The sequence below is a fragment of the Roseburia sp. 499 genome (assembly GCF_001940225.2).
Classification (GTDB): domain Bacteria; phylum Bacillota; class Clostridia; order Lachnospirales; family Lachnospiraceae; genus Petralouisia.
Genome location: NZ_CP135164.1, coordinates 1,384,117 through 1,441,787 on the forward strand (window position 1 = coordinate 1,384,117; position 57,671 = coordinate 1,441,787).

Genomic DNA, 57,671 nt, shown 5'->3' on the forward strand with positions numbered 1-57,671 from the left:
GTCCAGAATTGTTCAGATTCCGGCAAGAGAAGAAGGAATGCGTAGCTTTATTCTGTTAGAGCAGATTATTGAGCGTAATATTAATCAGTTGTTTTTAAATTATGATGTATTGTGTGCCTATCCGTATCGTATTATGAGAAATGCAGACCTGAGTATTGATGAAGATGAGGCTGAGGATTTATTGCAGGAAATCCAAAAACAGTTAAAAAAACGTCAGTGGGGAGAAGTTATCCGATTAGAAGTGGAAGATGGGGTAGATAAACGCCTTCTTAATATTCTGAAGGAAGAACTTCATATTCAGCAAGAGGCAATTTATAAAATTGGCGGTCCCCTTGACTTAACCTTTTTAATGAAGATGTATGGTCTTGAGGGATGTGATGACCTTCGTTATGCACCATATAAACCGCAGAGAGTCCCTCAGATTGTACCAGGGGAAGATATTTTTGAGGAAATTCGAAAGGGTGACATTTTATTACATCATCCATACCAAACCTTCGATCCGGTGGTAGACTTTATTCGTCAGGCTTCGGTAGACCCCAATGTTCTGGCGATTAAGCAGACTTTGTACCGAGTTAGTGGTAATTCACCGATTATCGCATCGCTTGCTCAGGCAGCAGAAAACGGAAAACAGGTTTCTGTATTGGTAGAGTTAAAGGCAAGATTTGATGAAGAAAATAATATTGTGTGGGCAAAAAAACTGGAAAAGGCAGGATGTCACGTTATTTATGGATTGGTAGGATTAAAGACGCACAGTAAAATTGCATTAGTAGTACGACGCGAAGAGGATGGCATTCGTAGATATGTACATCTGGGAACCGGAAACTATAATGATTCTACTGCAAAATTATATACGGATTTAGGTATGTTTACCTGCTCTGAATCCATAGGAGAGGATGCAACAGCCGTATTTAATATGTTGTCCGGTTATTCAGAACCATTGAGTTGGAATAAGCTGGTGGTGGCACCAATTTGGCTGAGAAAGAAGTTCTTAAAACTGATTAAAAGAGAGACAAAGTATGCACAGGAAGGAAAAGAAGCTTTTATTAAGGCGAAGATGAATTCCCTATGTGATCGTGAAATTATTGCAGCGCTGTATGAAGCATCTGCCGCGGGAGTTAAAATTGAACTTGTAGTTCGAGGAATCTGTTGTTTACGAGTTGGTATTCCGGGAATCAGTGAAAATATTTCTGTAAGATCGATTGTAGGAAATTTTCTGGAACACAGCAGAATATTTTACTTCCATAATAATGGACAGGAAGAAATCTACATGGGAAGTGCAGACTGGATGCCGCGTAACTTAGACCGCCGAGTAGAGATTCTCTTTCCGGTAGAAAATGAACGATTGATGGAAGAAATAAAGCACATTTTAAATACTCAGTTAGAGGATAATATGAAAGCACACATTTTACAAAGTGATGGTGAATATGGTAAAATAGATAAAAGAGGTAAAAAACTGGTAAATTCTCAGGAACAGTTTTGTAAAGAAGCAAAAAAAGCAATTCCAAAACAAAAAAATATATATCAGGAAAGAGTATTTATTCCGGCAGAACCAGTGGAGTAACCAAGGAAAAATGTAAGAGAGATAATAAAGTAATGCATGTAGAAATGAAAGAAAAACAAAAAAAGTAGAGGGAGAAACAAAAGATAAGGTTATGAAAAGTAAAATTTTATTTTCTGATGTGGATGACACGTTAGTAAACAAGGATAAGACCATTTCGGAGGTAAACCGAAAGGCAATTACAAAAATGCTGGAGCAGGGGCATTATTTTGTTGCAGTAACAGGAAAACCAATCGTAGTTGGGAGACGTGTAATAAGGGATTTAGGATTGACCATGCCGGGATGTTATATGGTAGCGTTTAATGGTGCGGTGGTATATGATTGTGCGGCAGACAGAGTTCTGGCGGAACGTACACTTTCTTTGGATATTGTAAGAGAGATATTGGAGGAAGCAGATTTGGAAGGGGTTCATGTACAGACCTATCAGAAAAATCATATACTGACCAGAGAGCATGATGAGGAACTTGATTTTTACTTAGATCAGGCAAAAATGGAATACAAGTTGGTGCCGGATATTTTCAGTTGTTTGGAAAAAGAGCCAAACAAGGTAATCGCAATTAGTATTGATGGACAGAAACCATTGGTGGAACTCAAAAAAAACTTATTGGAGAAACATCCTAATCTCGAGAAGCGTTGTAATTGCTTTTTCTCTAAGGATGAATATTTGGAATTTTGTCCAAAAGATGTTAATAAAGGAATCGGTGTGAAATATCTTTCAGAGTTTTTGAATATTCCATTTGAGGACACGGTTGCAGTTGGTGATGGAAGAAACGATCTTTCCATGATTAAGACAGCAAAGATTGGAGCAGCAGTGCAAAATGCGATTTCGGATTTAAAAAAAGAAGCAGATTATGTAACAGTGGAAGACCATGAACACGGAGCTGTGGCAGAGGTAATTGAACGATTTATATTGTCATAGACAACCAGCATAGAAAAGAGTATCGCATAGAATTAGTGCGATACTCTTTTGGCTTTAATGGCATCTAATATATTGTCTGGAATTTTTAGGTTTCCTTTTCCCGTTCCAAGATGAAGATAAGGTTTGTTTTCACCATGAAAGTCCGAACCGCCGCTGATTAAGAGGTCAAATTCAGCAGCAAGCTTTTTCATATTACGTTCATCCCCCGGAGTATTCATAGAATAAATAGCTTCCATTCCAGTGAGACCGGATTCTTTTAAAGATTTTACAAAAAAACGAAGTCTGTCATGGTTCATATGACAGAGTACCGGGTGAGCAAAAAAAGAAAGTCCGCCGCCAAGGCGAATAAGGTCAATGGCTTCAAAAGGAGAGATTTTTTCTCTTGGAACATAGCAACGGCAGTTGTCACCAAGATATTTTCGGAAAACGGTATCTCGGTCTTTGACAAATCCATGCTCAACCAAATAGCGGGCGAAGTGAGCACGGGTAATAACACTTTCCGGATATTCTTTATAGAGAGCTTCTAATGTAATATCAAATCCTTCTTTCTGAAGTAAAAAGGCCATTTTTTCATTACGAATGTCGCGGCTTTGGATGAATTCCTGCAACTTTGCAAGAAAAGCTGGATTCGTATCATCAATATAGAACCCTAACATATGTACTTCTGTACCATTATAATCTGTAGAAAGTTCAATTCCCGGTATCAGTTCAATTCCAAGATTTTCAGCAATGGGTTTTGCTTTTGCCAGACCTCCTATTGTATCGTGGTCGGTCAGAGCGATAGCAGAAAGACTGGTATCTGCAGCAAGGTGCATTAGCTCTTGGGGAGTAAGTGTTCCATCAGATTCGGTAGAGTGGGTATGTAAGTCAATCATATAAAAAGTCCTTCCTTTTCTTTGATGAATGTGCTATGATAAATAAAGTAATTTACAACTTATTATTATATCAGAAATTAGAGCAGAAAGAAACTGTGATAAAAATGAAAGAGATTTTCAAAAAGTACTTGACGATAAGGAAAAGAGATGATATAGTAATGAAGTTGTAAGTAGAAAACAAAGTAGAGTATCCACTCTCACCTTAGCACAAATGCGTGACTAATGGTTCATATTCGTGAGAAATACAGAAGTATTTAGAATATAAGTGGATAGTCTGCCTATCCACTTTTTTATATTAATTTTTGGAGGTGCACAACCATTAGCGATTTAATGATTAATGAACAAATCAGAGATAAGGAAGTTCGTTTGATTGGCGAAAACGGAGATCAGCTGGGTATTATGTCTGCAAGAGAGGCATTGAAGCTTGCACAGGAAGCAGATCTTGATTTAGTAAAAATCGCCCCAACCGCAAAGCCACCGGTATGTAAGATTATCGATTACGGCAAATACAAATACGAGCTTGTCAGAAAAGAAAAAGAAGCCAAGAAAAAGCAGAAAACTGTTGAGGTAAAGGAAATCCGTTTATCACCAAACATTGAGACAAATGATTTGAATACAAAAATTAATGCAACAAGAAAGTTTATTGCCAAGGGCAATAAAGTAAAAATCACCTTGCGTTTCCGCGGAAGAGAAATGGCTCATATGCAGAGTAGTAAACATATTCTGGATGAGTTCGCAGAGACATTATCAGATGTTGCAGTAGTGGAAAAGGCACCTAAATTAGAAGGCCGCAGTATCAGTTTGGTGCTGGCGGAAAAGAAATAAACAGGGTTTAAGGAGGAAACAAAAATGCCAAAAATCAAAACAAGTAGAGCAGCAGCAAAGCGTTTTAAAGTGACAGGTACAGGAAAGTTAAAGAGAAATAAAGCTTATAAGAGACATATCTTAACAAAGAAATCTACAAAGACAAAGAGAAATTTAAGAAAAGCAGCAATGACAGATGCAACTAACGTTAAGAATATGAAGAAGATTTTACCATATCTGTAAGAATGAGTTAAGGAGGAATAGAAGTCATGGCAAGAATTAAAGGCGGATTAAACGCTAAGAAAAGACATAATAGAACATTAAAATTAGCAAAAGGATATAGAGGAGCTCGCTCCAAACAGTATAGAGTAGCTAAACAGTCTGTCATGAGAGCATTAACAAGTTCTTATGCAGGTAGAAAAGAAAGAAAGAGACAGTTCAGACAGTTATGGATTGCTCGTATTAACGCAGCAGCAAGAATTAACGGCATTTCCTATAGCCAGTTTATGCATGGATTAAAGTTAGCTGGTGTAGAAGTAAACCGTAAGATGTTAGCTGAAATGGCTGTAAATGATGCAGAAGGTTTTGCAACATTAGCAGAACTGGCAAAATCTAAGGTAGCTTAATTTAAGAAAAATTTAGAGTTTTTCAAATAATTTAAATTTTTTTGAAATTTTGAAAAATAATACTTGATTTTTTGAAACTCAGCATGTATAATATCAATGTTGAGTTTCGACATGGCTCGTTGGTCAAGCGGTTAAGACGCCGCCCTCTCACGGCGGAATCAGGGGTTCGATTCCCCTACGAGCTGCTAGCTATAATTGAATAGCCCAACCCGTAGAAAATGCTGAAAGCCTTAATGTAAGGTTTTCAGCATTTTCTGTTTTGAAACATTTTTTTTAAAACCCCTTGCAATTCGTGGATTTAAGTGCTATGATACTAATGATAACAAAGGTAACCTTAGACTTGAGAGTGGACATTGGTCCACTCTCAATTTTATGTAAGGTCAAAAAATTGAATATGGAAAGAGGTGTAAATATGTCAAAGAAAGAGACGTATGAACAGCGTACAGAAGAATTACTGCTGCCTATCATGGAAGAAAATAATTTTGAATTGGTAGATGTAGAATATGTCAAGGAAGGCGGCAACTGGTATCTGCGCGCTTACATCGACAAAGAGGGCGGAATCACGGTAGACGACTGTGAAGTAGTGAGCAGAAGGATGAGTGATTTGCTTGATGAGGCAGATTATATTGAAGAATCTTATATATTCGAGGTGAGTTCCCCAGGATTGGGAAGGCCGTTGAAAAAGGAAAAGGATTATGCCAGAAGCATGGGGAAAGAACTAGAGATTAGAACATACCGTGCGATTAATAAAGAAAAAGAGTTTTATGGTATTTTAACTGCTTATGATGAAAATACTGTTACCATTCAACCGGAAGATGGAGAAGAAATGATATTCAATAAATCAGACATTGCGTTAATTCGTCTGGCTTTTGATTTTTAAAATACGTCATAAATGCGTCAATAACAAGAAAATATTCAGGAGGATAAAAAAATGAACAATGAGTTATTAGAAGCGTTAAATATACTGGAAAAGGAAAAAGATATCAGCAAGGATACTTTATTAGAGGCGATTGAAAATTCTCTGATTACAGCATGCAAGAACCATTTCGGAAAATCAGATAACATCAAGGTAAATATCAATCCGGAGACATGTGAGTTTCATGTGTATGCCGAAAAGACTGTTGTAGAAGAAGTGCAGGATGAGGCACTGGAGATTAGTCTTGGAAATGCAAAAATGGTAGATTCCCAGTATGAATTGGGAGATATTGTAAATGTTGAGGTGAAATCCAAAGAATTTGGACGTATTGCAACACAGAATGCAAAGAATGTTATATTACAGAAGATTCGTGAAGAGGAAAGAAAAGTACTGTTTAATCAGTATTATGGAAAAGAAAAAGATGTTGTTACCGGTGTTGTACAACGTTATGTAGGGAAAAATATCAGTATTAATCTTGGAAAAGCAGATGCCATTTTAAGTGAAAATGAACAGGTGAAAGGTGAGGTGTTCCAGCCAACAGAACGAATCAAGGTATATATTTTGGAAGTAAAATCTACCTCCAAAGGACCAAAGATTTTGGTTTCCAGAACACATCCGGAATTAGTAAAACGTTTGTTTGAGTCAGAAGTAACGGAAGTAAAGGATGGTATTGTAGAGATTAAGAGTATTGCAAGAGAAGCTGGAAGCAGAACCAAAATCGCAGTATGGAGCAATGATCCGGATGTAGACCCGGTAGGTGCATGTGTCGGATTAAATGGAGCGAGAGTTAATGCTATTGTAAATGAACTTCGTGGAGAAAAAATTGATATTATCAATTGGAGTGATAATGCGGCAATGCTCATCGAGAATGCATTAAGTCCTGCAAAAGTTATTTCTGTTATCGCGGATGCAGAAGAAAAGACTGCAAAAGTAGTTGTTCCTGATTATCAATTATCATTGGCAATCGGAAAAGAAGGACAGAACGCAAGATTGGCAGCAAGACTGACCGGATTTAAGATTGATATTAAAAGTGAGACACAGGCAAGAGAAGCCGGAGACTTCATGGATTATGAAAATGATTATGAAGATGATTATGAGGATTACGAAGAGGAAGAATATACAGAAAAGGGTGAGTATGTAGAAGAGGAGTAGGAGAATGAGTAAAAAAATTCCCATGCGTCAATGCGTTGGATGCGGTGAAATGAAGAATAAGAAAGAAATGTTTCGTGTAATTAAAACTGCAGAAAACGAAATTCTTTTGGATACAACCGGAAAGAAAAATGGCAGAGGTGCATATATATGTCCAGATGAAGAATGTCTGAAAAAGGCAATTAAGACAAAAGGACTGGAACGCTCCTTAAAAACTGCCATACCACAGGAAGTAATAGAGAATCTGACAAAGGAGATGGAAACCATTGCAGCAAGATAGGATATTGTCCATGCTTGGTCTAGCAGCGAAAGCAGGGAAGGTAACAAGCGGCGAGTTTTCAACAGAAAAAGCAGTGAAAAGTGGTACAGCATTTCTTGTGTTGGTGTCAGAAGAGGCGTCTGATAATACAAGAAAAATGTTTCGCAATATGTGTTCCTTTTACCAGGTTCCGATGTATATATATGCTCCAAAAGAGGCATTAGGGCATGCCATTGGCAAACAGTTTCGGGCATCCGTTGCAGTATTGGATGAAGGATTTGCGAAGAGTTTGGAGAAAAAATTAAAATTGTTAGAAAAAACGGAATAACGGAGGTAACAAGAGTATGGCAAAAGTCAGAGTACATGAACTTGCAAAAGAGTTAAATATACAGTCAAAAGATATTATTAAATTTCTGGAAGAAAAAGATATTACAGGAAAGGTCGCAAACAGTTCTATTGAAGATGATGTGATTTCAATGGTAAAAGCAAAGTTTTCTGATAAGACGGAAAAGGAAGCAGAGAACAAAGAGGTGCATAAGGAAGAGAACAAACAGGAGAAAAAGGCAGGAGAACGTCCAAAGAAAAAGTCAAGTATCACCGCAGTGTTCAATCCGCAGAATAGTAAGACAGCACCAAAACGCCCACAGCAGGGAGGAAGACCGGAAGGAAATCGTCCACAGCGTTCACAGGCACAGAATACAGAGGGAAATCATCAGCAGAAAGCCCTGAACGAACAGAGACCGAGACCAGAAGGAAATCGTCCACAGAACGAACAGCAGCAGGGAGGAAGACCGGAAGGAAATCGTCCGCAACGTCCACAGCAGGGAGGAAGACCGGAAGGAAATCGCCCGCAGCGTCCACAGCAGGGAGGAAGACCGGAAGGAAATCGCCCGCAGCGCCCGCAGCAGGGAGGAAGACCGGAAGGAAATCGTTCACAGCGTCCACAGGGTGACAGAAATAATAACAGAAATGGACAGAATCGTCCAAATAATCAGAAAAATCGTTTTGAACAGGAAATCAGTAAGTTGAATCAGAATTCTCCGGCACCGGTAGTGGAAGAACGCGGAAAAGAAAGCAGAGAACGGGATAACCGTAAAAATAATAATCAGCGTCATGAGAAAGATATTATGGGCAAGAAGCAGGAGCGATTTGATAACCTAGAAAAGAGCAACAAAAAGAAAAAACAACAGCAGCCGGCTCCGCAGCCGCAGCAGAAGGAAGAGGATACCATTAAGACAATTACCCTTCCTGAAAAAATGACAATTAAAGAACTGGCAGACCGTATGAAAGTACAGGCGTCTGCAATTATTAAAAAGTTATTTTTACAGGGAAATATGGTAACTGTAAACAGTGAGATTACCTTTGAAGAAGCAGAAGAGATTGCACTGGAATTCAATTGTATCTGTGAAATGGAAGAAAAAGTAGATGTAATTGCGGAACTCTTAAAAGAAGAAGACGAAGATGAAGCTGTTATGGTAAAACGTCCTCCGGTTGTATGTGTTATGGGACACGTAGACCATGGTAAGACATCTCTTCTGGATGCGATACGTGATACCCACGTGATTGACCGCGAAGCAGGTGGAATTACTCAGCACATCGGAGCTTATATGGTAGAGTGTAATGGAGAAAAAATTACATTCTTAGATACACCGGGACATGAAGCATTTACTGCAATGCGTATGCGTGGTGCTAATTCTACTGATATTGCAATTCTTGTAGTAGCAGCAGATGATGGTGTTATGCCTCAGACAGTAGAGGCCATCAGTCATGCAAAGGCAGCAGGTGTAGAAATTATTGTTGCTGTTAATAAGATTGATAAGCCAAGTGCTAATATTGAACGAGTAAAACAAGAATTAGCAGAATATGAGCTAATTCCGGAAGACTGGGGTGGAAGTACCATTTTCGTACCGGTGTCAGCACATACACATGAAGGTATTGAACAGCTTTTGGAAATGGTTCTTTTAACAGCAGAAATCTGTGAATTAAAGGCAAATCCAAAGCGAAATGCAAGAGGTGTTGTCATTGAAGCACAATTGGATAAGGGAAGAGGTTCTGTTGCCACTGTTCTAGTACAAAAAGGTACATTACATGTTGGTGAACCGATTGCTTGTGGAAGTTGTTATGGTAAAGTCAGAGCCATGATTGATGATAAAGGCAGACGAGTAAAGGAAGCAGGTCCTTCTACACCAGTGGAAATATTAGGTTTGAATAATGTACCAAATGCTGGGGAAATCTTTGTATGTACAGGTTCTGAAAAGGAAGCGAAGAGCTTTGCTGAGACCTTTATTTCAGAAGGAAGAGAAAGAATGTTAGAGGAGACAAAGTCCAGAATGTCTCTGGATGATTTATTCTCACAGATTCAGTCTGGTAATGTAAAAGAACTTCCAATTATTGTAAAAGCAGATGTTCAGGGTTCTGTAGAAGCAGTAAAACAGAGTTTAGTAAAACTTTCCAATGAGGAAGTTGTGGTAAAGGTAATCCATGGTGGCGTTGGTGCTATTAATGAATCTGATGTAAGCTTGGCATCTGCATCTAATGCGATTATTATTGGATTTAATGTACGTCCGGATGCAACTGCTAAAGCAACTGCAGAGAGGGAAGGCGTAGACGTCAGATTGTATAAGGTAATCTACAATGCTATTGAGGATGTTCAGGCAGCTATGAAAGGAATGCTTGATCCTGTATTTGAAGAAAAGGTTCTGGGTCATGCAGAGGTGCGTCAGATATTCAAAGCTTCAGGAGTAGGAAATATTGCCGGTTCCTATGTATTGGATGGTGTATTCCAGAGAGGCTGCAAAATTCGTATTTCTCGTGAAGGAGAACAGATTTTTGAAGGCGATCTTGCATCCTTAAAGAGATTTAAAGATGATGTAAAAGAAGTAAAAGCAGGATATGAATGCGGTCTTGTTTTTGAAGGATTCAATGATATTCAGGAACTGGATGTGGTAGAGGCATATACCATGGTCGAGGTTCCAAGATAAGATTTGAGGAAAAAATATGAGAAAAAATAGTATTAAAAATACAAGAGTCAACGGAGAGGTTCTTAGAGAATTAAGCAATATTATTCGTGGTGAGATTAAGGACCCAAGAATCAATCCAATGACCTCTGTAGTAGCAGTTGAGGTGGCCCCGGATTTAAAGAGCTGTAAGGCATATATCAGTGTATTAGGCGATGAAGAATCTCAGAAGGATACATTGGCAGGATTAAAAAGTGCAGAAGGGTATATTCGGAGCAAGCTTGCAAAGAATATCAATTTGAGAAATACACCGGAGATTCGTTTTGTATTGGACCAGTCCATTGAATATGGTGTTAATATGTCAAAACTGATTGATGATGTAAATAAGGAGCAGTAAATATGGAAAATCTGGCTTCACAGCTGGAACAGGTAGAGACAGTTGCCATTGCCGGACATGTGCGTCCGGATGGTGACTGTGTGGGCTCCTGTCTGGCAACTTATAATTATATAAAGACGTGGTATCCGGATATTCAGGTAGATGTGTATCTGGAGCCTATTCCAAATATATTCAAATTTTTGAAGAATGCGGATCAGATACATCATAGTTATGAATCTGATCAAAAATATGACCTGTGCATCGTACAAGACTGCGGAGATACCGGGAGACTTGGAAATGCAGTGAAATATTTTGAAACAGCGAAAAAAACAGTATGTATTGACCATCATGTAAGCAATGCTAGTTTTGCGGACGAGAATTATATTTTCCCAGAAGCAAGTTCTACATCTGAGTTGATTTTCGAATTGTTAGAAGAAGAGCGAATTACCAAAGAAATTGCAGAGTGTATTTATGTGGGTATGGTACACGATACCGGAGTATTCCAGTATTCCTGTACTTCTGCCAAGACAATGAATATTGCCGGAAGACTGATGGAAAAAGGAATCGATTTTTCGAAAATCGTAGATGATACTTTTTATACAAAAACGTTTGAGCAAAATAAAATTCTGGGACGTGCTCTATTAAATAGTGAACTTTATCTGGATGGAGCATGTATTGCTACGGTAATTTCTAAAAAGGAAATGGAAGAATATGGTGTGCTTCCAAAGCATTTAGAAGGTATTGTGAGCCAATTACGCGTGACAAAAAATGTAGAAGTTGCGGTATTTTTATATGAAAATGAAGATGGAACCTGGAAGGTAAGCATGCGTTCTAATGGAAAGATTGATGTGGCATCTATTGCCATGAAACATCAGGGCGGTGGACATGTCAGAGCAGCAGGAGTTACTATGACAGGTATACCGGAAGAAATCATTTCTGTTTTGTGCAAAGAAATAAAGGAGCAGTTATAGTGAAACGATGATTAGTGGAATTATCAATGTGTATAAAGAAAAGGGCTATACTTCTCATGATGTGGTAGCAAAGCTTCGGAGAATTTTGAATCAAAAGAAAATCGGACATACTGGGACTCTTGATCCGGATGCGGAAGGAGTTCTTCCTGTTTGTCTTGGAAAGGCAACCAGAGTATGCGATATGCTTACAGAAAAGGATAAAGTGTACGAGGCAGTTCTGTTATTTGGAAAGAAAACAGATACTCAGGATACGACGGGAAATGTACTGGAAGAAAAAGAAGTTGCCTGCACAGAAGAACAAGTGCGAGAAGTAGTAAAATCCTTTGTAGGGACTTATGCACAAATTCCGCCTATGTATTCCGCACTTAAGGTAAATGGGAAAAAGCTTTGTGATTTGGCAAGAGCAGGGATTGAAGTGGAAAGAAAACCGCGAGAGGTGACAATTTTTTCTATTGACATAGAAGAGATAGAGTTGCCCAGAGTGAAAATGCTTGTGCATTGTTCAAAAGGAACGTATATACGCACTCTTTGTCATGATATAGGAGCAAAGCTTGGATGTGGCGGATGCATGGAATCCTTGTTGCGTACAAAGGTAGCACAATTCACGTTAGAACATTCTTTACGACTTAATGAAATTGAAGAAAAAGTACAAAAACTTCGTCAGGAAACAGTTCAGGAGCTTACAGCAGAAAGTCTGGGAAATATAGTTACCAAAACAGATGAGGTTTTTGAAGGATATCCAAAGTTGTACGCAAAAGAAGGGGTTGAAAAGATGCTTTATAATGGAAATGCCATGCAACCAGAATGGATAGAAGGATGGCAAGATTCTTTGCAGCAAGAGAAAATTCGCCTTTATGACCAAAAACAAAATTTTATTGGTATCTATCAGTATAACAATAAGTATATGGATATCAGACCCATTAAGATTTTTATGGAATAGGACAGAATAATGGAATACATAAAAGGGACAACAAGATTTAAAATAGAAGAACCTACGGTGTTGTCTTTGGGAAAGTTTGATGGACTTCACCGGGGGCATGAATTATTAATGGATTATGTGTTTCGAAAGAAACAGGAAGGATTGAAGGCTGTTATTTTTACCTTCGATATTCCGCCAAAGAAAAATGTGGAACGTGTGAATGCAAAGGTACTTACTACGAATCAAGAAAAGAGTAGGCTCTTTGAAAGTATTGGTATCGATTATTTGATTGAGTGTCCGTTCACTCAGGAAGTTATGTGCATGGAGCCGGAACTGTTTATTGAGATGGTAGTAAAGCAACTCAATGTGAAATGTTTGGTGGTAGGAAAAGATTTTCATTTTGGGCACAACCGACGTGGTGATTATCGGATGCTTCAGCAATACGCTTCTGAATATGGTTATGAAGTAGAAGTTGTAGATAAGATGCAGGAAGATGGAAGAGATATAAGTAGCACGTTTGTAAGAGAACAGATTGTAGCTGGAAATATCGAAAAGGCAAACGAACTTTTAGGGTATCGGTATTTTGTGGAAGGTTCCATACTTCATGGCAGAAAGATGGGAAGAGCAGTGCTTGGGATTCCTACCATTAATCTGATTCCAACAGAGGAAAAGCTGTTGCCGCCATATGGGGTTTATCTTTCTATAACAGAATGGAACGGGAGAGCGTATCCGGGGATTACGAATATTGGGTGTAAGCCTACTGTAGAAGGAAATAATCCAGTAGGGGTGGAAACCCATATTTTTGATTTTGATGAAGACATTTACGGAAGAGAAGTAAAGGTAAGCTTTATCAGCAAAATGCGGGAAGAAAGAAAGTTTGAATCATTGGATGCTTTAAAGAGACAGATGATACATGATGTTGCATTTGGAAAACAATATTTCAGAGAAAATCAAAGGTGAATGATATGGAACTTATTTTAACATTGTTAGGTGGTCTTGGACTGTTTTTATTTGGAATGACCTTTATGAGTCAGGGATTACAGAAGGCAGCGGGTGCAAAACTTCGAAATATATTAGAGGTAATGACAAAGAACAAACTAATTGCTGTTGTTTTCGGAGCATTGTTTACTGCGATAATCCAGTCTTCGGGAGCAACTACTGTAATGGTGGTAAGCTTCGTAAATGCTGGAATTATGTCGCTGGCGCAGTCAATAGGAATTATTTTTGGTGCCAATATTGGTACAACAATTACTTCTCAATTAGTGGCATTTAATCTTACAGGAATTGCACCGTTTATTCTATTTGTGGGAGCGGTACTCATGATGTTTGGACGAAAGCCGATGATGAAGAAAATAGGTGAAGTTATTCTGGGCTTTGGAGCACTTTTTATGGGAATTAGCATGATGAAGGATGCTATGGCCGACTTGAGAAATTATCAGTCTGTTCTTAATGTACTTGGAAGTCTGGATAATCCGTTGCTTGGAATATTGATGGGAACAGTCATTACGATTATCGTACAGAGTTCTTCGGTAACAGTAAGTATCTTGCTTTTAATGGCTGGGCAGGGGTTGGTAGACCTTTCTGTTTGCTTCTATGTTATATTAGGTTGTAATATAGGTTCTTGTACACCGGCAGTTTTGGCAAGTCTTGATGCAAGGAAAGATGCAAAACGTGCGGCTTTGATTCATGTGATGTTCAATGTGTTTGGCATGGTGATTATTGGATTGTTGTTAGTCTTTGGTATGCAGTATTTTGAATCTTTTATTTTAAAGATTTCTGGTGCAGACGTAGGCCGATGTGTAGCAAATGCAGATACCTTGTTTAAGATATTCCAGACTGTTATTTTCCTTCCGATGTCAGCACAGTTTGTTGCTTTGACTAAGATGATAATTCCGGGTGAGGATAAAAAGAATCAGGATTATCAGTTGTTATATATTGGAAAGCAGAATATTTTCTCACCATCGACTGCTGTGGTAGAAACTACACAGGAAATTGAACATATGGCAAAATTGGCATATGAGAATTTACAGCTTTCCATGGAAGGATTTTTTGATGGAACAGAAGAAAAGATTCAGAAAGTATATGAAACAGAAAAGCAGATAGATTTTCTAAGTCATGAAATCACCGATTATCTTGTGAAAATCAATCAGTTGCAGCTTCCGGTAGCAGATGCGCAGAGAATTGGCGGTCTGTTTCATGTGGTAAGTGATGTTGAAAGAATCGGAGACCATGCAGAGAATATTGCAGATGCGGCAGTGAAGTGCAGAGCAGATGGTATTTCTTTTACCAAAAAAGGAACAAAGGAAATACTTCAAATGCATGAAAGAGCATTGTTGATATTTAAAGAATCTATGGAGATGTTCATTACGCAGAATATAGAAAAGCAAGATGAAATATTAAATTTAGAGAATAGTATTGACCGTATGGAGCGTGAGCTGCAACAGAATCATGTAAAACGTATGGCAAAGGGAAAATGTTCTCCGATGGCAGGTATTATTTTTACAGATCTAGTAACTGGTTTAGAACGCATTGGTGACCATTCCACGAATATTGCATTTTCTATTTTGGAAAAGGATCCGGAAGAGGAAGATGTGTAAAATGTTACATAAATGTTACAGAATGCTTGACAGTGTAATCTTTAGTTGATATAATAACCGAGAATTATGTTGGGATGAGTAAGAGATTCAGTATGGAGGTCAGCCATGAGATATGAAATCAGAAGAATAATAGCAACCTGTATGGCAGGTGTTACTGTTTTGAGTATGACAACGATGCACACAGAAGCATCAAATGGAGCAAATGCAGGAATTACGGCTGTGTTAGGTGAGAGCTTATCTAGTGGAGTAAGTGCAGGAATTACTGCGGTTGAGGCACAGAATACAACACAGGCAAATATAGAGACAATATGTGGATATACAAATCTTGGAATTGCAAATGTAGATAATCATTTGAATATTCGAGAGGGTGCAGGTGAAGACTATAATTTAGTTGGAAAGTTGCCTAAGGATGCAGGATGTGAGATTCTGGAAACAGAAGGAGAATGGAGTAAGATTCAGTCTGGTGATGTTACAGGGTATGTAAAAAGTGAATTTTTATTTACTGGTGATGCGGCTGTACAGAAGGCAGCAGAGGTTAAGTCTATTGTAGCTACATCCAACACCATGACATTAAATGCAAGAACAGAGCCGAATACCGAATGTAGTATTTGGACAACTATTGCAGAGGGAGAAGAACTGCAAGTAATAGAGGATATGGGCGATTGGGTAAAGGTAGACATTGATGGAGATGAATGTTACGTTGCCAGAGAATTTGTAGAATTATCCGAAGAATTACCCAAAGCCATGACTATGACAGAGATTCGTTACGGTCAAGGTGTATCTGATGTACGTGTTGATATTGTACAGTATGCATGTCAGTTTGTAGGTAATCGTTATGTATGGGGTGGTACAAGCCTTACGAACGGAGTGGATTGTTCCGGATTTACCATGCGTATTTACGAAAAATATGGAATTTATTTGCCACATTCCTCTAAGGCTCAGGCAAACTGTGGTACAAGAATTGATGCTTCTGAAGCAAGACCAGGAGACTTGTTCTTCTATGGAAGTGGAAAGAGCATTAGTCATGTGGCAATGTATATCGGAGGTGGTCAGGTAGTACATGCAAGTTCTGCAAAGACTGGAATTAAAATATCTAATGCATATTATCGAACTCCGATTTGTGTAGTAAGATTATTAAATGATTAAAAATGCTTTACAAGCATAGAATGTCTGTGTTATAATGCTTTGGTGTGAATAAGCCCATATTCAGTAACCGGACACTCCAACCGTTACTTAATATGCACAGTAATAGGGCGATTTATAAAGATTTAAAGGAGGTTATCATTATGATAGCAAAGGAAAAGAAACAGGCAATTATTGCTGAATACGGAAGAACACCTGGAGATACAGGTTCACCAGAAGTTCAGGTTGCTATTTTAACAGCAAGAATTCAGGAATTAACAGAGCACTTAAAAGAGAATCCAAAGGATCATCATTCAAGAAGAGGACTTTTAAAAATGGTAGGTCAGAGACGTGGTTTACTTGCATACCTGAAGAAAGTAGATATTGAAAGATATCGTACTTTAATTGACCGTTTAGGTATCAGAAAGTAATTTTCTGGCGGTTATAGAAAATAGAGCGGAGTTCCGCTCTATTTTCGTAATATGAAAAAAGTTGGTAAAGGGGCAGAAGGCACTTCCGAGACCACTGAGATGTACATAAAATGTTTTGTGTGTAACTCAGTAGTTTCGGTCTCTTCTGCCATAACGGAGGGTAATGCCTTCCAGATTATATATGAAGGAGATAGAAATATGTTTAAACAGTTTACAATGGAGCTTGCGGGAAGAACTCTTCAGGTTGATATTGGAAGAGTTGCTGCTCAGGCAAATGGAGCTGCTTTGATGCATTATGGTGATACTGTAGTGTTATGTACTGCAACAGCATCAGAGAAGCCAAGAGATGGGATTGATTTCTTCCCATTAAGTGTAGAGTATGAAGAAAAGTTATATGCAGTAGGTAAGATTCCTGGTGGATTTAACAAGAGAGAGGGAAAAGCATCTGAAAATGCAATTTTAACTTCTCGTGTTATTGACCGTCCAATGCGTCCATTATTCCCAAAAGATTATCGGAATGATGTAACATTAAATAATTTGGTTATGAGCGTTGATCCGGAGTGTCGTCCTGAAATTGTTGCAATGATTGGTTCTGCGATTGCAACAAGTATTTCTGATATTCCATTTGACGGTCCGTGTGCTACCACTCAGGTGGGTATGATTGATGGAGAATTTATTGTCAATCCAAGTCAGGAACAGTGGAAGAATGGAGATTTGAATCTGACGGTAGCTTCTACTAGTGAAAAGGTTATTATGATTGAAGCTGGTGCAAACGAAATTCCGGAAGCAAAGATGCTTGAGGCTATTTATATGGCCCATGATATCAATCAGAAAATTATTGCATTTATTAATGAAATTGTGGCTGAAGTTGGAAAACAGAAGCATGAATATACCAGTTGTGCGGTACCGGAAGAGTTATTTGCAGCGATTAAGGAAATCGTACCTCCAGCAGCAATGGAGGAAGCTGTATTTACAGATGAAAAGCAGGTGCGTGAAGAAAATATCAGAAAGATTACAGAGCAGTTAGAGGAAGCATTTGCAGAGAATGAAGAATGGCTTGCTGTTTTAGGAGAAGCTATTTATCAGTATCAGAAGAAGACAGTTCGTAAGATGATTTTAAAAGACCATAAGCGTCCGGATGGTCGTGCTATCGATCAAATTCGTCCGTTAGCAGCAGAAATAGATTTGATTCCAAGAGTTCATGGTTCTGCTATGTTTACTCGTGGACAAACTCAGATTTGTGATGTGGTCACTTTAGCACCATTATCTGAAGTACAGAGAATTGATGGTTTAGATGAAAATGAAGTAAATAAGCGTTATATGCATCACTATAACTTCCCAGCATATTCTGTTGGTGAGACAAAGCCAAGCAGAGGACCGGGACGTCGTGAAATCGGACACGGAGCATTGGCAGAAAGAGCATTGATTCCTGTTCTTCCATCTGAAGAAGAATTCCCATATGCAATTCGTGCCGTATCTGAGACTTTTGAATCTAACGGTTCTACCTCTATGGCATCTACCTGTGCATCTTGTATGGCGTTGATGGCAGCTGGAGTTCCTATTAAGAAAATGGTAGCAGGAATTTCCTGTGGTCTGGTAACAGGGGATACCGATGATGATTATATCGTACTTACTGATATTCAGGGGCTGGAAGACTTCTTTGGCGATATGGACTTTAAGGTAACCGGTACCCGTGAAGGTATTACTGCAATCCAGATGGATATTAAGATTCATGGTTTGACCAGACCGATTGTAGAAGAGGCGATTGCAAGAACAAGGGAAGCAAGACTCTATATTATGGATGAGGTAATGTCAAAAGCCATTGCAGAGCCGAGAAAAGAAGTTGGAAAATATGCACCGAAGATTATTCAGATTCAGATTGATCCGACTAAGATTGGTGATGTGGTTGGTCAGCGTGGAAAGACCATTAATGCAATTATTGAACAAACTGGTGTAAAGATTGATATTACTGATGATGGTGCCGTTTCTGTATGCGGAACTGATAAGGAAATGATGGACAAGGCTGTAGAGATGATTAAGATTATTACTACAGAATTCGAAGAAGGACAGATTTTTGTAGGAAAGGTAATTAGTATCAAAGAATTTGGTGCATTCCTTGAATTTGCTCCGGGAAAAGAAGGAATGGTTCACATTTCTAAGATTTCAAAAGAGCGTATCAATCGTGTAGAAGATGTTCTGACACTGGGCGATGTTGTAAAGGTAGTCTGCCTTGGAAAGGATAAGATGGGAAGAATCAGCTTCTCTATCAAAGATGTTCCGGCAGAGGAATAAGAGAATAAATAGTATAAGAAGTTTGTCTTTGGAAAGGTCAAAGGCAAACTTCTTTTTTGTTGCATATAGTAATAGAAAAAGGAAATAACAATGGACAGAGTCAGAAAAATCATGAGGGCACAGCAGGCATATCGCAGAGGATATTTTGGGGAAGAAATCGGAGTTGCAGTTTTGGATACGGGAATCTTTCTACATCCGGATTTTGAAAAAAGAGTGGTATGTTTTCGAGATTATATTAGTGGAAGAACTGCTCCTTATGATGATAATGGGCATGGAACACATATTGCAGGTATTATAGGTGGAAACGGAACTGTTTCCGCTGGAAAATATATGGGAATTGCACCAAAATGTCATTTTATTATTATAAAAATTTTAGACCAGAAGGGAAATGGAAATACTGAAAATGTGGTAGAATCTATCAAATGGCTGGTTTCTCAAAAGGAACAGTATAAGATTCGAATTGTAAATATTTCCATTGGAATGGTATTAGAAGCGGAAAGTGCAGAACGTAAGCGGCTGTTACAAGCGGTAGATTATGCATGGGATAGCGGAATTGCTGTTGTGGCAGCCGCTGGAAATAATGGACCGGAAGAAAATAGTGTAACGGTACCTGGAATTTCCAGGAAAATTATTACGGTAGGATGTTTTGATGACACCAAAGAAGAAATTGGTGTGTCGAGACTAAAACCGGACTACTCTGGACAGGGGCCTACAGATAGCTGTATTGTAAAACCAGAGTTGGTAGTCCCGGGAACAAATGTAATCAGTTGTTCCGCAACAGGCGCTTATGTTAAGAAAAGTGGAACTTCAATGGCAGCTCCGATGGTGAGTGGAAGTATTGCACTCTTACTTTCGAAGTATCCCAAATTTTCACCGGCAGAGATAAAGTTGCGTCTTTATGAAAGAGCATTAGATTTGGGACTTTCTACATCAAAGCAAGGATGGGGAATGGTGGACATTGGAAGATTATTGTGATAAAGTAAGAAAGATGATGTACGTGAGAGGATGATTATGTGAAAAAAATAAAGAAGCTTTTATTGGGAAGAACTATGATTGTTGCAATGGCAATTCTCATACAGCTGTTATGGATATTATCGTTTTTGAACGGAGTTATAGTTAAATACTCATTTTTTAATACAATTATAGAAATAATAGCTATTATAGTGGTGCTGACTATTGTAAATAAGAGGAGTAATCCTTCCTATAAAATTGCATGGACTTTCGTAATTCTTGTGATTCCCATTGTCGGACTTCTAATATATTTTATTTTTGGACGTTCAGAACTTATGAGAAGAACAAGACGAAGAATGGAAGTGATTAATCAGGAAATGGAAAAGGAGCTTCCAGATGGGACTGCATATATGGAGGAAATACGCAATAAGGATAAGAGCGTTTATAATCAGGTAAAATACATTAATGATTGGGCAAACTTTCCGGTCTATCGTAATACAGAAACAAAGTATTATCGAGTGGGCGAAGAAATGTTTCCAGATATTTTGGAGGCTTTGAAAAGTGCAGAACATTTCATCTTTATGGAATACTTCATTGTAGAAGAAGGTGCCATGTTTAACCCTATTTTGGATATTTTGAAAGAAAAGGCAGCACAGGGGGTAGATGTACGCTTTATTTATGATGACTTTGGATGTGTTACTACGTTGCCTGCAAAGTATTATGAGACAATGCAATCCTTTGGAATTCAATGCGTAAAGTTTAACCCACTGTATCCGGTGATGTCTGTTATTATGAACAATAGAGATCACCGGAAGATTCTGGTGGTTGACGGAAAGATTGGATTCACCGGAGGTATTAATCTGGCAGATGAATATATTAATGAGGTAGAACGTTTTGGCTATTGGAAGGATACAGGAATAAGGCTGATTGGAGATGCTGTATGGAGCTTTACGGTAATGTTTTTGGAGATGTGGAGTTACATTACAAGAAAGCCTCAGGGAGATATTGCAAGATTTCGTCCGCAACTTTATCAGACAGAAAAATTTGAGAATGATGGTTATGTACAGCCTTATGATGATAGCCCATTGGATCATGAGACCTCCGGAGAAAATATTTATATGAACATTATAAACCGGGCAAAGAATTATGTTTATATTTTTACTCCGTATTTGATTCCGGATCATGAAATGATAAAATGCCTACAAAATTCAGCTAAAAGTGGTGTGGATGTCCGCATTATTATGCCGGGAATACCGGATAAGAAGGTCGTATATTGGATGGGACAGTCATATTATGAAGAATTGTTGGAGAGTGGCGTAAAAATTTATCAGTACAAGCCAGGATTTGTTCATGCAAAATGTTTTGTATGTGATGATGAGATAGCAACCGTTGGAAGTATTAATATGGATTACCGTAGCTTATATCTTCATTTCGAGTGTGGTGTGTGGATGTATCAGTCCAAAGCTGTGTTGCAGGTGAAAGAAGATGTTATGAACACTTTGACGGAGTGTGAGGAGATTACGATGGAATTCTGCCGGAAGAGGCCGGCAGTCATCCGCACAATTTTGGCTGTTATTAAGATATTTACTCCATTACTGTAATTCGTTGCATCAAGACATAAGAAATACTTTAAGAGCTTGTTTAAAGTAATCTTTGAAATTTGCTTTTTTAATAGTATTCTGGAAGAGAATATTTACCGAACCGATTTCTTTTCCGTTTAGTTTGTATATGGCTTTTCCTGCGATGGAGGATTTTTTTAAAGGAGCAGCAACCGTTTGGGGAAGTTTTAGTTCTTTGGTAATCTTGGACAGGTCGGCACCCGTTGTATCCAGATAAGAAAAATCGGATTCATAAGAAATTGAAACAGAATCTTCGACACCACCGTTTACTATAAGCTCGGGCAATGCATCCTGATTTTTATCATGATAAATCTTGCATTTTCCAAAGCCATAATTTAAAAGAGTTACTGCGTCTTGAAATCGAACTTTGTAGTCAGGAGCAGCCATTACTACGGCGATGAGTTCCATATCATCGCGCTCTGCAGTGGCAGAAAGGCAATATTTTGCCTGCGAAGTGGAACCGGTTTTTAAACCTGTGGCATATTCATATTGTTTAATCAGTTTGTTCGTATTAGTAAGTCCAAACTCCGTAGAGCCCTTTGCAGTTACATGAGTAATGGTGTCCATCCAAACAGTGCAGTAATTATGTATTTGAGGATATTTTGTAATTAATTCTCGTGACATGATGGCAACATCGTAAGCAGTGGTCATATGACCTTCGGTGTCTAGTCCACAGCAGTTGACAAAGGTAGTATCATTCATGCCGAGTTTTTTTGCACGCTGATTCATCTGATTTACAAATTCTTGTTCGCTGCCGAAAATATATTCAGCCATGGCAACACAGGCATCGTTGGCACTTGCAATAGAAATGCATTTTAACATGGTATCTACCGTCTGGGTTTCTCCGGGTTCTAGGAACACTTGGGAACCACCCATGCTTGCGGCATATTCAGATACGGTTACTGTGTCATCAAGCGAAATGGTCCCATTTTCTAAAGCGTCAAAGATAAGTATCATAGTCATGATTTTTGTGATGCTGGCAGGATGAAGAGGAATATGAGAATCTTTTTCATAAATCACTTGTCCGGTAGAGGCTTCCATTAAGACAACAGAAGGAGCGGAAACGGATACTTCTTCCGGAGAAGTTGGGGTCGGTGTTTCAGAAGTAGGAAAGAAAGAAGTAAGAAGTATAGATACGGATAAAAATAGAGATAAAATACAACGCATGGCAAAACCTCCAAATGTTATAGTACAGTTTAATCCCAAAGCCTGTCTGTTATTCCATTTTCCAAGTAGGAATGAGAAGATATGGCGAGAAAGGCAGTAAAATGGTAAAAATATTAGTGATTTTATTTTTTTTAGGAATATTATTTATTCTATGGCAAAAATGGGAACTGACCAAATTTGAAGTGACAGATTATGCCGTAATGTCAGAAAAAATAAAAAAGGCACATAGAGCCATAGTGATTACAGATCTTCATGGATTTACTTATGGAAAAAAAAATCAACATTTATTAGAGAAAATTAAAGATTGTAACCCGGAGATGATATTAATTCCCGGTGATTTAATTGTGTCTAAATATTCTGATACCTTTGGAACTGCATTAGAACTTCTGAAAGAATTGGTGAAGATTGCCCCGGTGTATTACAGTTTTGGAAACCATGAGACACGTTTGCGAAGTCCTGAAAAAATGAATCATTGTGCTTTTCAAAATTATGTGGAAGAGGCAGAAAAAATAGGGGTAAAGATTTTAAATAATAAGAGTTTTTTAGTTTCGGAGTTAGAAAACATTCGTATAATAGGTCTGGAGCTTCCTGTTGGGTATTATGAAAAAGGAAGAATTGTTCCAATGAAATCAGATGTTTTAGAAGACTTATTGCCAATGCCTGAGAAAAATGATTATGTCATTTTGCTGGCACATAATCCGGCATATGCGGAGTATTATGCAAAATGGGGGGCGGATGTTACTTTTTGTGGACATAATCATGGGGGACTGATAAGGATACCGGGAATCGGAAGTTTATTATCTCCTCAACTTACTTTGTTTCCGAAATATGATGCAGGAAAGTTTCAGAAGGAAGGCAAGGATATTATTGTAAGTCGTGGAATTGGCACGCATACCTTTCATATCAGAATATTTAATCGAGCAGAATTATTGAATATTCAGTTTTTGCCTAAATAAGACAATAACTTGTAGTATAGGAGGGAGATGTCATACTAAATATTGTAAATTTTGCTTGAATTTTTTTGAGCCAGCGGGTAAAATAGAATACGTTAGAGATTATGGGAGCGTGTATATGGAATTAACGGTAAAGTTGCAGGTGTTTGAAGGTCCGTTGGATTTGTTATTGCATCTGCTTGAAAAAAATAAAGTAAATATTTATGATATTCCAATTGTAGAGATTACAAATCAGTACTTGGCGTATATTGGGGAAATGAAACGTCAGGATTTGAATGTTATGAGTGAGTTCCTTGTAATGGCAGCTACACTAATTGATATTAAGTCTAAAATGCTATTGCCTAAGGATGAAACGGAAGAAGAGGAAGAAGATCCAAGAGCAGAATTGGTACAGAAATTATTGGAGTATAAGATGTATAAATGTATGTCCTATGAGCTAAAGGATCGTCAGATGGATGCAGAAAGAGTCTTGTTCAAAGTACCAACTATTCCGGAAGAAGTGCGTAAATATGAGGAACCGGTAAATGTTGCAGAATTAGTTTCGGATATTACTTTGAAGAAGCTCAATGATATATTTAAGTCTATTATGAAGAAGCAAGTAGACAAGATTGACCCGATTCGTTCTCAATTTGGAAAAATAGAGAAGGAAGAGGTATCCTTAGAGGAACGGATGGAATATCTGGAAAATTATGCGATGGTACATAGAAATTTCAGCTTCCGGGGACTGTTGGAAGCACAGAGCAGTAAGATGGAGATTATCGTTACTTTTCTGGCAATTTTAGAATTAATGAAAACGGGTAAAATTTATATTTCTCAAGAAAATATTTTCGATGACATTTTCATTGAATCAAAGGTTGCAGCATAAGCTCAAAAGGAGTAATATAATGATATTAGAAGAAAAGGAAGCAATTATAGAAGCGGTTCTTTTTTCCATGGGAGAATCGGTGGAACTTGCAAAATTGGCTGAAGTGTTGGAGATAAGCAAGGACGAAACAAAAGACATTATTTACAATATGATGGACAAGTACGAGAAAGAACAGCGTGGAATTCAGATTATTGAGATAGAAGATGCTTTTCAGATGTGTACTAGAAAAGAAATGTACGAATATCTGATTAAGATTGCAAAGCAACCGAAACGTCATGTGTTGACGGATGTTTTGTTGGAAACGCTATCAATTATTGCGTATAAGCAACCCATTACGAAATTGGAGATTGAGAAGATACGCGGGGTCTCCTGCGACCATGCCGTAAATAAATTGGTGGATTATAACCTAGTCTGTGAGATTGGCAGACTGGACGCACCGGGCAGACCTTTGCTCTTTGGTACAACAGAGGAATTTTTGCGAAGTTTCGGGGTACAGTCATTAGATGAACTTCCTGTGTTGAATCCGGAACAGGTAGAAGAATTCAAACAGCAGGCAGAAGAGGAAATGCATTTGAAACTAGATGTATAATTAAAGGAGGAATTTTTTTATGGGAAACGAAAGCAGAATCTTGGAGGAATTGAAGGAAACAATGCCGTTATTTCGGCAATTAGCAACGAATGATGTATATCTTTCTCTGTTTAGTAGAACAGAGGTGCTTGGTGTATGGAAAGCAGATGAATTTCAGGTAGATTTTGTGCAGGTGGGTGAGACGTTAAGCCGTTCTAATCCAAAGCATGGATTCGTTCTTGATGCGATGGAAAAGGGAAGTGCTATTGAGGCAGAAGCGCCAGAAGAATTCTTTGGAATTCCGGTACGTGGAAATTTAATTCCGGTCTATGAAGATGGTCAGGTTGTAGGTGTGGTTGCAAGTATGGTTTGTATCAAGGAGAATAAAAGAATTGGTTCAATGGTAGAATCTTTTGACAGCAATCTGAGTGAAGCTTTGCGGAGCATAGAAGAAATAGCAAAGGGTGCTAGTGATTTGTCAGATAAGTTAAATAACATTCATGCTACGTCTGAAATGGTCGGAGATCAGGCAGATAAGGCTTCTAAGCTGGTAAGTGCTATTCAAGGAAATGCGTCACGTTCTAATATTCTTGCGTTGAATGCATCCATCGAGGCTGCTAGAGCTGGTGAAGCAGGAAGAGGATTTGCAGTAGTAGCGAATGAAATGGGAAAATTGGCTCAGGTCAGTGGAAGCTCTGCAAAGGAAATAGATACGTCTCTTACAGATATTTTTGAAGCAGTAAAACGAGTAACCGATGAAGTAACCCAAGCAACGGAAGTTGCTACAGCACAAGCAACAGAAACAGATAAAATCATTGCGACCCTTGAGGATATTGTATCTTGGGCAAGCGAGTTGACAGAATTTGTAAGAAAGTCTAATTAAGAAGAACAGGAACCCTTTATGTGAAAACATAAGGGGTTTTTCTTTTGGAGTCTAGTTGCGTTGTTCTAGGTAAAAGGAAAAATACATATAGTAAAAGGAAAAAGCAGAAAAGAAGATAAAATGGCGAAAAGAAAATTTGGACTTATACTTTTGTCTGTTGTGATGTGTATTCAGTTATGCAAAGACTTTTTTCTGCCAGTTTGTGCGGAAGAACAAAATGATTTGAGACTATATGCGAAAAGTGCGGTTTTGATGGATGCGGAAAGTGGAAGAGTATTATATGAAAAGGACGGAAATATCCATATGCCCAATGCCAGCACTACTAAAATTATGACTTGTATTTTGGCAATTGAAAATGGCAATCTGGAGGATGAAGTCAAAGTAAGCAGTTATGCGGCTTCTATGCCAAAAGTGCGTTTGGACATGAGCACGGAAGATACCTTTTATCTAAAGGATTTGCTTTATTCCCTTATGTTGGAATCTCATAATGATTCTGCAGTTGCTATTGCAGAGCATATAGGTGGAAGTGTAGAAGGCTTTGCAGCTATGATGAATCAAAAGGCAAAAGAGTTAGGATGTACAGATACATATTTTATTACACCGAATGGTTTGGATGCCCGGGATGATAGAGGAGTACATGGAACAACAGCGACGGATTTGGCGCGAATTATGAGTTATTGTATCAAAGATAAGACTTTTTTGGAAATCACTCAAACTGCAAGTTATAGTTTTTCTGATATTGCAGGAACAAAAACATATAGCTGTAACAATCACAATGCCTTTTTGCAAATGATGGATGGAGCGTTGTCGGGAAAAACAGGATTTACAGGAAATGCAGGATATTGTTATGTTGGAGCTTTGAAAAGGGATGACAGGACCTTTGTTGTAGCACTTCTGGCATGTGGATGGCCTAATAATAAAACATACAAATGGGCAGATACCAAGCAATTGATGAACTATGGGTTGGAAAATTATACTTACGAAGATGTGTTTGAATATGAAAAAGAACTTCCGGATATTGTAGTGGAAAATGCAGTTCCGAAGAACGGAAAGCTTTATCAGCAAGTAGAGGTTCCGGTGAAAATGGAAGAGACTGCATTACAAGTGTTAAAAAGGAGTGACGAGCAGATACATACGGTATATGATATTCCAAAGAAATTAAAAGCACCGATAAAGGACGGAGAGAAAGTTGGAAATGTGACTTATTATCTTGGGGAGAAAAAAATAGGAGAGTTTCCAATAAAATCCGATGGGACAGTAGAAGAATTAGATTTTTCCTGGTATGTTAATTATATCTTAGAACGATTTTTAATGGAGAAGAAATTATGTATAAATTTCCAGTAAAAGTAATATAAGTTAGTGAAAAAATCAACAAAAAACGGAAATTGTCTATTGAAAAATATGTGCAAAAGATATACAATTATAATTGGATGAGAAGTAAGAAAAATTTAAAATACAACATGGAGGTCTAAGGAATGAGTAATACTACAAACTCAGCAAGACAGAGGATTGTCGGTCTTCTTGACGAGAAAAGTTTCATGGAAATCGGTGCTCTGGTAACAGCAAGAAACACAGATTTTGATTTAAACCAATCTGAAACTCCTTCTGATGGAGTAATTACCGGTTATGGTCTGATTGATGGAAATCTGGTTTATGTGTACAGTCAGGATGCAGCTGTGTTGAATGGTACCATTGGTGAGATGCATAGCAAGAAGATTGCGGCTGTTTATGACATGGCAATGAAAATGGGAGCACCAGTGATTGGATTGATTGACTGTGCCGGTATGCGTTTGCAGGAATCCGTGGATGCATTAAATGGTTTTGGTGAGATTTATGCAAAGCAGGTAATGGCAAGTGGTGTGGTTCCACAGATTTCGGCCATATTTGGTAACTGCGGTGGCGGCCTTACCGTTATTCCGGCATTGAGCGATTTCGTGTTTGTGGAGAAGGAACAGGGAAGAATGTTTGTAAACTCACCCAATGCACTTCCGGGAAATAATTTAGCAAAATGCGATACCGCTGTAGCTACATATCAGAGTGAGAACAATGGATGTATTGATGGAGTTGGAACAGAGGTAGAGATTCTAACACAGATTCGAGAATTGATCTGTATGCTTCCGGGTAATAATGCCGGCGGAGGAAGAGAAGAAGAGTGTACCGATGATTTGAATCGGGTATGTGAGAATCTTGAAAATTGTGTAGAGGATGCACGCCTGATACTTACCAATATTGCAGATGATAATCTGTTCTTGGAAACAAAGAAAGATTATGCAAGAAATATGGTGACTGGTTTTTTGCGTTTAAACGGAATGACAGTGGGTGCTGTTGCCAATAGCAGTGCTGTATTTGATGAAAATGGAGAAAAGAAAGAGAGTTTTGATAAGGGGCTTACTGCAAGAGGATGTAATAAGGCAGCAGAATTTATTCAATTCTGTGACGCGTTTGATATTCCGGTATTGTCTCTTACTGCGGTAGAAGGATTTGCAGCTAGTACATGTTCTGAAAAGAATCTGGCAAAGGCAATGGCACATATGACCGTTGCATTTGCAGGAGCTACGGTTCCGAAGGTAAATATTATCATCGGAAATGCTTACGGAACTGCATCTGTTATGATGAATAGCAAGTCTATTGGTGCAGATTTGGTATATGCATGGGAAGGAAGTAAAATTGGGATGATGGATGCTGCATTGGCAGCAAAAATCATGTATGAGGACAAGGGCTCGGATGTAATTGCCCAAAAGGCAAAAGAATACGAAGAATTACAGTCTTCCGTTCTTACAGCAGCAAGACGTGGGCTTGTAGATCTTATTATTTCACCGGCAGATACCAGAAAATATGCAGTAGCAGCATTTGAAATGCTTTATACAAAAGGTGCTGGAGAACCTGTAAAAAAACACATAGCAAAATAGAAAGGTGAAGCTTATGAAGAAGAAAATAGCGCTCATACTGAGCCTATGTCTTATGGTGCTTTGTATGGCAGCCTGCGGAGAAGATCCGACCAAGGTTGACTATAATGGATATAGTTATGATGAGTTGAAGCAAGAGGTGCAGGGAATGGCGGAAGCTTTGACAGCTATGTCGGATGAGGAAATAGAGCAGTATAAGAAAATAGAGGATGAACAGTATGCAATGTTGGCAAATGTAGCAACACGCTGGAGTGACTCTATCGAGGATGTGGGAGAATATCGTGAACTTGGAGAATTTACTATAACAAAGTCGGGAAAGACTCTTACCTGTGAACAGGAGATTGTTTTTGAAGAAAGATCTGTAATTCTCACTTATGTGTTCACATATTACAATATGCAGTTAGATGATATTACCGTAGATCCGGTTCAAACATTGGGAGAAAAGATGGCAAATGCCGGATTAAATACACTGATGGGAATGGGTGTTGTGTTTACGGTTCTTATCTTAATCAGTTTGATTATATACTGTTTTAAGATATTTCCATATCTGGAGCAGAAGAGAAAAGCAAAGAAAAGTGCTATAGTTCAGCCAACAGAAGAAATAGTTACAGAAAGCGTACCTGTTGCAATGCAGGATGATTTAGAACTGGTAGCAGTTATTGCAGCGGCAATTGCAGCATCCACAGGAACTTCTACAGATGACTTTGTAGTTCGTTCTATCAAGAGAAGATTTTAAAGGTAGATTCAGGAGGAAACGAAAATGAAGAATTATACAATTACCGTTAATGGAAATGTTTATGATGTTACAGTAGAAGAAAATGGAGCCTCTGCGGGTACAGCAGCACCAAGAAGAGCAGCAGCTCCTGTCGCAGCACCAGCAGCACCGGCGGCTCCAAAGGTAGCAGGCGGTGCCGGAAGTATTAAAATTGAAGCTGGAGCAGCCGGAAAAGTATTTAGTGTAGATGCTAAGCCAGGCGATACAGTAAAACGTGGTGATACCGTACTGGTTTTGGAAGTTATGAAGATGGAAACACCTGTTGTTGCACCGGAAGATGGTACGGTAGCAAGTATCGATGTAACTGTAGGACAGGCGGTAGAAGCAGGTGCATTACTGGCAACTATGAACAAATAATCAGGAGGGCAAAATATGAGTTACGTAGGAGAAACATTATCAAACCTCCTGCATCAGACTGCATTCTTTAATCTGACTTGGGGAAATTATGTCATGATTTTAGTGGCATTCATATTTCTTTTCCTTGCTATTAAGAAAGGATTTGAACCCCTGCTGTTGGTTCCGATTGCGTTTGGTATGTTATTGGTAAATATTTATCCGGATATTATTGCATCGCCGGAAGAGACCAGTAATGGTGTAGGTGGTTTATTGTATTATTTTTATACCTTAGATGAGTGGTCTATCCTTCCTTCCCTGATTTTTCTTGGAGTAGGAGCGATGACAGACTTTGGACCGTTGATTGCAAATCCAATCAGTTTCCTGCTTGGAGCAGCAGCGCAGTTTGGTATTTTCGGTGCGTATTTCATGGCAATTCTGTTAGGATTTAATGATAAAGCGGCAGCGGCAGTATCCATTATCGGAGGTGCTGATGGTCCAACCTCAATTTTCCTTGCAGGAAAATTGGGACAGACCGGATTGATGGGGCCTATTGCAGTGGCGGCATACTCCTATATGGCATTGGTGCCTATTATACAGCCACCAATTATGAAACTGTTTACGACCAAAAAAGAGCGTGCTATTAAGATGGAGAATTTAAGACCGGTTTCTAAACTGGAGAAAATCTTATTCCCAATCGTGGTTACAGCAATTGTTTGTTTGCTTTTGCCGACAACAGCACCATTGGTAGGTATGCTGATGCTTGGAAATCTGTTCCGTGAATGTGGTGTGGTTCGGCAGTTGTCAGAAACAGCATCCAATGCGTTAATGTATATTGTAGTTATTTTATTGGGAACTTCAGTAGGTGCTACTACCAGTGCAGAGGCATTTTTAAATATAACTACGCTGAAGATTGTAGGACTTGGATTAGTGGCATTTATGTTTGGTACGACAGCTGGTGTGTTATTTGGTAAGCTGTTATGTAAGCTTACACATGGAAAGATTAATCCATTGATTGGTTCCGCAGGTGTATCTGCTGTGCCAATGGCGGCACGTGTATCGCAAAAAGTAGGTGCAGAAGAAGACCCGACGAATTTTTTACTTATGCATGCAATGGGACCGAACGTTGCCGGAGTTATCGGTACAGCGGTAGCAGCTGGTGTATTTATGGCGATTTTTGGAATATAAAACAGTTTGCTGTTTTATGAGTAAGTAGCGAAGCGGATTACAAATATCCGCTGAAGAGGAAGCCGTAAGGCGGAATGAGAGGTAAAATATGGCTGAACAGATTAAAAAACCAGTAAAAATTACTGAGACAGTACTTCGTGATGCGCATCAGTCTTTGATTGCGACACGTATGACGACAGAGCAGATGTTGCCGATTGTAGATAAAATGGACAAGGTTGGTTTTCATGCAGTAGAATGTTGGGGTGGAGCTACCTTTGATGCATGTCTTCGTTTTTTGAAAGAAGATCCATGGGAAAGATTAAGAAAATTAAAAGATGGATTTAAGAACACAAAATTGCAGATGTTATTCCGCGGACAGAATATTTTGGGATATCGTCCTTATGCAGATGATGTAGTGGAATATTTTGTACAGAAGTCTATTGCAAACGGAATTGACATTATTCGTATTTTTGACTGTCTGAATGATATTCGTAACCTTCAAACAGCAGTAAGTGCATGTAACAAAGAAAAAGGACATGCGCAAGTGGCATTATCCTACACGCTAGGAGATGCTTATACCTTAGATTACTGGATGGATATGGCGAAAAGAGTAGAGGATATGGGAGCCGACTCTCTGTGTATCAAGGATATGGCAGGACTATTGGTGCCACAGAAGGCAGATGAGCTGATTCGGGCATTGAAAGCATCTACCAGCCTTCCGGTTGAACTCCATACACACTATACCAGTGGAGTTGCTTCGATGACTTATATGAAGGCAGTAGAAGCAGGGTGCGATATTATTGATACCGCAATGTCTCCATTTGCCCTTGGAACTAGTCAACCGGCAACTGAAGTTATGGTAGAAGCATTTAAGGGAACGGAATATGATACTGGATTAGATCAGACGAAGTTGGCAGAAATTGCTGATTACTTCCGACCGATGAGGGAAGAATGTCTGGAAAGCGGATTGATGAATCCGAAGGTATTAGGTGTAAATATCAAGACATTGCTATATCAGGTGCCGGGTGGTATGTTATCCAATTTGCTTTCACAGTTGAAAGAACAGGGAAAAGAAGATAAGTTTGAAGAAGTGTTGGCAGAAGTACCACGGGTAAGAAAAGACTTAGGAGAGCCACCTTTGGTAACACCTTCCAGTCAGATTGTGGGAACACAGGCTGTGTTTAACGTATTGATGGGAGAACGTTATAAGGTAGCGACCAAGGAAACAAAGGATGTTTTGCTTGGAAAGTATGGACAGACAGTAAAGCCGTTCAATCCGGAAGTGGTAGATAAAGTATTAGGAGAGGATAAAAAGAATGCGATTACCTGTCGTCCGGCAGATTTATTGGAACCGGAACTTGCAAAGATTGAAGAAGAAATGAAGCAGTGGAAGCAGCAAGATGAGGATGTGTTATCTTATGCGTTATTTCCTCAGGTTGCTACAGAATTTTTCAAGTATAGACAAGCACAGCAGACTAAGGTAGATGCAACCATTGCCGATAAGGAAAATGGAGCGTATCCTGTGTAATATATTTTGAATATCCTAGAAAAGCAGAAAACAAAGATGGTTTTCTGCTTTTTTTTTTGTAGGATTTTACTTAAAAATGGAGAAAAAAACAAAAAATATGTTATAATATACAAAAGCAAGGAGGCTTTTGAAGTATTAGGAGTAGTTGGAGGATTATAGTATGGAAAGAAGTATGTTGAATCAAGGTCTTGTATACACGAATGATGATTGTACCGGATGTAACAGATGTATCTCTGTCTGCCCGGTCTTAGAGGCAAATTACTCTTTACGGGATGGTAATGAGAATGTGATTCATGTAGATGGAGATGCATGTGTGCAGTGTGGGGCGTGCATGGATGCGTGTCACCACAACGCAAGAGAATTTAGAGATGATACCGTAGACTTTCTGGAAGCATTAAAGAATGGAGAGAAAATTAGTATTTTGATTGCGCCAGCCTTTATTGCTAATTATCCGGGAGAGTATCGCAAGGTGCTAGGGTATTTAAAGAGCCTTGGGGTAAACCGAATGATTAGTGTAAGCTTTGGGGCTGATATTACTACCTGGGGGTATTTGAATTATATTACAAAATATAATTTTAAAGGTGGGATATCACAACCATGTCCTGCAATTGTTAATTATATTGAAAAATACATACCGGATCTTACGGAGAAAATCGTTCCGGTACATAGTCCGATGATGTGTGCCGCAATTTATGTGAAGAAATACATGAATGTTAAGGATAAATTGGCTTTTATTAGTCCATGTATCGCAAAGAAAACAGAAATTATGCGTCCGGGAAACAAAGAATATATTTCTTATAATGTTACCTTTGCTCATTTAATGGAGCAATTAAAGGGAATTAATTTATCTAGTTATGATGCAATAGATGAATTGGAATATGGAATGGGAAGCTTATATCCACAACCGGGTGGATTAAAGGAAAATGTAGAACATTTCCTTGGAAGAGATGTTATGGTTCGCCAAATTGAAGGTGAAAGTCATGCATATCATTTTTTGGAAGAATATGCAAAGCGCGTGAAGGCTGGAAAGCCATTGCCGTTTTTAGTAGATGCATTGAATTGTGCAAACGGCTGTATCCATGGAACAGCTACAGAAGCCGGTACAGAAGATAATGATGATGTTCTTTTTGAAATTCAGAATCAGCGAATCAAGGCGAAGAAGGATGATAAAAAGAATCCGTGGGCGAAGGAAATTAGTTATGAGAAACGTTTGGAGAATTTCAATGCACAGTTTTCTGAATTGAGACTGGAGGATTTTCTTTGTAAATATTACCCTGCTGATAAAAAAGTACCAGTAAAGAATGAGCAAATTCAAGAAGGTTTTCAGGAACTTGGAAAGAATGCTCCTGCGGAGCAGAAGATTGATTGTGGTGCTTGTGGATATGATAGTTGTCGAAAGATGGCAGAGGCAATTGTTATGGGATATAATTACAAGGAAAATTGTATCCACTATGTAAAGAATGAGCTGATTGAAGAGCAAGGAAAAATAAAAGAAATGAATCGTCAGGAGCGGGAAAAACAGCAGAAGAAGGCGGAAGTTTATCAAGAAATAATGAAAGATTTTGAACAGATTAAAGAGTCGATTTCTGAACTGGCGATAGGAAACCAGAATTCAGCGGAGGATGCTACAACTATGGCACAGGCGGTAGGAGATATATCTGGATTTACAGATACATTGAGGGAATCTATGGGACAGGTAACCGAGGCAGTAAAAGGTTATGATAGTATCAATGAAGCAATTATTAAAATCTCTAATCAAACAGGTATGCTTGCATTAAATGCAGGAATTGAGGCGGCTAGAAGTGGCGAGGCAGGAAGAGGATTTGCAGTCATAGCAAATAGGGTGAGAGAATTATCAGAACAGACTAAAAGTGCAGTGGTTACCGGTAAGAAGCAGAGTGATGTATTGATGCCTGCTATGGAATCACTTGGAAATGAAACAGATTCTTTTATTAAGAATATTGAAGATATCAATACCAAGACATCTGCCCTTGCAGCTAGTAGCGAAGAGATTGCAGCCCAGACAGAAGTGATTGAAGAAGTGGTAAATCGGGTGGTAGAAAAAATGAAAGAGGTTGTGTCAGAATAAAAAACTATTGAGATGAAAGCAGCTTTTTGGTATAATAAAAAAAGCGACGGCGCTCATGGCAATGTGCCACGAGCGCCATTTTTTTGGAGGCAGAAAAAGTGGGAAATACCAATGAATTAGTGAATCGAATTAATGAACGGTATGGAAGTTTGAGTAAAGGCCAGAAAGTTTTAGCAGCTTACATTACGGATAATTATGATAAGGCTGTATTTCTTACGGCAGCCCGTTTGGGGGAAGTGGTAGGAGTCAGTGAATCTACAGTAGTTCGTTTTGCTACACATCTGGGATATAAAGGATATCCGGAATTTCAAAAAGCCCTGGAAGAAATGGTGCGAAACAAACTGAATTCTGTACAGAGGATGGAAGATACCTATGGAAGAATTAGTCAGTCTAAAATTTTGGAAACGGTACTGACTTCAGATGCAGAACGGATTCGTGACACTATGGAATCCATTGATGAACATGCTTTTGATCTTGCTGTGGATACCATTTTGAGTGCAAAGAATATTTATGTAATTGGGATACGAAGTTGTGCTCCGTTGGCAGAATTTCTTGCTTTTTATCTAAATCTTATGTTTAAAAATGTACATTTACTTCATACAAATAGTTCCAGTGAAGTTTTTGAGCAGATGGTACGCATTGATAAGAATGACGTTATTATAGGAATTAGTTTTCCGCGGTATTCCATGCGAACCTTAAAAGCGTTAGAATTTGCTAATAATCGTAATGCCAAAGTAATTACTTTGACAGACAGCGTACATTCTCCAATGAATTTGTATTCTTCCTGTAATTTGATTGCCAAAAGCGATATGGCGTCTATTGTGGATTCTTTGGTGGCACCCTTGAGTGTTATCAATGCCCTGATTATGGCATTGTGTATGAAAAAGCAGGGTGAGGTAGTAAAAACATTAGAGATGTTAGAGAATGTATGGGAAGAATATCAGGTATATGGAAATGACGAGATTAATTATATCGACGACTCCATGAAAATGCGTTATGCAAGGTTAGGAGACAAGAATGAGTAAGGTGATTGTAATAGGTGGCGGAGCTGCCGGTATGTTTGCTGCCATTCAAGCAGCAGAACAAGGACACTCTGTAGTGTTGCTTGAAAAAAATGAGAAGCTTGGTAAGAAGATTTATATTACAGGAAAGGGAAGATGTAATATTACCAATGCCTGTGATACAGAAGAATTATTTCAAAATGTGATGCGAAACAGTAAGTTTTTGTATAGTGCTTTTTATACCTGCAGCAATTATCAGGTAATGGATTTTTTTGAAAGTAATGGACTTCCCATTAAAACAGAACGAGGAGAGCGTGTATTTCCACAGTCTGACCATTCCTCAGATGTAATTGCAACACTTCAGCGTGTATTGAAGAAGCAGGGAGTGACGGTGCAACTTCATTCAGAGGTAAAGAAACTTAAAATAGAAGATGGACAGATAAAGGGTGTGCTTTTGAAAAATGGAAGCTTCCTGGAGGCAGAACGTGTCATTGTGGCAACCGGAGGCTGTTCCTATATAACGACTGGTTCTACTGGGGATGGTTACCGCTTTGCGCGGGAGGTGGGACATACGGTTACAGAACTTTATCCGGCATTGGTACCTTTTGAAACAGAAGAAAGTTGGATAAAGGAACTGCAGGGATTATCCCTAAAAAACGTTTCTGTAAAGATAGAAAAGAATGGAAAAGTGTTATATGATGCTTTTGGTGAGATGTTGTTTACACATTATGGTGTCAGTGGGCCTTTGTTATTAAGTGCTAGCAGTATGGTAAATGATTATGCAGATAAGATGCCATTGCAAATGAGCATAGATCTGAAACCGGCATTGGAGGAAGAACAGTTGGACAAGCGGATTTTGAGGGATTTTGAAGAGAATCAAAATCGTCAGTTCAAAAATGCGGTACAAAAGCTGTTTCCTGCAAAGATGATTCCGGTAATTATTCGCTTGAGTGGAATTTCACCGGAAAAAAAGGTAAACGAAATTACAAAGGAAGAACGTCAACAATTTGTAAAGCTGATAAAGGCATTTCCGTTGACATTATCTCGATTTCGAGATTTTAACGAGGCAATTATCACTCGGGGCGGTGTCAGTGTGAAAGAAGTGAATCCATCTACCATGGAATCAAAAATAGTAAAAGGGCTTTATTTTGCCGGAGAAGTATTAGACTTGGATGCACTGACCGGAGGATTTAATCTTCAGATTGCTTGGTCAACAGGTTACCTGGCAGGTAACAGTATAGAATAGAGAGAAAGAGGAGAAAAATATGGCTTTTAACATAGCAATTGATGGACCGGCAGGTGCCGGAAAAAGTACCATAGCCAAAAAGGTAGCGAAAGAGCTGTCTTATATTTATGTGGATACAGGAGCAATGTTTCGGGCAATGGCACTGTATTGTATCCGAAATGGAGTAAATAAGAACGAGGAAGAAGCAGTATCTGTAGCATGCGAACAAATAGATGTATCTATTTCCTATGAAAATGGAGAGCAACAGGTTCTGTTAAACGGAGAAAATGTGAATGGTTTTATTCGTACAGAAGAAGTGGGAAATACGGCTTCAGCTATCAGTGTTTATGGAAAGGTGCGAACAAAGCTTTTAGAGTTGCAACGCCAGCTTGCGGAAACTCAGAATGTAATTATGGATGGCAGAGATATTGGAACCTGTGTTCTTCCAAATGCCCAAGTGAAAATTTACCTGACTGCAAGTGTAGAGACTCGTGGAAAGAGACGTTTTCTGGAATTACAGGAAAAGGGGCAGAAATGTAATCTGGAAGACATCTGTGCAGATATACGAGAACGGGACTACCGTGACATGCATCGGGAAATTGCCCCGTTGAAGCAGGCAGAGGATGCTGTTCTGGTAGACAGTTCCGAGATGACGATTGATGAAGTAGTGAATGCCATTTTAAATCTTGTTGCACAAGCGCAACAGAAATAAAATATAAATTGAGGTCGTTGGTATGGAAGTAATACTTGCAAAAAGCGCTGGGTTCTGTTTTGGAGTAAAGCGTGCCGTGGATACGGTATATCAGCAGGCAGAAGAAAAAGATGGAAAAATATACACTTATGGGCCGATTATACATAACGAAGAGGTGGTAAAGGACTTGGAACAAAAGGGAGTTCAGGTTGTGGAAACCAAAGAAGAATTAAGAAAATGTAAGGATGGCACAGTTATCATTCGCTCCCATGGTGTCGGAAAAGAAATTTATGATTTACTGAAAGAAGAAAATATATCATATGTAGATGCAACTTGCCCCTTTGTACTAAAAATCCACCGTTTGGTAGAAAAGTACAGTAAGGAAGACTATCACGTGGTAATCATTGGAAATGGAGAGCATCCGGAAGTACAGGGGATTCATGGATGGAGTAGTAATCTGGAAGAAACAACTGTAATTTCTGCTCCGGAAGAAGCTCGAAAATTTAACCTAAAAGTACCAAAAAAGATATGTGTTGTTTCACAAACGACATTTAACAACAAGAAATTTAAAGAATTAGTTGAAATTATCGCGGAAAAAGGTTATGATATAATTGTTTTAAATACGATTTGCAATGCGACGCAGGAACGGCAGGCTGAAGCAAGAGAGATTGCCGGAAATGTAGAAGCGATGATTGTAATTGGTGGAAAGACTAGTTCCAATACGCAAAAGTTATTTGAAATATGTAAAAAAGAATGTGAAAATACTTGCTATATACAGACACTGAAGGATTTGGATTTGTCTAAATTACAGTCCATTAATAGCGTAGGTATTACCGCAGGGGCTTCTACCCCAAACAAAATTATTGAGGAGGTTCAAAAAAATGTCAGAAATGAGTTTTGAACAAATGTTGGAAGAATCATTTAAAACAATAAGAAATGGAGAGGTAGTCGACGGTACCGTTATTGATGTGAAACCAGACGAGATCATCTTGAACATTGGTTACAAGTCCGATGGAATCATTACTCGTAATGAATATACAAACGAACCAAATGTTGACTTGACCACAGTTGTATCCGTAGGTGATACTATGGAAGCTAAGGTACTGAAAGTAAACGATGGCGAAGGTCAGGTATTGTTGACATACAAGCGTCTTGCTGCAGAAAAAGGAAGCAAGAGACTGGAAGAAGCATTTAACAATCAGGAAGTGCTTACTGCAAATGTTGCACAGGTATTAGATGGAGGCTTAAGCGTAGTAATCGATGAAGCAAGAATTTTTATTCCTGCAAGCTTGGTATCTGATACATACGAAAAAGATTTGACTAAGTATAAGGATCAGGAAATTCAGTTTGTTATTACTGAATTCAATCCACGCAGAAGAAGAATCATTGGTGATAGAAAACAGTTATTGGTTGCAAAGAAAGCAGAATTACAAAAGGAATTATTTGCTAAGATTAATGTTGGAGATGTTATGGAAGGAACTGTTAAGAATGTTACAGACTTCGGTGCATTTATTGACTTAGGCGGAGCTGACGGATTGCTTCATATTTCTGAAATGTCTTGGGGCAGAGTAGAGAATCCAAAGAAAGTATTCAAAGTTGGCGATGTTGTTAAAGTATTTATCAAGGATATTAACGAAAACAAGATTGCATTAAGCATGAAGTTTGAAGATGAGAATCCATGGAAGGATGCAGCTTCTAAATATGCAGTGGGAACTGTTGTAAAAGGTGTAGTTGCAAGAATGACAGATTTTGGCGCATTTGTAGAATTAGCACCTGGTGTAGATGCATTGTTACACGTTTCACAGATTTCTAGAGAACATGTAGAGAAACCTGCTGATGTATTAAGCGTTGGACAGGAAATTGAAGCTGAAGTTGTTGATTTCAACGAAGAAGAGAAGAAAATCAGTTTAAGTGTAAAGGCACTGTTGGCTCCGGAAGAAGATGCGGAAGCAACTGATGCAGAATAAGTATAATCTGAAAACACGAAAGAGTAGGTGAATGCTATGTTTACCGGATATGAAGAGTTTAAGAAAGATATTTTTGCACTAACAAAGATTGATTTGAATGCTTATAAAGAAAAGCAGATGAAACGTAGGATTGATACCCTGATTACGAAGAATAGTGTCAATAACTACAAAGATTATGTAGCGTTGATTAAAAGTGATAAGGAAAAGTTTGAGCAGTTTGTAAATTTTCTTACAATTAATGTATCGGAATTTTACCGAAATCCAGAGCAATGGGAAATATTAGATAAAGAAGTATTTCCAACTCTAATTCAAAAGTTTGGAAAAAATCTTAAGATTTGGAGTGCTGCATGTTCTACAGGTGATGAACCATATTCTTTGGTAATGGCGCTGTCAAAGCATATACCTGTTAATCAGATTAAAATTATAGCAACTGATATTGATAAACAGGTACTGGATAAGGCAAGACTGGGTCTTTATAATGAGAAAAGTATTGCTTCTGTGCCGGCAGAGTTTAAGAAAAAGTATTTTAAGCAGATTGGAAGTTCTTACCAGATTTCTGATGAAATTAAGCGTCAGGTGGAATTTAAGGAACATAATCTGTTGAAGGATCCTTATCCTGCCGGATGTCATTTGATTGTCTGCAGAAATGTACTTATTTATTTTACAGAAGAGGCAAAAGAAGAGATTTATAAGAAGTTCAATGCTTCATTGAATAAAGAAGGAATACTTTTTATTGGAAGTACTGAGCAGATTATGAATTACAAAGAATTGAATTATTTAAGAAAACAGTCGTTTTTCTTTGAAAAAGCATAATGTAGCTTTTATTACGAAAAAAGAATTCCATTCATGGAATTCTTTTTTTGAATTGTGAATTATTACAATTTGGCATTAAGTAAATATTTTAACAAATGAAGCGAATATTTCTTTTGAGCTTCCGGGGAATCGGTGAAGTCTTCGGTCATTTCAAAATACAGTACTTTGTCGTGGTATTCCAATTTGAAGTAGGGCTCGAAGATTTCGGCATACTGTGGTAAGAAGCAACCTGTCTTTTTGCTGTAACAGGTCGCAGCTTTTGCACGGGTACGATAATTTTTATCTACATAAAAAGCTACACTTTTGTGAACTGCCATGTCCTCTTCAGGAAGATAATAATAATCCTTATAATTGGAATAGAAATACTTTAATTCACCCTGATATATTTTGACTTTAAGTTTGACCTGATTCTGAAAGCCGGTGAGATAAATGTCCTGAAAACCAAAGGAAAAACGTTTTGGTAAAGGAAAAGTGGTGTTTAAGTTAAGGTGAAGTTCTAATGCGTGAGAACCTTCATATTCTTCATAGGAACATTTTTCAAACCCAGTTACTTCAAAGTTTCCTTCAAAAAGCTGGACATAGGAGAGGATTGGTAATAAGTCAATCATTCCGGTTACATCCTCGTAATTATGAAGACGAAGTAGATTGAGGGCATCTTCAGAAGGAGAGTTTACATAACTGTCATATACGTTAATCAATTCTCCGCCAGAGTACATATCTTCCCTTTGAAGTCCAAGAAAGTGTTCAATGGTTTTCTGCTTTAAATTCTCCAATTTTAAAATATTTTTGTATTTTGAAAGAGACTTAAAAATATCAAGATATTGAAAATTACAAAATGGATCTAATAGTTTGTAATGCTGGAATCGTTCTTGTAGATAAGGGATATCAAAACCAATTCCGTTAAAAGTAATCAAAGTATTGTAATGTGTTAAAAGTGCTGAAAAAGCATTTAGAATTAGCTTTTCTTCGGAAGGATTTTCTGCAAAAAATTGCGTAGTGCATACGACATTTCCTTTTCTTGCGGCACAGCCAATTAAATAGACATGAGTGTGTTTTGCGGAAAATCCGGTAGTTTCAATATCAAAAAAAACAGAAGACTCCGAAAAGAGTATTTCTGTGATAGGATTATCCTTATTAAATGGAATTTCGTTTTGCCAGGTTTTCATAAGCTAAAAATATCTCCTTTCTCGATAAGTATAACATATTTTGAGTAAGGTTCAAATATCTATAAATACAATTAATAGTATAAATAATACAAATAAATATAAAAAAATACTAGTGCGCATGTAAAAAAGTACAAAAAATCAGTGTTATTAAATAAAAATTGTGGTATAATTATAACGATAAAGTTATTCGTGAAGAACGTAAAGTTTTTCATAGAGTAACAAATATAAAAATCATACATTTTATAGAGAAAGTGGGGCACAGAAAATGGGTTTAATGACATTTAGAGGTGGCGTTCATCCACATGATGGAAAAGAATTTTCCAAGGATAAGCCAATACGTGAATTATTACCCAAAGGCGAACTGGTATATCCAATATCACAGCATATCGGAGCGCCGGCAAGTCCTATCGTAGCTGTGGGTGATACAGTGTTGAGAGGACAGAAGATAGCAGAAGCAGGCGGTTTTGTATCTTCACCAATTTATTCCTCTGTATCAGGTACAGTAAAGGCGATTGAACCACGACGTGGAGCCGTTGGGGACATGGTGAATTCTATCATTATTGAGAATGATGGAGAGATGAAGGAAGTGGAGTATCAACCGGTAGATAATATCGATTCTATTTCCAAAGAGGATATTATCAATAAGGTGAAAGAAGCTGGTGTAGTAGGAATGGGTGGAGCCGGATTCCCTACACATGTGAAATTATCTCCGAAGGAGCCGGAGAAAATTGACTACATTATTGCCAACTGTGCAGAATGTGAACCATACCTGACAGCAGATTATCGTCGCATGATAGAGAATCCTGAAATGCTTGTAGAAGGTATGAAAATTGTATTAAAACTCTTTGATAATGCAAAGGGTATTTTTGGAATTGAAGATAATAAGCCAGATGCCATTGCAAAGGTGCAGGAACTGGTAAAAGATGAACCACGCATGGAAGTCTGTCCGTTACAGACAAAATATCCACAGGGTGGAGAACGTCAGTTGATTTATGCAACTACTCGCAGAGAAATCAATTCTACTATGCTTCCGGCAGATGCAGGATGTATTGTAGATAATGTAGAGACGTTGATTTCTATATATAATGCTGTAAAACTTGGAAAACCTGTTATGAATAGAATCTTTACTGTTACAGGTGATGCGGTAAAAGAGCCAGGTAACTTCAATATCTGTATTGGTATGAGTTATGCGGAGATTTTAGAAGAAGCAGGTGGCTTTAAAGAACAGCCGGAAAAGATTATTTCAGGTGGTCCAATGATGGGATTTGCTATGTTTGGACTGGATATTCCTACAACAAAGACATCATCCTCTTTACTTTGTCTTGCAAAAGATGATGTGGCAGCAAGTGAGACAACTGCATGTATTAATTGTGGACGATGCGTAGAAGCATGTCCGGAACGAATTATACCATCCAGACTTGCTAAAATGGGTGAACATGGTGACATGATCGGATTCGAAAAGTGGAATGGAATGGAATGTATTGAATGCGGAAGCTGTAGCTTTATTTGCCCAGCAAAACGTCCATTAGCACAGTCTATTAAGACAATGAAGAAACAGATACTTGCAGAGAGAAGAAAGAAAAATTAACGAAGAAAGAGGTGGCTTATTGTGAGTGATTTATATAACGTATCTTCATCACCACATGTACGTGCCAAAGATACAACAGCCAGAATCATGCTTTATGTAATTATTGCTTTATTGCCGGCAAGTGTTTTTGGTATTTGGAATTTTGGATTTAGAGCATTACTTTTAATAGCAGTTTGTATTGCAACTTGCGTAGTTTCAGAATGGCTTTTTGAATTAATAATACATAAAAAAAGCACAATTAGTGATTTGAGTGCAGTAGTAACAGGTCTGTTACTTGCATTGAACCTTCCGGTTAGTCTTCCGGTTTGGCAGGCAGTATTAGGAAGTGTATTCGCTATCGTAATTGTAAAGATGTTGTTCGGAGGTTTAGGACAGAACTTCATGAATCCTGCACTTGGTGCAAGATGTTTCTTGCTAGTATCCTTTGCAGGAACTATGACGAACTTTAACTGTGATGCTTATACTGGAGCAACTCCACTTGCAATGATGCGTAATGGCGAGAGTGTAGATACTATGAAAATGTTAATAGGTACTACCTCAGGAACCATCGGTGAGACATCTACCATAGCTATTTTGGTAGGAGCAATTATTTTGATTTTATTGGGAGTTATTGATTTAACGATTCCAGGAACCTATATTGTAACTTTTGTTGTATTTATCCTTTTATTTGGCGGACAGGGTATGGATTGGAACTATGTAACTGCACAGCTGTGTGGTGGTGGACTTATGTTGGGCGCATTCTTTATGGCAACTGACTATGTAACATCTCCGATTACTCCGCTGGGCAAGGTGGCATATGGTATTCTTCTTGGTGTCCTAACTGGATTGTTCCGTATTTTTGGTGCGAATGCAGAGGGTGTTTCTTTTGCAATTATCTTAAGCAACCTGTTAGTGCCGATTATTGAGAAGTTTACTATCCCAAGAGCATTTGGACAGAAAAAGGAGGTAAAGCAGCATGAATAAGAAAATTGTGCATGACGCGTTAATTTTAACTGCATTTACCCTGGTTCTTGGATTCATTCTTGGTGCAGTAAATGAGATTACGAAGGACCCTATTGCAAAGGCAAATAAAGCAGCACAGGATGCAGCATATCAGGAAGTATTCAAGGACGCAGATTCTTTTGAAGATAATGCAGACTTTACTGCTGAAAAAGCAGCAGAAATTATTGCAAAAAGTGATTATACCAATGATGAGATTATTGGTGTAAGTAATGCACTTGACAAATCAGGAAATGTAATTGGTTATGTAATCAATGTTACTTCCCACGAAGGAAGCCAGGCAGATATTACGTTTTCCGTAGGAATTAAGAGTGACGGAACAGTAAATGGATATTCCATTACATCTATTAGTGAAACCCCTGGATTAGGAATGCTGGTAAATGAAGATGATTTCAAAAAGCAGTTTAATGATAAGGCGGCAGAATCATTTTCTGTTGTAAAAACAGAACCTTCCGCAGACAATGAAATTGAGGCAGTTACAGGTGCAACTATTTCCTCCAAAGCAATCACTAATGGGGTAAATGCATGTCTGGTATATTTCAGCACTGCATTACAAGGAGGTAACTAAATATGAATAAGTATGTTGAAAGATTATATAATGGTATTATTAAAGAAAATCCAACCTTTGTATTAATGCTTGGTATGTGTCCGACACTTGCGGTTACATCCTCTGCAGTCAACGGACTTGGTATGGGACTTTCTACAACAGTAGTTTTGGTTATGTCCAATTTACTGATTTCTGCATTCCGTAAGATTATACCGGATGGAGTGCGTATGCCGGCATATATTGTTATTGTGGCTTCTCTGGTTACAGTAGTACAGTTCTTGATGCAGGCATATACACCTTCTTTATCAGCATCCTTGGGCGTATATATCCCATTGATTGTTGTTAACTGTATTATTTTAGGTAGAGCAGAAAGCTATGCATCTAAGAATCCGATTACACCATCTATCTTTGATGGTTTAGGAATGGGACTTGGATTTACCGTTGGTTTGACATTGATTGGTTTGGTACGTCAGATTCTTGGTTCTACGCTAGGAATTACCGTATTTGTTATGGCTCCTGGTGCTTTCCTTGTATTAGCATTTTTAGTAGCAGGTATGAATGTGGTACGTGATAAGATGGAGAAAAAAGGCAAACCATTGGCAGCTCCATCCGGATGTATTACCGGGGATTGTGCAAGTTGTTCCCAGTCAGCTATGTGTACCGGTAAATCCGTAACCAAGAAAACAGAAGAATAGGAGGCAGGAGTAGATGAAAGAATTATTAATAATTGCAATCGGCTCTGCCATTGTAAATAACGTAGTATTAAGTCAGTTCTTGGGAATTTGTCCATTCCTTGGTGTTTCTAAGAAAACAGAAACCGCAGCAGGAATGGGTGGCGCAGTAGTCTTTGTTATTACTTTGTCTTCCTTTGTAACTGCATTGATTTATAAGTTTATCCTTGCACCGCTTGATATCGCATATTTGCAAACCATCGTATTTATTTTGGTAATTGCATCTTTGGTACAGTTTGTAGAAATGTTCTTAAAGAAAAATATGCCACCGTTGTATGAATCCCTTGGGGTATATTTGCCGTTGATTACAACAAACTGTGCAGTATTAGGCGTGGCTTTAACGAATGTAAGTAAAGCATATGGAATTTTAGAAAGTGTAGTAAACGGATTAGCAACAGCAATCGGATTCTTTATTGCTATTGTAATTATGGCAGGAATCCGTGAAAAAATTGAATACAATGACATTCCGGAGCGTTTTAAAGGAACAGCCATCGTGTTAATTACAGCCAGTTTAATGTCAATCGCCTTTATGGGATTTTCAGGCATGATTTAGGAGGGAATGAATATGAATTTTACAGCAATTATCATTGCCGCCCTTGCCGTAGGCGGAACAGGTATTATCCTTGGATTTTTCCTTGGAATCTTCGGAGAAAAATTTAAAGTAGAAGTAGATCCGAGAGAAGAAGCTATTTTAGGTGTTCTTCCGGGTAACAACTGTGGTGGATGCGGTTATGCCGGATGTTCTGGATTAGCAGCAGCTATCGTCAAAGGAGAGGCTCCGGTAAACCAGTGTCCGGTTGGAGGAGCACCGGTTGCGGCTAAAGTTGGTGAAATCATGGGCATTTCCGCAGAAGAAGGTGCGAAAAAGGTTGCTTTCGTAAAATGTGCGGGAGACTGTGAGAAGGCAAAGCGCGATTACGAATATACCGGTGTAGAAGATTGTGCAGCAATGGCATTTGTACCAAATGGTGGACCAAAATCTTGTAACTATGGATGTCTTGGTTATGGAAGTTGTGTAAAGGCGTGTCCATTTGATGCAATCCACATTGTAAACGGAATTGCATTGGTAGATAAGGAAACATGTAAGGCATGTGGCAAGTGTGTAGCAGCATGTCCGAAACATCTGATTGAACTGGTACCTTACGAAGCAAAGCAGAAGGTACAGTGTAGTTCTAAGGATAAAGGTAAGGATGTAATGGCAGCATGTTCTGTAGGATGTATTGGTTGTCATCTCTGCGAAAAGAACTGTCCGAATGGTGCAGTTACTGTAACGGATAATGTGGCTCATGTCGACTATGAGAAATGTACCGGATGTGGAACTTGTGCTGAAAAATGTCCGAAGAAGATTATTACCATTGCATAATAAAATGTTTTGAGAGAACCACTTCTTTTCTAAACTACTTTAGAAGAGAAGTGGTTTTTTATGTCGAAATATGATATACTTGTCAAGTTGTAGTAAGTTAAATACAGAGGACAAATGGAAAGAGGATTCAGATGATGAACCGGAAACATTTAAAAAAATATATCGGAACAAAAGAATTTTATAAGATGGTATTATTAGTAGTAATTCCTATTATTATACAGAATGGAATTACAAATTTTGTAAGTCTTTTGGATAATATTATGGTGGGGCAGATAGGAACGGAACAGATGAGTGGCGTTGCTATTATAAACCAACTGATGATGGTATTTAATATTTGTGTATTTGGCGGTGTGTCCAGTGCAGGAATATTTACAGCACAATATTATGGACAGGGAAATCGTGAAGGAGTACGTAATACTTTTCGGTTTAAGTTTATTATTTGTGTAGTCATGGCATTGGGAGCTATAGCATTATTCTTTTTCAAAGGTGAAGAACTGATTATGCTTTACCTACATGAAGGAACGCAGGATGGCGATATTGTCAAAACCTTACAATACGGAAAAGAATATCTTTCTGTAATTATGATTGGGATGATTCCATATGCGGTATCTCAGACTTATGCCAGCACTTTGCGTGAAACAGGAGAGACACTAATCCCAATGAAAATTGGAATTAGTGCTGTAATGATGAATCTGGCAGGAAATTATTTGTTGATTTTTGGTAATTTCGGAGCACCGAAGCTGGGAGCAGTCGGTGCAGCAATTTCAACAGATATTGCCCGTTTTGCAGAATGCTTTATGTTGATTTGGTGGACCCATAAAAATCATAAACGACATAGCTTTATAGAAGGCGCTTATAGCAGTTTACGAATACCAAGGACATTAACATTGGATATTATTAAAAAGGGAATACCATTACTGCTAAATGAGGCAGCATGGTCTATGGGACAGGCCTTTTTAATGCAATGTTATTCCATGCGAGGACTGGCGGTAGTAGCAGGATTAAATATTTCTAGTACGGTATCCAATCTATTTAATGTGGTTTTCTTGGCTATGGGAAATGCGATTGCCATAATAATAGGACAGCTTTTGGGTGCTGGTAAGATGGAAGAAGCAAAGGATACTGATCGAAAACTTTTGGTATTTTCAGTAGGAACCTGTGTAATATTTGGAAGCCTGTTGGCCGCAATTTCACCATTTTTCCCTGAAATTTATAATACTTCTTCGGAGGTACAGGGACTGGCAACACGATTTATTTTGATTTCAGCTGCATGTATGCCGCTATATGCATTTATGCATGGATGCTATTTTACATTGCGCTCTGGTGGAAAAACTTGGATTACAGTATTGTTTGACAGTGTGTATGTTTGGGCAGTAGATATTCCCCTTGCTTATGTGCTGTCCAGATTTACAGGAATCCCTATTGTTGGGGTGTACTTAAGTTGTCAGTTGGTAGAAACCATAAAATGTGTGATCGGTTATGTATTAGTGAAAAAGGGGATTTGGCTGCAAAATATTGTTTCAGATTCTTAATACAAAGGAGAAAAGTCGGATATGTTGTTTAGCAGATATGAAATCGTATGGTTATTTTTTGTTTATAGCTTTCTCGGATGGACCATGGAAGTGGTTCATGGAGTCTATGGAAAAAGAAAGCTGATAAATCATGGCTTATTAAATGGAATTGTTTGCCCGGTGTATGGATTTTCTATGGTGTTCTTATCCGTATTTCTGGATTCGCTACGAGAAGGCTGGTTCTATTTGTTCTTAGGCTGTATGATTGTAAGTTCTGTTATTGAATTGATAACAGGAGTAATTTTGGAAAAAGTATTTCAGATACGAATGTGGGATTACTCTAATATGAAATTTCAGGTGGGTGGATATGTTTGCCTGAAATACGCTATTCTTTGGGGAATTCTTGGAATGTTGCTGATAAAGCTGGCAAATCCGTTCTTTTTAAGCATTATACATGAAATACCACAGCTTGTAGGTGAAATCCTACTAATTGTGTTTAACATATTATTGGTAGTAGACACGGTAACAACGTTAGCGGGATTATATTTTGGCAGAGAAAATTCGAAGCATATGGATGAAATTGCAGATGGATTTTCGCAGGCATCGAATTCCTTGCGTAAAGCCATAACTGCTAGGGTAGAGCAGCGTATGGAGCGTGCATTCCCAAATCAGAAAAAGAAGGATATGGAGAGTGCAGCCGAGAAAGAGGAAAAGAAATTACGCGAAAGTGTATTTGCCTATGGATGTGGATTTCATAAAATTGTCTGGATTTTTTTCTTGGGAGCATTCCTGGGAGATATTACAGAAACGATTTTCTGTTGGATAACTACAGGGGAATTGATGAGTCGAAGTAGTGTAGTATACGGGCCGTTTAGTTTGGTATGGGGAATTGGTGTTGCCGGAATTACAATGTTGTTGTATCGATATCGGAATAAAGAAGATCGGTATATCTTTCTGGCAGGTACTTTCTTGGGCGGAGCTTACGAGTACATATGTAGTGTTTTTACAGAAATATGTTTTGGTACTGTTTTTTGGGATTACAGTGATATACCGTTTAACCTGGGAGGACGTATTAATCTTTTGTTTTGTTTCTTCTGGGGAATCGCGGCATTGGTATGGATGAAATTGTTTTATCCCTTCTTTTCTAAGTGGATTGAGCGGATTCCAATGAAAATAGGAAAAATACTGAGCTGTGTTTTTGTAATATTTATGACGATAAATATTATAATTTCTGCCGGCGCATTAGCACGTTATAGTGACAGAAATCAGGGAATAGAATCGAAAAATGCGATAGAAAAATGGCTGGATAGTCATTTTGATGATAGTCGTATGGAATGGATTTATCCCAATGCAAAGATGACAGAATAGTAGTTTTTATATTTTGCACTAGGCTTTTTCACTTAAGTGTGGTAAAGTAATAAGGTATAATCAGGATAAGGACGAGAAAAATGGAAATGAAGGAATACTTAAAACATAAAAAACGTGTAGTGGTAAAAATAGGATCATCTTCCCTAATGCATGAAGAGACTGGGGGACTTAATTACCCCAAATTAGAAAAACTGGTACGAGAATTATGCGACATTCATAATCAGGGAATAGATGTATGTCTGGTAAGTTCCGGAGCTATTGCTGTGGGAAGAAAGGTCATTGGGCTGGAAGAACGACCTAAGAGCATTTCTACCAAACAGGCATGTGCAGCAGTGGGACAGGCAAGATTAATGATGACATATCAGAGAATATTTTCTGAATATAATCATATGGCTGGTCAGGTATTGATGACAAAGGGAACCATGTTAAATAATGTATCTAGAAAAAATACACAGAATACTTTTGAAGAACTGTTTCGTCTGGGCGTAATTCCGGTTGTAAACGAGAATGATACAGTATCTACATATGAAATGCAGTTTGGTGATAATGATACATTGTCTGCCATTGTAGCATCATTGGTGGGAGCAGATCTTTTGATTTTGTTATCTGATATTGATGGACTATTTACCGATGACCCTCATAAGAATCCAAATGCAGAGTTGATTAAAGTGGTAGAGCATCTGGATGAAGGTGTATTGTCTATGGCAAAGGATAGTACAGGAAGTGATGTGGGAACCGGTGGCATGGCAACGAAACTTACAGCGGCAAAAATTGCTACTCTTTCCGGCGCAGATATGATTATCGCAAATGCAAAGGATGTGGGAATTCTCCATGAGATTTTTGAAGGGGAATTTACTGGAACACTGTTTAAGCAGCATAAGAATGAAGATTTTTATATTGCAGATTTTATAGAAGAAAGTATAGGATAGAAGGAGATACATATGGAACAGAGTAAAATTGACCGAATCAATGCGTTGGCGAGAAAATCAAAAGCAGAAGGTTTGACAGAAGCAGAGAAGAAGGAACAGGCACTTTTGCGTCAGGAGTATATTGCTAATGTAAGAAGAAATTTAAGAGGACAGCTTGATAATATTGATGTGGTAAATCCTGATGGAAGTATCGAGAATCTGGGAGAAAAGTATGGAAAGAAAACAGCAAATTAGAGCTGAGTTAAAAGAAAAAAGGAATTTGTTGACAAAAGAACAGCGGGAAGAATATTCTGGAAAGATATGTGAACAGATTTGGAAGTATATCGTATCAGAAGAAGCGGAAGTCATATATTGTTATTATCCGTTGGGAAGTGAAGTAAATGTGTTGCCTTTGGCAGAAAAAGCACTGGCAGAAGGGAAAAAAGTCGCATTTCCGCGAACGAATGGAGATATGATGGAGTTTTATCCGGTTATGTCATTAGCTGGTTTTCAAAAGGGAGCTTTTGGAATTATGGAGCCTATTGGTGAGGTTCCGATTACAGAAGATTCGCCCATGGTAATTGTTCCGGGACTTGGGTTCGATAAAAGTAAAAACAGAATTGGTTACGGAAAAGGTTTTTATGACAGATATTTTGCAAGATTTCCTGCATGTCGAAAAATTGCTGCAACTTATGAAACACAAATCGTAGATAACATTCCTACAGATGATTTTGATACACCAATGGATTTGATTATAACTGAGAGAGAGGTATTGGAATGAACAGTATGTTAGAGCAGATTGGAAAAAATGCAAGGGAAGCAGAAGCGGTTATGCGTGTATTATCTGTGAAGGAAAAGAATAAACTGTTGGCTACTGCTGCAGATTATTTAATGGCAGATATGACATTGCTTCTGGAAGCGAACGAAAGAGATATGGAAAATGCAAGAGAAAATAATATGCCACCGGCATTACAGGACAGATTGCAGTTGACAGAATCAAGGGTGGCGCAGATGGCAGAAGGGTTACGTCAGATTGCTGCGTTAGATGACCCGGTAGGGGAAGTACTGTCTATGAAACAACGTCCAAATGGTCTTATGATTGGTCAAAAACGAGTTCCGTTAGGAGTCATTGGAATTATTTATGAATCCAGACCAAATGTAACAGCAGATGCTTTTGGACTTTGCTTTAAAGCTGGAAATGTGGTGATTTTAAGAGGCGGTAAAGATGCTATTCATTCTAATAATGCCATTACCAAGACCATGCAGGAAGCTTTGGAGAAGTGCGGTCTTCCAATTCATGCAATTCAGTTGATTACAGATACTAGTCATGAAACTGCAGAAGAGTTTATGCGCATGAATGAATATGTGGATGTTTTGATTCCGCGTGGAGGAGCCGGATTAATCCGCACTGTAGTGCAAAAAGCTACAGTACCTGTGATTGAAACAGGAACTGGAAATTGTCATATTTTCGTAGATGAGACAGCAGATTTGGATATGGCAATTGATATTATTTTCAATGCAAAGACCCAGAGAATTGGTGTATGCAATGCTTGTGAATCTCTGGTAGTGCATGAGAAGATTAAGGATGCATTTCTTCCAAGGTTAGCAGAACGGCTAAAAGAAAAAAACGTAGAACTTCGCGGAGATGAGAAGAGTCGGGAAGCTTGCGTTGAGATTAAAGCAGCAACAGAAGAAGATTGGGGAACTGAATATTTAGATTATATTCTATCTATTAAAACAGTTTCTTCTATTGAAGAGGCAATTCTCCATATTAATAAGTATAATACAGGACATTCTGAGGCAATTATCACGAAGGATTATGATAATGCACAGAAATTCTTGAATGAAATTGATGCGGCTGCTGTATATGTCAATGCGTCTACAAGATTTACCGATGGATTTGAATTTGGTTTTGGTGCAGAAATCGGCATTAGTACTCAGAAACTGCATGCCAGAGGACCAATGGGATTAAAAGAACTGACTACAACCAAATATATTATTTATGGAAATGGTCAAGTGAGAGAATAAGAAATATGTGTGTGCATTATATACAATTGGGAGAAGAACAAATTGAATTGTCATTATTTCATGGATTTCGTCGACATCAGGAAGTAACAAAATGCTGGCGGAAGGAAAATGGAAGATGGCAGTTAAAAGATATTCCTTTTGTAGAAGAGTGGAGCGAAGCAGAATATGCATTTTTGGTAAAGTGCTTAAAGAATACAGACCATACCGGAGGATTTGTGTTTGGGGCCTTTGATGAGGAGCGGCTGGTTGGTTTTGCATCTGTGGAGAATGAACCTTTTGGTTCAAAAAATCAGTATGTTCAGTTGTCTTGTATTCACGTTTCAGAGGAAAGCCGTGGAATGGGAATCGGGAAACGATTATTTGCCATTGCCAGTGAAGCTGGCAGAAGATTGGGAGCAGAGAAATTGTATATTTCTGCACATTCGGCAAAAGAGTCTCAGGCATTTTATCATGCTATGGGGTGCATAGAGGCAAGAGAGTATAATAGACAGCTAAGTGAAGCAGAACCTTGTGACTGCCAGTTAGAATTTGTACTGTAAACGTAAAGGGCAGATAAGAACGTAATGTTGAAGAGTTCTTATCTGCCCTTTTAGCGTTTTATAGAGTTTTTCCATTTAAAACTTCTATATAGTCTTTATAATTTTCCTCTAATAATGTTGGCGTATCTAGTCCGTAAGGACAGTGTGCGCTGCACTGGCCACAGTGAATACAGTCCTCAATTTTTTTCATCTTTGCCTGTACCTCTGGTGTAAGCTGTAATTCGGAAGGAGAACGGCGAAGCAGCAGCGACATGCGGGCACAGTTGTTGATTTCAATTCCTACCGGACAGGTGGGCATACAGTAGCCGCAGCCACGACAGAAGTTTCCGGCAAGTTGCGTGCGGTCATCTTCTATGATTTTCTTGATTTCCGGTGTCATTGCAGGCGGATTATCAATATAGCTTATGAATTCATCCAGTTCTTTTTCACGCTGCACACCCCAGATAGGAAGCACATTGTCAAACTGATCCAGATATGCATAAGCGGCGGCAGAATTCGTAATGAGTCCGCCGGATAATGCCTTCATAGCAATAAATCCCATGTTTTCTTCTTGACATCTTTTTACCAGTTCTAAATCTTTTTCCGTGGCAAGATAGCAAAAAGGAAATTGTAAGGTTTCGTAAAGTCCACTGTCTATGGCTTCGTGTGCTACGGAAAGACGGTGATTGGTGATACCAATGTGGCGAACCTTACCCTCTTCCTTTGCCTGTTCCATAGCTTCATATAATCCGGTACCATCACCGGGTTTAGGACAAAAAGAAGGATTGTGGAACTGATAAAGGTCAATATAATCTGTTTTCAGAAGAGAAAGACTAGTCCTTAAATCCTTCCAGAAATCAGCTCCATTTTGGGCAGCAGTCTTTGTTGCTATATAGATATGATTGCGGACATCAGAAAGTGCCTCTCCGATTTTGGCTTCGCTGTCAGTGTAAAAGCGTGCAGTATCAAAAAAGGTTATTCCTGCATCATATGCTTTACGCAATAGTTTTCCCGCATCTTCTGTGGAGATACGTTGAATCGGGAGAGCACCGAAACCATTTTTGTTTGCGGTAATTCCCGTTTTTCCGAGAGTAACAGTTTTATTCATGTTAAAACACCTCTTTCGTAAAAAAAGTTAATGAGAAAATTGTTCATTAGGACTATTTTATCATGATATATTTTCAAATACAAGAAGTTAAGAATTACGAACAAATGGTTGGATTTTTTTGCAGAGACATTTACATTCTACGGAAAAAAGTGTATGATATAAGTTAAGTTTGCTTTGTGCAAGACTAATTTTAAATATAGATAGAAAAGGATAGTATATATGGAAAAGAATATGTATGACCAGGTTCCGACAATGGAGCCACAGCGCCAATTTTATTATATGGAAAAAGCCAAGAGTTATGTAGATGATTTGGCACAGCAGTTAGGTAGAAGACCAACCTTTTGTGTCACTACATTCGGGTGTCAAATGAATGCCAGAGATTCTGAAAAACTGACAGGAATTTTAGAAACGATTGGGTACGAAGCGGCAGATAGTGAAGATGCCGATTTTGTTATTTATAATACCTGCACAGTCAGGGAAAATGCTAACAACAAGGTTTGGGGACGTTTAGGATATCTGAGTACTTATAAAAAGCATCATCCACATATGAAAATTGCACTTTGTGGTTGTATGATGCAGGAACCGGAAGTAATTGAGAAGTTGCAAAAAAGCTATCGCTTTGTAGATTTAATATTTGGAACACATAATATCTATAAATTTGCAGAACTCATTGTTGCTACTTTTGAACAGAAGGGAATGGTAGTTGATATTTGGAAGGATACAGATAAAATCGTAGAAGACCTTCCGGTGGAGCGTAAGTATTCCTTTAAGTCCGGAGTCAATATTATGTTCGGATGCAATAACTTCTGTAGTTACTGTATTGTTCCTTATGTGCGAGGAAGAGAACGTAGCAGAAAGCCTCAGGATATCATTCGTGAAATCGAACATCTTGTGGCAGATGGCGTGGTAGAAGTTATGCTTCTTGGACAGAATGTAAATTCTTATGGAAAGAATCTGGAGACACCGGTAACCTTTGCAGAATTGTTGCAGGAAATCGAGAAAATTGAAGGATTGGAGCGTATCCGTTTCATGACTTCCCATCCAAAGGATTTGTCTGATGAACTGATAGAAGTTATGAGCAAATCGAAAAAAATATGTAAGCATTTGCATTTACCGTTACAGTCAGGAAGTAGCCGTATCTTAAAGGAAATGAACCGTCATTACGATAAGGAACAGTATTTAACCCTGGTGGAAAAGATTCGCAAGGCTGTACCGGATATTGCACTTACTACAGATATTATTGTAGGATTTCCTGGTGAGACGGAAGAGGACTTTTTAGAAACTATGGATGTGGTACAGAAAGTACGCTATGATAGTGCGTTTACTTTTATATACTCTAAACGTACCGGGACCCCTGCTGCAGCAAAGGAAGAACAAGTACCGGAGGATGTGGTGAAAGACCGTTTTGACCGGTTATTAAAGGAGGTACAGAGTTGTGCTTCTGAACGTGCTCAGGCTCTTACCGGAAAAACGGAAAGCGTTTTGGTAGAAGAAGTGAACGAACAGGACAGTTCACTGGTAACCGGAAGACTCAGTAACAACTTTGTAGTACATTTTCCGGGAACAGAAGAATTGATTGGAAAGATTGTTAACGTGAAGTTAAAGGAATGTAAAGGATTTTATTTTTACGGTGAGATGACAGGAGAAGTGTAAGATGTATTCTTATATTAAAGGTGAACTGGTTGAGATTATGGATGATGTGATTGTAGTTGAAGCTGGACAGATTGGCTACAATATTCACATTCCAGCCAGTATGATAGATAATTTTACAGGAACAGGACAGGACGTAAAAATCTATACATATCTTCATGTAAAGGAAGATGATATGCAGTTGTATGGATTTTTAACAAGAGATGACTTGAATATCTTCAAGTTGTTACTTGGGGTTAGTGGTATCGGCCCGAAAGGTGCGCTTGCAGTGCTGTCGGTAATGACACCGGATGACCTGCGTTTTGCAGTGTTGGGAGAAGATGCAAAAGCCATTGCAAAGGCACCGGGAATCGGGAATAAGACAGCACAGCGTGTTATTTTGGAATTGAAGGATAAGTTAAGCTTAGAGGATGCTTTTGAAGCGAAAACTGCACATGTGGCAGAGACAAATACCAATTCACTTTCCAGCGTGAAAAACGAAGCGGTACAGGCCTTGACAGCTCTTGGTTATTCTGCTTCAGAGGCTTTAAAAGCAGTGAATGGTGTGGAACTTACAGAGGACATTACGGTAGAAGAAGTGTTGAAAGAAGCATTGAAACAGATGGCGTTTCTTTAGGTAGTATGAGGAGAAAGAAGGAACTATATGGTGAACAAGTTGGAAAAATGTTTCAGGATGAGAGATCGTATTATTCCAATGAATTACTCTGTTCCATACAAGAAGATTTTGATTATATTGATTTATTACAGGAAATACCACAAAAGGTATATGGAATATATGGGAACAGAAATCGCTCGGAATATGACAAGAAAATACAAGATTTAAATTTGTCATCTGCAACATTGGAAAAGTTGGAAATTAGTTATGTAAATAATGCTTGTCATATGATGATGATTGAGAATCCACTGGGAACATATGAAAAAATAAGTGAAATATTATGCGAAGAGTTTAAGGAATAACACTTAGTTGGAGAATAAAATGAAAAAGGAATTTATGAACTGTCCCTCATGTTTTGAAGGACAAGAGATGTATGGATTTGATTGGAAAGAGCATGTTGTTGCAATACCCGCTCCGTTGGTCGTTGTAACATCATATAAAGAAAATGGAAAGACGAATGCAACAATGCAATCATGGTTAACTTTTTCCAATAGTGATGGTTTTTATTGCATTTTTGCAGATGTAAACAAATATGGACACATGTATTCTACTATTAAAGAGAAAAAATCCTTGGTAATTAACTTCCCCTCTGCGGATGTATATATGAAATGTCATGCTACCATCTATAATAACGAGTACGAAGATGATGAAATTCAAATGGCAGGTTTAACTGTGGAGAAAGCTTCCATGGTAGATGCACCAAGAATAAAAGAATGTTTTTTGAATTTAGAATGTGAGTATGCATGGGAAAAGGAACTTACACCTGATAGTTACCATATTGTCATGTGTGTAAAAGTTGTTAATGTGGTAATGGATGAAGAATACTATAACGAGCAAATGAAGGGACGTTATGGTGAAACAGGATATTTATATAATATTCATTCTCCGAGAAACCCGGAGAGTGGAAAAGAGGAGAATACTTGTGTCGGTATTATAAAAAAGTATGCTACATATGATGAGTTATCCAATAAATAAGTATACAAATCCCAGTTTTTCGAACTTACTGAGATGAAGTCTAAAAAAGTATCGAGGTCAGGAGAAAATTATGATGAGAAAAGCAGAAAACAAAGATGTTACGTTATGCGATGACATTCGTTTCTTGACAAACAGAGCATTATGGGAAACAGAAAATTTAATGAAATGTATTCCAGACGAACTTTGGAATAAGAGATATGATGGACTACCTATGTGGAAATACCTGTATCATACCTTGTATTCTATGGATAGGTGGTTTATTAATCCATGTGACTCTAATTATC

The 57,671-nt window shown here is 38.3% G+C and carries 59 protein-coding genes and 1 tRNA gene (2 of these 60 only partly in view); 56 read left to right on the forward strand and 4 right to left on the reverse strand.

The window, feature by feature from the left end; translation table 11 throughout:
* Both BIV20_RS06895 and BIV20_RS06900 read left to right on the forward strand, forming a co-directional pair.
* Window positions 1-1,561: the 3' portion of an RNA degradosome polyphosphate kinase gene (locus tag BIV20_RS06895; RefSeq protein WP_075719421.1), read on the forward strand. 566 nt of this gene lie to the left of the window's left edge; 1,561 of the gene's 2,127 nt are visible here — the last part of the coding sequence; its start codon lies beyond the left edge, outside the window; it ends in the stop codon at window positions 1,559-1,561.
* Window positions 1,562-1,652: 91 nt separating this feature from the next.
* Complete coding sequence (locus tag BIV20_RS06900; protein ID WP_075719423.1) at window positions 1,653-2,477, forward strand: Cof-type HAD-IIB family hydrolase; 825 nt, start codon at window positions 1,653-1,655, stop codon at window positions 2,475-2,477.
* Between the two features lie 32 nt (window positions 2,478-2,509).
* Here the strand turns inward: BIV20_RS06900 and BIV20_RS06905 are convergent, their stop codons facing one another.
* On the reverse strand, window positions 2,510-3,352 hold the full coding sequence (locus tag BIV20_RS06905; protein WP_075719425.1) for a PHP domain-containing protein: 843 nt from the start codon (window positions 3,350-3,352) through the stop codon (window positions 2,510-2,512).
* Between the two features lie 330 nt (window positions 3,353-3,682).
* On the opposite strand from BIV20_RS06905, the gene infC reads away from it, so the two are divergent.
* The 19 genes from infC to cls all read left to right on the forward strand — a co-directional run bounded on the left by infC (window position 3,683) and on the right by cls (window position 21,323).
* Window positions 3,683-4,177 carry a translation initiation factor IF-3 gene (infC, locus tag BIV20_RS06910; RefSeq protein WP_075719427.1) on the forward strand — a complete coding sequence of 165 codons (495 nt, stop codon included), beginning with the start codon at window positions 3,683-3,685 and terminating at the stop codon, window positions 4,175-4,177.
* Window positions 4,178-4,201: 24 nt separating this feature from the next.
* On the forward strand, window positions 4,202-4,399 hold the full coding sequence (gene rpmI, locus BIV20_RS06915) for a 50S ribosomal protein L35 (protein ID WP_075719429.1): 198 nt from the start codon (window positions 4,202-4,204) through the stop codon (window positions 4,397-4,399).
* A 26-nt stretch (window positions 4,400-4,425) separates the two neighbouring features.
* On the forward strand, window positions 4,426-4,782 hold the full coding sequence (gene rplT / locus BIV20_RS06920) for a 50S ribosomal protein L20 (RefSeq protein ID WP_075719431.1): 357 nt from the start codon (window positions 4,426-4,428) through the stop codon (window positions 4,780-4,782).
* A 113-nt stretch (window positions 4,783-4,895) separates the two neighbouring features.
* A tRNA-Glu gene (locus tag BIV20_RS06925) sits at window positions 4,896-4,967 on the forward strand.
* Between the two features lie 227 nt (window positions 4,968-5,194).
* Complete coding sequence (rimP, locus tag BIV20_RS06930) at window positions 5,195-5,662, forward strand: ribosome maturation factor RimP (protein WP_075719433.1); 468 nt, start codon at window positions 5,195-5,197, stop codon at window positions 5,660-5,662.
* Window positions 5,663-5,713: 51 nt separating this feature from the next.
* Complete coding sequence (gene nusA, locus BIV20_RS06935) at window positions 5,714-6,850, forward strand: transcription termination factor NusA (RefSeq protein ID WP_075719435.1); 1,137 nt, start codon at window positions 5,714-5,716, stop codon at window positions 6,848-6,850.
* 4 nt (window positions 6,851-6,854) lie between these two features.
* Window positions 6,855-7,127, forward strand: a complete 273-nt coding sequence (gene rnpM / locus BIV20_RS06940; protein WP_075719437.1) for an RNase P modulator RnpM — start codon at window positions 6,855-6,857, stop codon at window positions 7,125-7,127.
* A complete protein-coding gene (locus BIV20_RS06945) occupies window positions 7,114-7,434 on the forward strand; it encodes a L7Ae/L30e/S12e/Gadd45 family ribosomal protein (protein ID WP_075719439.1) in 321 nt (106 codons plus the stop codon). The genes rnpM and BIV20_RS06945 overlap by 14 nt, the downstream gene beginning before the upstream one ends.
* 16 nt (window positions 7,435-7,450) lie before the next feature.
* Window positions 7,451-10,087, forward strand: coding sequence for a translation initiation factor IF-2 (infB, locus tag BIV20_RS06950; RefSeq protein ID WP_075719441.1), 2,637 nt, complete (start codon window positions 7,451-7,453; stop codon window positions 10,085-10,087).
* A 16-nt stretch (window positions 10,088-10,103) separates the two neighbouring features.
* Window positions 10,104-10,460, forward strand: coding sequence for a 30S ribosome-binding factor RbfA (gene rbfA / locus BIV20_RS06955; protein ID WP_075719443.1), 357 nt, complete (start codon window positions 10,104-10,106; stop codon window positions 10,458-10,460).
* A 2-nt stretch (window positions 10,461-10,462) separates the two neighbouring features.
* Window positions 10,463-11,410: a DHH family phosphoesterase gene (locus tag BIV20_RS06960; protein WP_075719445.1), complete on the forward strand. Its 948-nt coding sequence runs from the start codon at window positions 10,463-10,465 to the stop codon at window positions 11,408-11,410.
* Between the two features lie 7 nt (window positions 11,411-11,417).
* On the forward strand, window positions 11,418-12,350 hold the full coding sequence (gene truB / locus BIV20_RS06965) for a tRNA pseudouridine(55) synthase TruB (protein WP_075719447.1): 933 nt from the start codon (window positions 11,418-11,420) through the stop codon (window positions 12,348-12,350).
* Window positions 12,351-12,359: 9 nt separating this feature from the next.
* A complete protein-coding gene (locus BIV20_RS06970; protein WP_075719449.1) occupies window positions 12,360-13,289 on the forward strand; it encodes a bifunctional riboflavin kinase/FAD synthetase in 930 nt (309 codons plus the stop codon).
* Between the two features lie 5 nt (window positions 13,290-13,294).
* Entirely contained in the window at window positions 13,295-14,926 is a 1,632-nt protein-coding gene (locus BIV20_RS06975) for a Na/Pi cotransporter family protein (RefSeq protein ID WP_075719451.1), read from the forward strand.
* A gap of 105 nt (window positions 14,927-15,031) precedes the next feature.
* The gene (locus tag BIV20_RS06980; RefSeq protein WP_075719453.1) at window positions 15,032-16,072 is read left to right on the forward strand and encodes a C40 family peptidase; all 1,041 of its coding nucleotides are present in this window, start codon (window positions 15,032-15,034) and stop codon (window positions 16,070-16,072) included.
* Between the two features lie 140 nt (window positions 16,073-16,212).
* On the forward strand, window positions 16,213-16,479 hold the full coding sequence (gene rpsO, locus BIV20_RS06985) for a 30S ribosomal protein S15 (protein WP_075719455.1): 267 nt from the start codon (window positions 16,213-16,215) through the stop codon (window positions 16,477-16,479).
* 198 nt (window positions 16,480-16,677) lie between these two features.
* Window positions 16,678-18,771, forward strand: coding sequence for a polyribonucleotide nucleotidyltransferase (locus tag BIV20_RS06990; RefSeq protein ID WP_075719457.1), 2,094 nt, complete (start codon window positions 16,678-16,680; stop codon window positions 18,769-18,771).
* 90 nt (window positions 18,772-18,861) lie between these two features.
* Window positions 18,862-19,746: a S8 family peptidase gene (locus tag BIV20_RS06995; protein ID WP_075719459.1), complete on the forward strand. Its 885-nt coding sequence runs from the start codon at window positions 18,862-18,864 to the stop codon at window positions 19,744-19,746.
* A 38-nt stretch (window positions 19,747-19,784) separates the two neighbouring features.
* Window positions 19,785-21,323, forward strand: a complete 1,539-nt coding sequence (gene cls, locus BIV20_RS07000) for a cardiolipin synthase (RefSeq protein ID WP_075719461.1) — start codon at window positions 19,785-19,787, stop codon at window positions 21,321-21,323.
* A gap of 9 nt (window positions 21,324-21,332) precedes the next feature.
* Here the strand turns inward: cls and BIV20_RS07005 are convergent, their stop codons facing one another.
* Window positions 21,333-22,508: a D-alanyl-D-alanine carboxypeptidase family protein gene (locus BIV20_RS07005; RefSeq protein WP_075719463.1), complete on the reverse strand. Its 1,176-nt coding sequence runs from the start codon at window positions 22,506-22,508 to the stop codon at window positions 21,333-21,335.
* 101 nt (window positions 22,509-22,609) lie between these two features.
* On the opposite strand from BIV20_RS07005, the gene BIV20_RS07010 reads away from it, so the two are divergent.
* The 17 genes from BIV20_RS07010 (at window position 22,610) to BIV20_RS07090 (ending at window position 40,272) form a co-directional block, all read left to right on the forward strand.
* On the forward strand, window positions 22,610-23,464 hold the full coding sequence (locus BIV20_RS07010) for a metallophosphoesterase (RefSeq protein WP_075719465.1): 855 nt from the start codon (window positions 22,610-22,612) through the stop codon (window positions 23,462-23,464).
* 115 nt (window positions 23,465-23,579) lie between these two features.
* Complete coding sequence (locus BIV20_RS07015) at window positions 23,580-24,326, forward strand: segregation and condensation protein A (protein ID WP_075720041.1); 747 nt, start codon at window positions 23,580-23,582, stop codon at window positions 24,324-24,326.
* Between the two features lie 19 nt (window positions 24,327-24,345).
* Window positions 24,346-24,915, forward strand: a complete 570-nt coding sequence (scpB, locus tag BIV20_RS07020) for an SMC-Scp complex subunit ScpB (protein WP_075719467.1) — start codon at window positions 24,346-24,348, stop codon at window positions 24,913-24,915.
* A 19-nt stretch (window positions 24,916-24,934) separates the two neighbouring features.
* Window positions 24,935-25,777 (forward strand): histidine kinase N-terminal domain-containing protein, encoded by an 843-nt coding sequence (locus tag BIV20_RS07025; RefSeq protein WP_075719469.1) that lies wholly within the window; start codon window positions 24,935-24,937, stop codon window positions 25,775-25,777.
* 120 nt (window positions 25,778-25,897) lie between these two features.
* Window positions 25,898-27,121 carry a D-alanyl-D-alanine carboxypeptidase family protein gene (locus BIV20_RS07030; protein WP_075719471.1) on the forward strand — a complete coding sequence of 408 codons (1,224 nt, stop codon included), beginning with the start codon at window positions 25,898-25,900 and terminating at the stop codon, window positions 27,119-27,121.
* Window positions 27,122-27,252: 131 nt separating this feature from the next.
* Window positions 27,253-28,686, forward strand: coding sequence for an acyl-CoA carboxylase subunit beta (locus BIV20_RS07035; RefSeq protein ID WP_075719473.1), 1,434 nt, complete (start codon window positions 27,253-27,255; stop codon window positions 28,684-28,686).
* A 13-nt stretch (window positions 28,687-28,699) separates the two neighbouring features.
* Window positions 28,700-29,419 carry an OadG family protein gene (locus tag BIV20_RS07040; RefSeq protein WP_075719475.1) on the forward strand — a complete coding sequence of 240 codons (720 nt, stop codon included), beginning with the start codon at window positions 28,700-28,702 and terminating at the stop codon, window positions 29,417-29,419.
* Between the two features lie 24 nt (window positions 29,420-29,443).
* The gene (locus BIV20_RS07045; protein ID WP_075719477.1) at window positions 29,444-29,815 is read left to right on the forward strand and encodes a biotin/lipoyl-containing protein; all 372 of its coding nucleotides are present in this window, start codon (window positions 29,444-29,446) and stop codon (window positions 29,813-29,815) included.
* 15 nt (window positions 29,816-29,830) lie between these two features.
* Window positions 29,831-30,979 (forward strand): sodium ion-translocating decarboxylase subunit beta, encoded by a 1,149-nt coding sequence (locus BIV20_RS07050; protein WP_075719479.1) that lies wholly within the window; start codon window positions 29,831-29,833, stop codon window positions 30,977-30,979.
* An 88-nt stretch (window positions 30,980-31,067) separates the two neighbouring features.
* On the forward strand, window positions 31,068-32,486 hold the full coding sequence (locus BIV20_RS07055) for an oxaloacetate decarboxylase subunit alpha (RefSeq protein ID WP_075719481.1): 1,419 nt from the start codon (window positions 31,068-31,070) through the stop codon (window positions 32,484-32,486).
* Window positions 32,487-32,646: 160 nt separating this feature from the next.
* A complete protein-coding gene (locus BIV20_RS07060; RefSeq protein ID WP_083655125.1) occupies window positions 32,647-34,575 on the forward strand; it encodes a [Fe-Fe] hydrogenase large subunit C-terminal domain-containing protein in 1,929 nt (642 codons plus the stop codon).
* A gap of 98 nt (window positions 34,576-34,673) precedes the next feature.
* On the forward strand, window positions 34,674-35,600 hold the full coding sequence (locus BIV20_RS07065; protein ID WP_075719483.1) for a MurR/RpiR family transcriptional regulator: 927 nt from the start codon (window positions 34,674-34,676) through the stop codon (window positions 35,598-35,600).
* Window positions 35,593-36,822, forward strand: coding sequence for an NAD(P)/FAD-dependent oxidoreductase (locus BIV20_RS07070; protein WP_075719485.1), 1,230 nt, complete (start codon window positions 35,593-35,595; stop codon window positions 36,820-36,822). Before BIV20_RS07065 ends, BIV20_RS07070 begins: the two co-directional genes overlap by 8 nt.
* A gap of 19 nt (window positions 36,823-36,841) precedes the next feature.
* Complete coding sequence (gene cmk / locus BIV20_RS07075) at window positions 36,842-37,513, forward strand: (d)CMP kinase (RefSeq protein WP_075719487.1); 672 nt, start codon at window positions 36,842-36,844, stop codon at window positions 37,511-37,513.
* Between the two features lie 22 nt (window positions 37,514-37,535).
* The gene (gene ispH / locus BIV20_RS07080) at window positions 37,536-38,393 is read left to right on the forward strand and encodes a 4-hydroxy-3-methylbut-2-enyl diphosphate reductase (RefSeq protein WP_075719489.1); all 858 of its coding nucleotides are present in this window, start codon (window positions 37,536-37,538) and stop codon (window positions 38,391-38,393) included.
* Window positions 38,374-39,459, forward strand: a complete 1,086-nt coding sequence (gene rpsA / locus BIV20_RS07085; protein WP_075719491.1) for a 30S ribosomal protein S1 — start codon at window positions 38,374-38,376, stop codon at window positions 39,457-39,459. Before ispH ends, rpsA begins: the two co-directional genes overlap by 20 nt.
* 36 nt (window positions 39,460-39,495) lie before the next feature.
* Window positions 39,496-40,272: a CheR family methyltransferase gene (locus BIV20_RS07090; RefSeq protein ID WP_075719493.1), complete on the forward strand. Its 777-nt coding sequence runs from the start codon at window positions 39,496-39,498 to the stop codon at window positions 40,270-40,272.
* Window positions 40,273-40,334: 62 nt separating this feature from the next.
* On the opposite strand, the gene BIV20_RS07095 is transcribed toward BIV20_RS07090, so the two are convergent.
* Window positions 40,335-41,438 (reverse strand): ribonuclease H-like domain-containing protein, encoded by a 1,104-nt coding sequence (locus tag BIV20_RS07095; protein WP_075719495.1) that lies wholly within the window; start codon window positions 41,436-41,438, stop codon window positions 40,335-40,337.
* A 265-nt stretch (window positions 41,439-41,703) separates the two neighbouring features.
* Here BIV20_RS07095 and rsxC point away from each other — a divergent pair, with 265 nt between their 5' ends.
* The 13 genes from rsxC to BIV20_RS07160 all read left to right on the forward strand — a co-directional run bounded on the left by rsxC (window position 41,704) and on the right by BIV20_RS07160 (window position 53,020).
* Complete coding sequence (rsxC, locus tag BIV20_RS07100) at window positions 41,704-43,026, forward strand: electron transport complex subunit RsxC (protein WP_075719497.1); 1,323 nt, start codon at window positions 41,704-41,706, stop codon at window positions 43,024-43,026.
* Window positions 43,027-43,047: 21 nt separating this feature from the next.
* Window positions 43,048-43,989 (forward strand): RnfABCDGE type electron transport complex subunit D, encoded by a 942-nt coding sequence (locus tag BIV20_RS07105; protein ID WP_075719499.1) that lies wholly within the window; start codon window positions 43,048-43,050, stop codon window positions 43,987-43,989.
* Window positions 43,982-44,593 (forward strand): RnfABCDGE type electron transport complex subunit G, encoded by a 612-nt coding sequence (locus BIV20_RS07110; protein ID WP_075719501.1) that lies wholly within the window; start codon window positions 43,982-43,984, stop codon window positions 44,591-44,593. Before BIV20_RS07105 ends, BIV20_RS07110 begins: the two co-directional genes overlap by 8 nt.
* A 2-nt stretch (window positions 44,594-44,595) precedes the next feature.
* Window positions 44,596-45,267, forward strand: a complete 672-nt coding sequence (rsxE, locus tag BIV20_RS07115) for an electron transport complex subunit RsxE (RefSeq protein WP_075719503.1) — start codon at window positions 44,596-44,598, stop codon at window positions 45,265-45,267.
* A 13-nt stretch (window positions 45,268-45,280) separates the two neighbouring features.
* On the forward strand, window positions 45,281-45,856 hold the full coding sequence (gene rsxA, locus BIV20_RS07120; RefSeq protein WP_075719505.1) for an electron transport complex subunit RsxA: 576 nt from the start codon (window positions 45,281-45,283) through the stop codon (window positions 45,854-45,856).
* A gap of 12 nt (window positions 45,857-45,868) precedes the next feature.
* Window positions 45,869-46,666, forward strand: a complete 798-nt coding sequence (gene rnfB, locus BIV20_RS07125) for an RnfABCDGE type electron transport complex subunit B (RefSeq protein WP_075719507.1) — start codon at window positions 45,869-45,871, stop codon at window positions 46,664-46,666.
* A gap of 131 nt (window positions 46,667-46,797) precedes the next feature.
* Window positions 46,798-48,198, forward strand: coding sequence for an MATE family efflux transporter (locus BIV20_RS07130; RefSeq protein WP_242939798.1), 1,401 nt, complete (start codon window positions 46,798-46,800; stop codon window positions 48,196-48,198).
* Between the two features lie 21 nt (window positions 48,199-48,219).
* On the forward strand, window positions 48,220-49,545 hold the full coding sequence (locus BIV20_RS07135) for a putative ABC transporter permease (RefSeq protein WP_075719509.1): 1,326 nt from the start codon (window positions 48,220-48,222) through the stop codon (window positions 49,543-49,545).
* An 80-nt stretch (window positions 49,546-49,625) separates the two neighbouring features.
* Entirely contained in the window at window positions 49,626-50,474 is an 849-nt protein-coding gene (proB, locus tag BIV20_RS07140) for a glutamate 5-kinase (RefSeq protein ID WP_075719511.1), read from the forward strand.
* A 12-nt stretch (window positions 50,475-50,486) separates the two neighbouring features.
* A complete protein-coding gene (locus BIV20_RS07145; protein ID WP_075719513.1) occupies window positions 50,487-50,708 on the forward strand; it encodes a DUF896 domain-containing protein in 222 nt (73 codons plus the stop codon).
* Window positions 50,686-51,234, forward strand: coding sequence for a 5-formyltetrahydrofolate cyclo-ligase (locus tag BIV20_RS07150; RefSeq protein ID WP_075719515.1), 549 nt, complete (start codon window positions 50,686-50,688; stop codon window positions 51,232-51,234). Before BIV20_RS07145 ends, BIV20_RS07150 begins: the two co-directional genes overlap by 23 nt.
* Window positions 51,235-51,239: 5 nt before the next feature.
* A complete protein-coding gene (locus tag BIV20_RS07155) occupies window positions 51,240-52,481 on the forward strand; it encodes a glutamate-5-semialdehyde dehydrogenase (RefSeq protein WP_075720047.1) in 1,242 nt (413 codons plus the stop codon).
* 5 nt (window positions 52,482-52,486) lie between these two features.
* Window positions 52,487-53,020: a GNAT family N-acetyltransferase gene (locus tag BIV20_RS07160; RefSeq protein WP_075719517.1), complete on the forward strand. Its 534-nt coding sequence runs from the start codon at window positions 52,487-52,489 to the stop codon at window positions 53,018-53,020.
* Window positions 53,021-53,078: 58 nt separating this feature from the next.
* Here BIV20_RS07160 and BIV20_RS07165 read toward each other — a convergent pair whose 3' ends face one another.
* Window positions 53,079-54,107, reverse strand: coding sequence for an aldo/keto reductase (locus tag BIV20_RS07165; RefSeq protein WP_075719519.1), 1,029 nt, complete (start codon window positions 54,105-54,107; stop codon window positions 53,079-53,081).
* 219 nt (window positions 54,108-54,326) lie between these two features.
* Between BIV20_RS07165 and miaB the strand changes: the two genes are divergently transcribed.
* The 5 genes from miaB to BIV20_RS07190 form a co-directional block, all read left to right on the forward strand.
* Entirely contained in the window at window positions 54,327-55,760 is a 1,434-nt protein-coding gene (miaB, locus tag BIV20_RS07170) for a tRNA (N6-isopentenyl adenosine(37)-C2)-methylthiotransferase MiaB (RefSeq protein WP_242939799.1), read from the forward strand.
* Window position 55,761: 1 nt separating this feature from the next.
* Window positions 55,762-56,373, forward strand: coding sequence for a Holliday junction branch migration protein RuvA (gene ruvA / locus BIV20_RS07175; RefSeq protein WP_075719521.1), 612 nt, complete (start codon window positions 55,762-55,764; stop codon window positions 56,371-56,373).
* 5 nt (window positions 56,374-56,378) lie between these two features.
* Window positions 56,379-56,714 (forward strand): hypothetical protein, encoded by a 336-nt coding sequence (locus BIV20_RS07180; protein WP_075719523.1) that lies wholly within the window; start codon window positions 56,379-56,381, stop codon window positions 56,712-56,714.
* A gap of 19 nt (window positions 56,715-56,733) precedes the next feature.
* Window positions 56,734-57,387, forward strand: coding sequence for a flavin reductase family protein (locus BIV20_RS07185; RefSeq protein ID WP_083655127.1), 654 nt, complete (start codon window positions 56,734-56,736; stop codon window positions 57,385-57,387).
* 70 nt (window positions 57,388-57,457) lie between these two features.
* Window positions 57,458-57,671, forward strand: the beginning of a protein-coding gene (locus BIV20_RS07190; protein ID WP_242939800.1) for a DinB family protein. 329 nt of this gene lie beyond the right edge of the window; 214 of the gene's 543 nt are visible here — the first part of the coding sequence; its start codon is at window positions 57,458-57,460; its stop codon lies beyond the right edge, outside the window.

Coding starts and splice junctions, on each gene's coding strand:
- BIV20_RS07055 (WP_075719481.1), top strand. CDS start 31,068: ATGGCTGAACAGATTAAAAAACCAGTAAAAATTACTGAGACAGTACTT.
- BIV20_RS07010 (WP_075719465.1), top strand. CDS start 22,610: ATGGTAAAAATATTAGTGATTTTATTTTTTTTAGGAATATTATTTATT.
- ruvA (WP_075719521.1), top strand. CDS start 55,762: ATGTATTCTTATATTAAAGGTGAACTGGTTGAGATTATGGATGATGTG.
- BIV20_RS06990 (WP_075719457.1), top strand. CDS start 16,678: ATGTTTAAACAGTTTACAATGGAGCTTGCGGGAAGAACTCTTCAGGTT.
- BIV20_RS07030 (WP_075719471.1), top strand. CDS start 25,898: ATGGCGAAAAGAAAATTTGGACTTATACTTTTGTCTGTTGTGATGTGT.
- infC (WP_075719427.1), top strand. CDS start 3,683: ATGATTAATGAACAAATCAGAGATAAGGAAGTTCGTTTGATTGGCGAA.
- BIV20_RS07145 (WP_075719513.1), top strand. CDS start 50,487: ATGGAACAGAGTAAAATTGACCGAATCAATGCGTTGGCGAGAAAATCA.
- BIV20_RS07130 (WP_242939798.1), top strand. CDS start 46,798: ATGATGAACCGGAAACATTTAAAAAAATATATCGGAACAAAAGAATTT.
- nusA (WP_075719435.1), top strand. CDS start 5,714: ATGAACAATGAGTTATTAGAAGCGTTAAATATACTGGAAAAGGAAAAA.
- BIV20_RS07180 (WP_075719523.1), top strand. CDS start 56,379: ATGAGGAGAAAGAAGGAACTATATGGTGAACAAGTTGGAAAAATGTTT.
- BIV20_RS07095 (WP_075719495.1), bottom strand. CDS start 41,438: ATGAAAACCTGGCAAAACGAAATTCCATTTAATAAGGATAATCCTATC.
- BIV20_RS06995 (WP_075719459.1), top strand. CDS start 18,862: ATGGACAGAGTCAGAAAAATCATGAGGGCACAGCAGGCATATCGCAGA.
- BIV20_RS07155 (WP_075720047.1), top strand. CDS start 51,240: ATGTTAGAGCAGATTGGAAAAAATGCAAGGGAAGCAGAAGCGGTTATG.
- BIV20_RS07045 (WP_075719477.1), top strand. CDS start 29,444: ATGAAGAATTATACAATTACCGTTAATGGAAATGTTTATGATGTTACA.
- cmk (WP_075719487.1), top strand. CDS start 36,842: ATGGCTTTTAACATAGCAATTGATGGACCGGCAGGTGCCGGAAAAAGT.
- rpsO (WP_075719455.1), top strand. CDS start 16,213: ATGATAGCAAAGGAAAAGAAACAGGCAATTATTGCTGAATACGGAAGA.
- BIV20_RS07090 (WP_075719493.1), top strand. CDS start 39,496: ATGTTTACCGGATATGAAGAGTTTAAGAAAGATATTTTTGCACTAACA.
- rsxA (WP_075719505.1), top strand. CDS start 45,281: ATGAAAGAATTATTAATAATTGCAATCGGCTCTGCCATTGTAAATAAC.
- rpsA (WP_075719491.1), top strand. CDS start 38,374: ATGTCAGAAATGAGTTTTGAACAAATGTTGGAAGAATCATTTAAAACA.
- BIV20_RS07135 (WP_075719509.1), top strand. CDS start 48,220: ATGTTGTTTAGCAGATATGAAATCGTATGGTTATTTTTTGTTTATAGC.
- BIV20_RS07165 (WP_075719519.1), bottom strand. CDS start 54,107: ATGAATAAAACTGTTACTCTCGGAAAAACGGGAATTACCGCAAACAAA.
- ispH (WP_075719489.1), top strand. CDS start 37,536: ATGGAAGTAATACTTGCAAAAAGCGCTGGGTTCTGTTTTGGAGTAAAG.
- BIV20_RS06900 (WP_075719423.1), top strand. CDS start 1,653: ATGAAAAGTAAAATTTTATTTTCTGATGTGGATGACACGTTAGTAAAC.
- BIV20_RS07050 (WP_075719479.1), top strand. CDS start 29,831: ATGAGTTACGTAGGAGAAACATTATCAAACCTCCTGCATCAGACTGCA.
- BIV20_RS06970 (WP_075719449.1), top strand. CDS start 12,360: ATGGAATACATAAAAGGGACAACAAGATTTAAAATAGAAGAACCTACG.
- BIV20_RS06960 (WP_075719445.1), top strand. CDS start 10,463: ATGGAAAATCTGGCTTCACAGCTGGAACAGGTAGAGACAGTTGCCATT.
- rnfB (WP_075719507.1), top strand. CDS start 45,869: ATGAATTTTACAGCAATTATCATTGCCGCCCTTGCCGTAGGCGGAACA.
- miaB (WP_242939799.1), top strand. CDS start 54,327: ATGGAAAAGAATATGTATGACCAGGTTCCGACAATGGAGCCACAGCGC.
- BIV20_RS07150 (WP_075719515.1), top strand. CDS start 50,686: ATGGAAAGAAAACAGCAAATTAGAGCTGAGTTAAAAGAAAAAAGGAAT.
- BIV20_RS07040 (WP_075719475.1), top strand. CDS start 28,700: ATGAAGAAGAAAATAGCGCTCATACTGAGCCTATGTCTTATGGTGCTT.
- infB (WP_075719441.1), top strand. CDS start 7,451: ATGGCAAAAGTCAGAGTACATGAACTTGCAAAAGAGTTAAATATACAG.
- rsxE (WP_075719503.1), top strand. CDS start 44,596: ATGAATAAGTATGTTGAAAGATTATATAATGGTATTATTAAAGAAAAT.
- proB (WP_075719511.1), top strand. CDS start 49,626: ATGGAAATGAAGGAATACTTAAAACATAAAAAACGTGTAGTGGTAAAA.
- BIV20_RS07005 (WP_075719463.1), bottom strand. CDS start 22,508: ATGCGTTGTATTTTATCTCTATTTTTATCCGTATCTATACTTCTTACT.
- truB (WP_075719447.1), top strand. CDS start 11,418: ATGATTAGTGGAATTATCAATGTGTATAAAGAAAAGGGCTATACTTCT.
- BIV20_RS06980 (WP_075719453.1), top strand. CDS start 15,032: ATGAGATATGAAATCAGAAGAATAATAGCAACCTGTATGGCAGGTGTT.
- BIV20_RS07015 (WP_075720041.1), top strand. CDS start 23,580: ATGGAATTAACGGTAAAGTTGCAGGTGTTTGAAGGTCCGTTGGATTTG.
- rsxC (WP_075719497.1), top strand. CDS start 41,704: ATGGGTTTAATGACATTTAGAGGTGGCGTTCATCCACATGATGGAAAA.
- BIV20_RS07025 (WP_075719469.1), top strand. CDS start 24,935: ATGGGAAACGAAAGCAGAATCTTGGAGGAATTGAAGGAAACAATGCCG.
- BIV20_RS07160 (WP_075719517.1), top strand. CDS start 52,487: ATGTGTGTGCATTATATACAATTGGGAGAAGAACAAATTGAATTGTCA.
- rplT (WP_075719431.1), top strand. CDS start 4,426: ATGGCAAGAATTAAAGGCGGATTAAACGCTAAGAAAAGACATAATAGA.
- BIV20_RS07185 (WP_083655127.1), top strand. CDS start 56,734: ATGAAAAAGGAATTTATGAACTGTCCCTCATGTTTTGAAGGACAAGAG.
- rbfA (WP_075719443.1), top strand. CDS start 10,104: ATGAGAAAAAATAGTATTAAAAATACAAGAGTCAACGGAGAGGTTCTT.
- BIV20_RS07110 (WP_075719501.1), top strand. CDS start 43,982: ATGAATAAGAAAATTGTGCATGACGCGTTAATTTTAACTGCATTTACC.
- rpmI (WP_075719429.1), top strand. CDS start 4,202: ATGCCAAAAATCAAAACAAGTAGAGCAGCAGCAAAGCGTTTTAAAGTG.
- BIV20_RS07035 (WP_075719473.1), top strand. CDS start 27,253: ATGAGTAATACTACAAACTCAGCAAGACAGAGGATTGTCGGTCTTCTT.
- rnpM (WP_075719437.1), top strand. CDS start 6,855: ATGAGTAAAAAAATTCCCATGCGTCAATGCGTTGGATGCGGTGAAATG.
- BIV20_RS06905 (WP_075719425.1), bottom strand. CDS start 3,352: ATGATTGACTTACATACCCACTCTACCGAATCTGATGGAACACTTACT.
- BIV20_RS07070 (WP_075719485.1), top strand. CDS start 35,593: ATGAGTAAGGTGATTGTAATAGGTGGCGGAGCTGCCGGTATGTTTGCT.
- BIV20_RS07060 (WP_083655125.1), top strand. CDS start 32,647: ATGGAAAGAAGTATGTTGAATCAAGGTCTTGTATACACGAATGATGAT.
- rimP (WP_075719433.1), top strand. CDS start 5,195: ATGTCAAAGAAAGAGACGTATGAACAGCGTACAGAAGAATTACTGCTG.
- BIV20_RS06975 (WP_075719451.1), top strand. CDS start 13,295: ATGGAACTTATTTTAACATTGTTAGGTGGTCTTGGACTGTTTTTATTT.
- scpB (WP_075719467.1), top strand. CDS start 24,346: ATGATATTAGAAGAAAAGGAAGCAATTATAGAAGCGGTTCTTTTTTCC.